53 protein-coding genes and 1 pseudogene (1 of these 54 only partly in view) are annotated in these 55,467 nt (G+C 72.3%); 24 read left to right on the forward strand and 30 right to left on the reverse strand.

Annotated features, from left to right (window positions below; genetic code table 11):
• Positions 1-1,629: 1,629 nt before the first annotated feature.
• Entirely contained in the window at positions 1,630-2,817 is a 1,188-nt protein-coding gene (locus ACH4XV_RS23835; protein ID WP_395792960.1) for a Cmx/CmrA family chloramphenicol efflux MFS transporter, read from the reverse strand.
• A gap of 386 nt (positions 2,818-3,203) precedes the next feature.
• On the opposite strand from ACH4XV_RS23835, the gene argF reads away from it, so the two are divergent.
• Positions 3,204-4,184, forward strand: coding sequence for an ornithine carbamoyltransferase (argF, locus tag ACH4XV_RS23840; protein ID WP_395792962.1), 981 nt, complete (start codon positions 3,204-3,206; stop codon positions 4,182-4,184).
• Between the two features lie 215 nt (positions 4,185-4,399).
• Here the strand turns inward: argF and ACH4XV_RS23845 are convergent, their stop codons facing one another.
• The 4 genes from ACH4XV_RS23845 to ACH4XV_RS23860 form a co-directional block, all read right to left on the reverse strand.
• Entirely contained in the window at positions 4,400-5,251 is an 852-nt protein-coding gene (locus ACH4XV_RS23845; protein ID WP_395792964.1) for a carbohydrate-binding protein, read from the reverse strand.
• Between the two features lie 72 nt (positions 5,252-5,323).
• A complete protein-coding gene (locus ACH4XV_RS23850) occupies positions 5,324-6,286 on the reverse strand; it encodes an AraC family transcriptional regulator (protein WP_395792966.1) in 963 nt (320 codons plus the stop codon).
• A 415-nt stretch (positions 6,287-6,701) separates the two neighbouring features.
• Positions 6,702-8,834, reverse strand: a complete 2,133-nt coding sequence (locus tag ACH4XV_RS23855; RefSeq protein ID WP_395792968.1) for a glycosyl hydrolase family 18 protein — start codon at positions 8,832-8,834, stop codon at positions 6,702-6,704.
• Between the two features lie 407 nt (positions 8,835-9,241).
• Positions 9,242-10,150 carry a lytic polysaccharide monooxygenase gene (locus ACH4XV_RS23860; RefSeq protein WP_395792970.1) on the reverse strand — a complete coding sequence of 303 codons (909 nt, stop codon included), beginning with the start codon at positions 10,148-10,150 and terminating at the stop codon, positions 9,242-9,244.
• Positions 10,151-10,827: 677 nt separating this feature from the next.
• On the opposite strand from ACH4XV_RS23860, the gene ACH4XV_RS23865 reads away from it, so the two are divergent.
• Entirely contained in the window at positions 10,828-12,537 is a 1,710-nt protein-coding gene (locus ACH4XV_RS23865; protein WP_395792972.1) for a cellulose binding domain-containing protein, read from the forward strand.
• A 210-nt stretch (positions 12,538-12,747) separates the two neighbouring features.
• Here the strand turns inward: ACH4XV_RS23865 and ACH4XV_RS23870 are convergent, their stop codons facing one another.
• Complete coding sequence (locus ACH4XV_RS23870) at positions 12,748-13,947, reverse strand: alpha/beta hydrolase family protein (RefSeq protein WP_395792974.1); 1,200 nt, start codon at positions 13,945-13,947, stop codon at positions 12,748-12,750.
• 271 nt (positions 13,948-14,218) lie between these two features.
• On the opposite strand from ACH4XV_RS23870, the gene ACH4XV_RS23875 reads away from it, so the two are divergent.
• A complete protein-coding gene (locus ACH4XV_RS23875) occupies positions 14,219-14,707 on the forward strand; it encodes an SRPBCC family protein (protein WP_395792976.1) in 489 nt (162 codons plus the stop codon).
• A gap of 19 nt (positions 14,708-14,726) precedes the next feature.
• Here the strand turns inward: ACH4XV_RS23875 and ACH4XV_RS23880 are convergent, their stop codons facing one another.
• Positions 14,727-15,446 (reverse strand): alpha/beta fold hydrolase, encoded by a 720-nt coding sequence (locus tag ACH4XV_RS23880; protein WP_395792978.1) that lies wholly within the window; start codon positions 15,444-15,446, stop codon positions 14,727-14,729.
• Between the two features lie 132 nt (positions 15,447-15,578).
• Entirely contained in the window at positions 15,579-15,959 is a 381-nt protein-coding gene (locus ACH4XV_RS23885) for an ArsR/SmtB family transcription factor (protein WP_395792980.1), read from the reverse strand.
• Positions 15,960-16,064: 105 nt separating this feature from the next.
• Here ACH4XV_RS23885 and ACH4XV_RS23890 point away from each other — a divergent pair, with 105 nt between their 5' ends.
• Positions 16,065-16,943, forward strand: a complete 879-nt coding sequence (locus ACH4XV_RS23890) for an NAD(P)-dependent oxidoreductase (protein WP_395792982.1) — start codon at positions 16,065-16,067, stop codon at positions 16,941-16,943.
• A gap of 40 nt (positions 16,944-16,983) precedes the next feature.
• Here ACH4XV_RS23890 and ACH4XV_RS23895 read toward each other — a convergent pair whose 3' ends face one another.
• Positions 16,984-17,463 carry a DUF6069 family protein gene (locus ACH4XV_RS23895; protein ID WP_395792984.1) on the reverse strand — a complete coding sequence of 160 codons (480 nt, stop codon included), beginning with the start codon at positions 17,461-17,463 and terminating at the stop codon, positions 16,984-16,986.
• 146 nt (positions 17,464-17,609) lie between these two features.
• Here ACH4XV_RS23895 and ACH4XV_RS23900 point away from each other — a divergent pair, with 146 nt between their 5' ends.
• The 6 genes and pseudogenes from ACH4XV_RS23900 (at position 17,610) to ACH4XV_RS23925 (ending at position 24,393) form a co-directional block, all read left to right on the forward strand.
• Positions 17,610-18,116, forward strand: a complete 507-nt coding sequence (locus ACH4XV_RS23900) for a hypothetical protein (protein ID WP_395792986.1) — start codon at positions 17,610-17,612, stop codon at positions 18,114-18,116.
• A gap of 496 nt (positions 18,117-18,612) precedes the next feature.
• Positions 18,613-19,743, forward strand: a complete 1,131-nt coding sequence (locus ACH4XV_RS23905) for a sugar ABC transporter substrate-binding protein (protein ID WP_395792988.1) — start codon at positions 18,613-18,615, stop codon at positions 19,741-19,743.
• A 99-nt stretch (positions 19,744-19,842) separates the two neighbouring features.
• The gene (locus ACH4XV_RS23910; RefSeq protein ID WP_246126582.1) at positions 19,843-20,652 is read left to right on the forward strand and encodes an ATP-binding cassette domain-containing protein; all 810 of its coding nucleotides are present in this window, start codon (positions 19,843-19,845) and stop codon (positions 20,650-20,652) included.
• Positions 20,649-21,914 carry a sugar ABC transporter permease gene (locus ACH4XV_RS23915; protein ID WP_395792990.1) on the forward strand — a complete coding sequence of 422 codons (1,266 nt, stop codon included), beginning with the start codon at positions 20,649-20,651 and terminating at the stop codon, positions 21,912-21,914. Before ACH4XV_RS23910 ends, ACH4XV_RS23915 begins: the two co-directional genes overlap by 4 nt.
• Before the next feature lie 56 nt (positions 21,915-21,970).
• Positions 21,971-23,152 carry an ROK family protein gene (locus ACH4XV_RS23920; RefSeq protein ID WP_395792992.1) on the forward strand — a complete coding sequence of 394 codons (1,182 nt, stop codon included), beginning with the start codon at positions 21,971-21,973 and terminating at the stop codon, positions 23,150-23,152.
• Between the two features lie 325 nt (positions 23,153-23,477).
• Positions 23,478-24,393: pseudogene (locus ACH4XV_RS23925) on the forward strand (SDR family oxidoreductase).
• A 41-nt stretch (positions 24,394-24,434) separates the two neighbouring features.
• Here the strand turns inward: ACH4XV_RS23925 and ACH4XV_RS23930 are convergent.
• Positions 24,435-25,343 (reverse strand): zinc-binding dehydrogenase, encoded by a 909-nt coding sequence (locus ACH4XV_RS23930; RefSeq protein ID WP_395792994.1) that lies wholly within the window; start codon positions 25,341-25,343, stop codon positions 24,435-24,437.
• 264 nt (positions 25,344-25,607) lie between these two features.
• On the opposite strand from ACH4XV_RS23930, the gene ACH4XV_RS23935 reads away from it, so the two are divergent.
• Positions 25,608-26,735, forward strand: coding sequence for a PP2C family protein-serine/threonine phosphatase (locus ACH4XV_RS23935; protein WP_395792996.1), 1,128 nt, complete (start codon positions 25,608-25,610; stop codon positions 26,733-26,735).
• 200 nt (positions 26,736-26,935) lie between these two features.
• Complete coding sequence (locus ACH4XV_RS23940) at positions 26,936-27,190, forward strand: hypothetical protein (RefSeq protein WP_395792998.1); 255 nt, start codon at positions 26,936-26,938, stop codon at positions 27,188-27,190.
• Positions 27,191-27,218: 28 nt separating this feature from the next.
• Here the strand turns inward: ACH4XV_RS23940 and ACH4XV_RS23945 are convergent, their stop codons facing one another.
• The 6 genes from ACH4XV_RS23945 to ACH4XV_RS23970 all read right to left on the reverse strand — a co-directional run bounded on the left by ACH4XV_RS23945 (position 27,219) and on the right by ACH4XV_RS23970 (position 33,052).
• Entirely contained in the window at positions 27,219-28,235 is a 1,017-nt protein-coding gene (locus ACH4XV_RS23945; protein WP_395793000.1) for an NADP-dependent oxidoreductase, read from the reverse strand.
• An 81-nt stretch (positions 28,236-28,316) separates the two neighbouring features.
• Positions 28,317-28,769 carry a MaoC family dehydratase gene (locus tag ACH4XV_RS23950; RefSeq protein ID WP_395793002.1) on the reverse strand — a complete coding sequence of 151 codons (453 nt, stop codon included), beginning with the start codon at positions 28,767-28,769 and terminating at the stop codon, positions 28,317-28,319.
• Positions 28,770-28,841: 72 nt separating this feature from the next.
• Complete coding sequence (gene fabG / locus ACH4XV_RS23955; protein WP_395793004.1) at positions 28,842-29,627, reverse strand: 3-oxoacyl-ACP reductase FabG; 786 nt, start codon at positions 29,625-29,627, stop codon at positions 28,842-28,844.
• Positions 29,628-29,892: 265 nt separating this feature from the next.
• Positions 29,893-30,969 carry a WD40 repeat domain-containing protein gene (locus tag ACH4XV_RS23960; protein WP_395793006.1) on the reverse strand — a complete coding sequence of 359 codons (1,077 nt, stop codon included), beginning with the start codon at positions 30,967-30,969 and terminating at the stop codon, positions 29,893-29,895.
• Between the two features lie 109 nt (positions 30,970-31,078).
• Positions 31,079-32,059: a zinc-binding dehydrogenase gene (locus ACH4XV_RS23965; protein WP_395793008.1), complete on the reverse strand. Its 981-nt coding sequence runs from the start codon at positions 32,057-32,059 to the stop codon at positions 31,079-31,081.
• Positions 32,060-32,191: 132 nt separating this feature from the next.
• Entirely contained in the window at positions 32,192-33,052 is an 861-nt protein-coding gene (locus ACH4XV_RS23970) for a tetratricopeptide repeat protein (RefSeq protein WP_395793009.1), read from the reverse strand.
• 117 nt (positions 33,053-33,169) lie between these two features.
• Here ACH4XV_RS23970 and ACH4XV_RS23975 point away from each other — a divergent pair, with 117 nt between their 5' ends.
• The 3 genes from ACH4XV_RS23975 (at position 33,170) to ACH4XV_RS23985 (ending at position 36,024) form a co-directional block, all read left to right on the forward strand.
• Positions 33,170-33,823, forward strand: a complete 654-nt coding sequence (locus tag ACH4XV_RS23975; RefSeq protein ID WP_395793011.1) for a M15 family metallopeptidase — start codon at positions 33,170-33,172, stop codon at positions 33,821-33,823.
• Between the two features lie 241 nt (positions 33,824-34,064).
• On the forward strand, positions 34,065-35,435 hold the full coding sequence (locus ACH4XV_RS23980) for an alkaline phosphatase (RefSeq protein ID WP_395793013.1): 1,371 nt from the start codon (positions 34,065-34,067) through the stop codon (positions 35,433-35,435).
• A 154-nt stretch (positions 35,436-35,589) separates the two neighbouring features.
• Entirely contained in the window at positions 35,590-36,024 is a 435-nt protein-coding gene (locus ACH4XV_RS23985) for a GNAT family N-acetyltransferase (RefSeq protein ID WP_395793015.1), read from the forward strand.
• 24 nt (positions 36,025-36,048) lie between these two features.
• On the opposite strand, the gene ACH4XV_RS23990 is transcribed toward ACH4XV_RS23985, so the two are convergent.
• Complete coding sequence (locus ACH4XV_RS23990; protein WP_395793017.1) at positions 36,049-36,819, reverse strand: helical backbone metal receptor; 771 nt, start codon at positions 36,817-36,819, stop codon at positions 36,049-36,051.
• A gap of 56 nt (positions 36,820-36,875) precedes the next feature.
• Between ACH4XV_RS23990 and ACH4XV_RS23995 the strand changes: the two genes are divergently transcribed.
• Both ACH4XV_RS23995 and ACH4XV_RS24000 read left to right on the forward strand, forming a co-directional pair.
• The gene (locus ACH4XV_RS23995) at positions 36,876-37,556 is read left to right on the forward strand and encodes an MSMEG_1061 family FMN-dependent PPOX-type flavoprotein (RefSeq protein ID WP_395793019.1); all 681 of its coding nucleotides are present in this window, start codon (positions 36,876-36,878) and stop codon (positions 37,554-37,556) included.
• A 120-nt stretch (positions 37,557-37,676) separates the two neighbouring features.
• Entirely contained in the window at positions 37,677-38,276 is a 600-nt protein-coding gene (locus ACH4XV_RS24000; RefSeq protein WP_395793751.1) for a CatB-related O-acetyltransferase, read from the forward strand.
• Positions 38,277-38,292: 16 nt separating this feature from the next.
• Here the strand turns inward: ACH4XV_RS24000 and ACH4XV_RS24005 are convergent, their stop codons facing one another.
• The gene (locus ACH4XV_RS24005) at positions 38,293-38,847 is read right to left on the reverse strand and encodes a TetR/AcrR family transcriptional regulator (protein WP_395793021.1); all 555 of its coding nucleotides are present in this window, start codon (positions 38,845-38,847) and stop codon (positions 38,293-38,295) included.
• Between the two features lie 118 nt (positions 38,848-38,965).
• Between ACH4XV_RS24005 and ACH4XV_RS24010 the strand changes: the two genes are divergently transcribed.
• The 3 genes from ACH4XV_RS24010 (at position 38,966) to ACH4XV_RS24020 (ending at position 40,095) form a co-directional block, all read left to right on the forward strand.
• Positions 38,966-39,517 (forward strand): carboxymuconolactone decarboxylase family protein, encoded by a 552-nt coding sequence (locus tag ACH4XV_RS24010; protein WP_395793023.1) that lies wholly within the window; start codon positions 38,966-38,968, stop codon positions 39,515-39,517.
• Positions 39,514-39,726, forward strand: a complete 213-nt coding sequence (locus ACH4XV_RS24015) for a hypothetical protein (protein WP_395793025.1) — start codon at positions 39,514-39,516, stop codon at positions 39,724-39,726. The genes ACH4XV_RS24010 and ACH4XV_RS24015 overlap by 4 nt, the downstream gene beginning before the upstream one ends.
• Before the next feature lie 78 nt (positions 39,727-39,804).
• Positions 39,805-40,095, forward strand: coding sequence for a hypothetical protein (locus ACH4XV_RS24020; RefSeq protein ID WP_395793027.1), 291 nt, complete (start codon positions 39,805-39,807; stop codon positions 40,093-40,095).
• A gap of 44 nt (positions 40,096-40,139) precedes the next feature.
• Here ACH4XV_RS24020 and ACH4XV_RS24025 read toward each other — a convergent pair whose 3' ends face one another.
• Positions 40,140-41,003 carry a siderophore-interacting protein gene (locus ACH4XV_RS24025; protein WP_395793029.1) on the reverse strand — a complete coding sequence of 288 codons (864 nt, stop codon included), beginning with the start codon at positions 41,001-41,003 and terminating at the stop codon, positions 40,140-40,142.
• A gap of 291 nt (positions 41,004-41,294) precedes the next feature.
• On the opposite strand from ACH4XV_RS24025, the gene ACH4XV_RS24030 reads away from it, so the two are divergent.
• On the forward strand, positions 41,295-42,371 hold the full coding sequence (locus ACH4XV_RS24030) for an enoyl-CoA hydratase/isomerase family protein (protein ID WP_395793031.1): 1,077 nt from the start codon (positions 41,295-41,297) through the stop codon (positions 42,369-42,371).
• A gap of 452 nt (positions 42,372-42,823) precedes the next feature.
• Positions 42,824-43,033 (forward strand): hypothetical protein, encoded by a 210-nt coding sequence (locus tag ACH4XV_RS24035; protein WP_395793033.1) that lies wholly within the window; start codon positions 42,824-42,826, stop codon positions 43,031-43,033.
• Between the two features lie 152 nt (positions 43,034-43,185).
• Here the strand turns inward: ACH4XV_RS24035 and ACH4XV_RS24040 are convergent, their stop codons facing one another.
• From ACH4XV_RS24040 to ACH4XV_RS24065, 6 genes are all read right to left on the reverse strand, one after another.
• Positions 43,186-43,896, reverse strand: coding sequence for an AAA family ATPase (locus ACH4XV_RS24040; protein WP_395793035.1), 711 nt, complete (start codon positions 43,894-43,896; stop codon positions 43,186-43,188).
• A 341-nt stretch (positions 43,897-44,237) separates the two neighbouring features.
• Positions 44,238-45,818, reverse strand: coding sequence for an MFS transporter (locus ACH4XV_RS24045; protein ID WP_395793037.1), 1,581 nt, complete (start codon positions 45,816-45,818; stop codon positions 44,238-44,240).
• A 152-nt stretch (positions 45,819-45,970) separates the two neighbouring features.
• Positions 45,971-46,630 carry a pentapeptide repeat-containing protein gene (locus ACH4XV_RS24050; RefSeq protein ID WP_395793039.1) on the reverse strand — a complete coding sequence of 220 codons (660 nt, stop codon included), beginning with the start codon at positions 46,628-46,630 and terminating at the stop codon, positions 45,971-45,973.
• A 487-nt stretch (positions 46,631-47,117) separates the two neighbouring features.
• Positions 47,118-47,735, reverse strand: a complete 618-nt coding sequence (locus ACH4XV_RS24055) for a hypothetical protein (protein WP_395793041.1) — start codon at positions 47,733-47,735, stop codon at positions 47,118-47,120.
• Positions 47,722-47,907, reverse strand: a complete 186-nt coding sequence (locus tag ACH4XV_RS24060) for a hypothetical protein (RefSeq protein ID WP_395793043.1) — start codon at positions 47,905-47,907, stop codon at positions 47,722-47,724. Before ACH4XV_RS24060 ends, ACH4XV_RS24055 begins: the two co-directional genes overlap by 14 nt.
• A 143-nt stretch (positions 47,908-48,050) precedes the next feature.
• The gene (locus tag ACH4XV_RS24065; protein ID WP_395793045.1) at positions 48,051-49,034 is read right to left on the reverse strand and encodes an STM4015 family protein; all 984 of its coding nucleotides are present in this window, start codon (positions 49,032-49,034) and stop codon (positions 48,051-48,053) included.
• 209 nt (positions 49,035-49,243) lie between these two features.
• On the opposite strand from ACH4XV_RS24065, the gene ACH4XV_RS24070 reads away from it, so the two are divergent.
• Both ACH4XV_RS24070 and ACH4XV_RS24075 read left to right on the forward strand, forming a co-directional pair.
• Entirely contained in the window at positions 49,244-50,047 is an 804-nt protein-coding gene (locus ACH4XV_RS24070) for a methyltransferase domain-containing protein (protein ID WP_395793047.1), read from the forward strand.
• Positions 50,048-50,132: 85 nt separating this feature from the next.
• Positions 50,133-50,681 carry an MOSC domain-containing protein gene (locus ACH4XV_RS24075; RefSeq protein WP_395793049.1) on the forward strand — a complete coding sequence of 183 codons (549 nt, stop codon included), beginning with the start codon at positions 50,133-50,135 and terminating at the stop codon, positions 50,679-50,681.
• A gap of 31 nt (positions 50,682-50,712) precedes the next feature.
• Here ACH4XV_RS24075 and ACH4XV_RS24080 read toward each other — a convergent pair whose 3' ends face one another.
• The 5 genes from ACH4XV_RS24080 to ACH4XV_RS24100 all read right to left on the reverse strand — a co-directional run.
• Positions 50,713-51,087 carry a hypothetical protein gene (locus ACH4XV_RS24080; RefSeq protein ID WP_395793779.1) on the reverse strand — a complete coding sequence of 125 codons (375 nt, stop codon included), beginning with the start codon at positions 51,085-51,087 and terminating at the stop codon, positions 50,713-50,715.
• Positions 51,088-51,360: 273 nt separating this feature from the next.
• Complete coding sequence (locus ACH4XV_RS24085) at positions 51,361-52,107, reverse strand: Clp protease N-terminal domain-containing protein (RefSeq protein ID WP_395793051.1); 747 nt, start codon at positions 52,105-52,107, stop codon at positions 51,361-51,363.
• 67 nt (positions 52,108-52,174) lie between these two features.
• Positions 52,175-54,184 (reverse strand): FUSC family protein, encoded by a 2,010-nt coding sequence (locus tag ACH4XV_RS24090; RefSeq protein ID WP_395793053.1) that lies wholly within the window; start codon positions 54,182-54,184, stop codon positions 52,175-52,177.
• Between the two features lie 157 nt (positions 54,185-54,341).
• Positions 54,342-55,013: a class I SAM-dependent DNA methyltransferase gene (locus tag ACH4XV_RS24095; RefSeq protein WP_395793055.1), complete on the reverse strand. Its 672-nt coding sequence runs from the start codon at positions 55,011-55,013 to the stop codon at positions 54,342-54,344.
• Between the two features lie 58 nt (positions 55,014-55,071).
• Positions 55,072-55,467, reverse strand: the 3' portion of a protein-coding gene (locus ACH4XV_RS24100) for a DinB family protein (RefSeq protein WP_395793057.1). It continues 114 nt past the right edge of the window; only the last 396 of its 510 coding nucleotides appear in the window; its start codon lies off the right edge, out of view; the stop codon is at positions 55,072-55,074.

The raw sequence follows: 55,467 nt of genomic DNA on the forward strand, positions 1-55,467 counted from the left end.
CATCGCCGCACATCACCCACACCAAGGTCCCCACCCATGACCTGAACAACGACCACCAGGCCCAGAAGTCACGGCAAACGCAATTGCAGTACTAGCCGCCGAGAGCCAAGTAGGTCACGGTCGGAACATCCCCGGCGGGCGTTGCGCTTGTGGCTGCGGGTGGCCGGTGCGGGGCGGGCCAGAGTCGGTCGTGAGCCGCCGCCGGCGTGCGGGGCTCCGAGGCGGAGGTTTCCCGACGAGACGGGTGCGTTGGTCGGCGAAAAACCGTCCGGCAGCGGCGGGCAGGGTGAGCAGTGCGGTCGGGTCCGCCAGGGGCCTTCCCGAGTGGGCCGGGCGTCCTCGGCGAGCGCTGCGCCTCGGGTTGCGGGTGACCGGTGCGGAGCTGGTCAGAGTCGGTGATGGGCCGCCGCCGGCGTGCGGGGCTCCAAGGCTCGAAGCTTCCGGCGAGGCGCGTGTGTTGGTCGGCGGAAACCGGCCGGCAGCGGCGGGGAGGGAGAATGCTCGGGTCGAGTCTGGCGGGGCGCCTTCCCGAGTGGGCCGGGTGTTTCCGGTGCGCCTTGTGCTTCTGTTGCCGGGTGCCTTCCCGAGTGGGTCGGGGCCTTTTGGGGACGTTGGGGCTGGGTTGGGGTTCGAAACCGGATCTCGGCGGGTGGTTGTGGGCTTGGAGCTTCGGTGATCTGCGGTTTTGCGTGGTCGGGGTGGGAAATCGGGTGTCGAGTGCCGGTTTCGTGTGCCCCGGCCCCCTCAACGCCGGTGTGAAGGCCAAATGGGCCCGATCGCAGCCGACTTCGGGCGCTGCGACCTCGCAGGGGCCTTCGGGGAGACCGAAAGTGCCCAGTGGGTGTCGGAACCGGATTCCGAGGCGGTCGAAACGGCTCCTCTTCGCACTGACCTGCGGTTTTCCCTCGTGCCGAGGCTCCGGCACCCCACGCCGTCCAGGTTTGTGAACCCTCGTCGCCCAAATGCCCACCGCACACCGAAGCCACCTGACCCACTCGGGAAGGCCCCCGGCAGACCGACCCGACTCCTCCCCCTCCCCGCCGCTGCCGGCCGGTCTTCGCCGAGCAACACGCCGGTCTCGTAGGGAGCTTCCGGTCTCGGAGCCCCGCACGCCGGCGGCGGCCCACCACCGACTCTGACCAGCCCCGCACCGGCCCACCGCAACCAAAGGCACAACCCTCGCCGCCACCAGCCAACCCACTCGGAAAGGCGCCCGGCAAGACTCGACCCGAGCACCGGTCCCGCTCCGCCGCTGCCAGCCGGTTCTTGCCGAGCGATGCGGCTGTCTCGTCGGAAACCCTCAGTCTTGGAGCCCCGCACGCCGGCGGCGGCCCACCGCCGACTCAGACCGACCCCGCACCGGGCACCCGCAACCCAAGGCGCAGCGCCCGTCGAGGACACCCGGCCCACTCCGGAAGGCGCCCCGGCAGAGTCGGTCCAACCGCCCTCCCACTGCCCCGCTGTCGGCCGGTTTTCGCCGAGCGACACGCTGCCGCGCCGGGAGCCCCGGGGTCGGAGCCCCGCACGCCGGCCCCGGGCCGGCCACCCGTGACCGCTCGCGGAGGCGCCTCGCTCGCTTGGGGAGGCTTTCGGTGGACTCGGCGCCGATCGCCGGGTGGCCGGGGTGGGTCAGGTGTGTGCCGTGGGCTTGGGGAAGTGGTGGGGCCTGCGTTCGTGGTGGTGGGTTGTTGCTGCCACCGTTAGGGCCAGGAGCATGAGGGCTGCGCTGGTTGCCAAGGGGGCTCGGTAGCCGAGGTTGGCGTTGAGGGTCAGGCCGCCCAGCCAGGGGCCCAGGGTGCCGCCGATGTTGAAGGCGGAGGTGGCCAGGGCGCCGGATAGGCCGGAGGTGTCCTGGGAGAGGCGGAGTACGCGGGCAATCAGGGCCGTGCCGGTCGCGAAGGCGAGCATGCCCTGGATTGCGACCAGGGTGATCGCCGCCCATGGGGTGGCCGCCGTGTACGCGAACAGGGCCCAGCCGACGGCCGAGGCCGCCATCCCCCACCCGATCACCTGGGTCGGTCGTCGGTCGACGATCCGGCCCGCGATGGTTACGCCGACGAACGAGCCGATTCCGAACAGGGCGAGGGCGATCGGGACCCAGCCGTCGGCCAGGCCGGTGACCTCGGTGATCACCGGTTCGAAGTAGGAGAACGCGCAGAAGGTGGCTCCCTGGACGAGGGCCATCACCGACAGGGTCGACAGCAGCGGCCGGGTGAGCAGGGCGCGCAGGTCCCGACGGGTGTTTGCCGACGGGTCCGGCTGCGCCGGTGGTGCGTGGTTCGGGATGGTTCGGGCGATGGCGAGTACGGCAGGCAGCGACACCAGCGCCACCGCCCAGAACGCCGCGCGCCAACCCCACCGGTCGCCCAGGAGCGCGCCGGCCGGTACCCCGACCACGCAGGCGACGGTGACGCCGCCGACCACCACCGAGGTGGCGCGGGCCCGCTGTTCGGGTCGGACCAGGTCGATCGCGGTCACCAGGGCGACCGCCCAGAAGCCGGCGTTGGCCAGTGCGCCGAATACGCGAGTGGCCAGCAGGACCGGGTAGTTCGGGGTGAGCGCGCCCACCACGTGCGCGGCGATGAACACGCACAGGAAGAACAGCAGTGCGCGGCGGCGTGGTTGCCGGCGGCCGACCAGCGCCATCGCGGGCGCTCCCACCACCATCCCGACGGCGAACGCCGAGGTCAGCAGTCCGGCGGTGGGAATGGACACGTGCAGATCGTCGGCGATGCCCGAGAGCAGGCCGGAGAGCATGAACTCCGAGGTGCCCTGGGCAAAGACCGCGAGCCCGAGCACATATACGGCGAATGGCATGACGAAACCCCATGGACGTCCGATGGATTACCTCACGGCTCGACACCGGCGACTCCGGTGGCGGCCATGTCCGAGGACGCCCGCGGCCATTGCGGCCACGCGGCTTCAGCTCATCGACAGGGGATCGGCCACCGGCTCACCGGCGGCCGTCGTCTGTCCGACTCGGGGTTGCTCACGGGGGCGAAGCTATCAGCCCCGCTCACGGCACCTCCACCGGGTTTTCGATCTCACCGGACTCCGAACTCCCCGCGCCGGGCACCGGGCTCCGGGCACCGGGTCGTGGCTGCCGGAAAATGGGCCGCCGTTTTCGACCTCGGTCATGCATGATGATGCTGCATCAGGAATATTCATGCACCTTCATCGAGCCATCGAATCGAGGTCATCCCATGGGGCTTTCCGCCCTCAAGGGCCGCAACCTGCTCTCGCTCCTGGACGTGAGCGCCGCAGAGATCGGTGAGTTGCTGGATCGGGCCGGGGATCTGAAGGAGCGGGCCGCGTTCGGGGAGCGGGTGCCGGTGTTGGCGGGGCGCAATATCGCGTTGATATTTCTCAAGCCCTCGTGCCGCACTCGCGTCTCGTTCGTCGTCGCGGCGACGCAGTCCGGGGCGCATCCGGAGGTCTTCGGTCGCGAGGACATCCGATTCGGGATCAAGGAGTCCGTGCGCGATATCGCCCGGGTGTTCGGGCGGGTCTTCGACGGGGTGATGTTCCGCGGCTTCGAGCATACGACCGTCGCCGAGTTCGCCGCGCACGCGGGGGTGCCGGTGTGGAACGGGCTGTGCGACACCTACCATCCGACCCAGGTGCTCGCCGACCTGCTCACGCTGCGGGAGAACTTCGGCGAACTCCGCGGCCTGCCCGTCACATTCGTCGGCGACGGCCGCAACAACGTGGCCCGTACCCTGGCGGTCGCCGCCGTCAAGCTCGGCCTCGACCTGCGCGTCCTGGCCCCGGAGCCGCTGCACCCCGACCCCGCGTCGATCGCCGAACTGCTCGCCGGGGCGGAGTCGTCGGGGGCCGCGATCACCGTCACCGCATCGCCGGGAGAGGCGCTGGCCGGCTCGGCCGCGGTGTACGGCGACGTGTGGGTGTCCATGGGCGAGGAGGAGACCGACCGTCGTATCGAGCTGCTGCGCGACCTGAAGGTCACGCCCGAGCTGATGGCCCGCACCGGCCGCGCCGACACCGTCTACCTGCACTGCCTGCCCGCGTTCCACGACCTGGAGACCGAGACCGCGCGGGCCCGTCCCGACCTCCGCGAGGTGGCGGACGAGGTCTTCGAGGGCCCGCGCAGCCGGGTGTTCGACCAGTCGGAAAACCGCATGCACACCGCCAAGGCCCTGATGCAACTCACCATCGCGGGCTGAACGCTCGCGCCCCCAAGGAGTCCGCACCGATCGAACCGGCCCGACCGATCGAAACGACCCGACCGGGCCGACCGGGCCGAGCGGCCCGGCCGTTCCCAACCACGCGGGCCCCACGATTCGCGCGGTCGCGCCCGAGGACGGCGCCCACGAACGCGGGCCCCGGCGGGTGGCACCGCCGGGGCCCGTGATCGACTCGCCTCCCCCGGCGATGTCGATCAGATCCGCTGCCAAAGAGCCGGCACGTTCGGCGGCTCCCATCCCGAAATTGCCGTATGCCCCTGCAGGCAGCGGTAGTTCTGACCGCCGTAGGACACCGTGGCGCCGGCGGCGTAGTTGGTGCCCGCCCGCCAGGTGCCGCCCGGCGGGTTCGTCGGCGGCTCGCTCGTAGGCGGCTCGCTCGTCGGCGGCTGGCTCGTCGGGGGGACCCCGGCGATGTTGAGGACGAAGTCGAAGGTCGCCTCCTTGCCGGGGTTGCCGTTGCGTACGTTCATCAACAGCCGCGCGTCGAAGATCGTGTCGGTGTTGTTGCGCGGCTCGCCCGGGAAGTAGGTCTGCGTGGTCAGGATCCCCCGGTTGGGCGCCTGGACCTTCACGTGCAGGTGCCGGGTGCGGCCCGGGTACAGACCCGGTACCACCGTGGTCAGCTTGTACGCGCCCTGCGCGTTGGTGAACTGGTGGCCGCGGAAGGTGTATCCGACGTTGTCGTACTCGCCGTTGGTGTCCGCCTGCCAAAAGTCGAGCAGCACGTTGGGCAGTGGCTGACACGCGCGGTTGAACACGAAGCCCGACACCACCAGTGGGGTACCGGCGCCGGTGAGCACCGACCGCTCCGGGGAGTTGGGCTTGAAGTACGGTCCTTCGGTCTGGTCGATGGTGGGCGCGTCGCCGTCGTGGCAGAACGGCGTCGGGGCCAACGGCCCGCCGCTGCCTCGCTGCGCCCGGGCCAGCGCGGGCACGCCGCCGATCAGCAGCGGCAGCGGAGCGGCGATCAGCGCCGCCTTGAGCAGATTCTTGCGGGTGATGCCGCGCGCGGCGGGCTCGTCCTGATCGGTGATCTCGGGGTCCATGTCGACTCCTCGGCGAGGGGACGGGCGGGCAAGGTCGACGAATCGATCCGCCCGCTCGCGATTGGTCTGAACCTATGCTCGCCAGTTGCGGGCGTCGATGGACAAAGCACGGCTCTCGTGGTGCTTCGCGTTGATCTCGCGGCGGTACTCCCCCGGGGTGCTCCCGGTCTCCCGACGAAAGAACCGGCAGAAGTACGCGGGGTCCGCGAAACCCACCCTGTCCGCGACTTGACGCACTGTCAGATCACTGCCGGCGAGCAGCCGCTTGGCCTCCACCACCTGCGCCTCGCGGATGATCCGGCCGGGGGTGCGCCCGGTGGCGGTCTTCACCGCGTGGTTGAGATGGCCCACCGAGACACCGAGGCGGTCGGCGTACGCACCGACCGTACGCTCGACCGGATCCGGGTCCGGCGGGCCGTCCAGGAGCCGGGCGAAGCGCTGGGCGAGGGCCGCGGTCGGCCCCGGATCGGGCTGTCCCGGATCCGATCGCCCCGCATCCCGCCGGGAGTCGGGGCCGTCCCATATCGCCAGTCGGGCCGCACGCAGGATCAGCACATGCAGATACGCCTGGAGCACCGGGATGAATCCCACGCCCTGTTCGGCGTATTCGCGGCGCAACTCGGCCACCACGCCGAGCAGTCCGGGCGCCGCCTCCGGCGTGGGCCGCAGCCGCGCGCAGCCGGCCAGGTCGCGGACGGTGTCCCGGTCCTCGGGGTGGGCGAACAGGAAGTCGTCGTTGAACAACACGACCCAGCCGGTCAGGTCCTGCATGCGATGCCAGAAGTGCACCTGGCCGGGGGCGATGAAGAACAACTGCGGCGGAGACACCGACCGGGGCACCAGATCCAATACATGGGTACCACGACCGCCGGTGACGATGGCGATCTCGTAGAAGGTGTGCCGGTGCGGGAAATCGGCCCGGGACAGCGGGCCGATGCTGTCGAACGAGCCGACGGCGAACGGCAGGACGCTCGGCGCGGGCACCTCGAGGCGGTGCAGCGGAACCGCCGGGCGGAGCTGGGTGGACGCGGTCATCGGCGCCTCCCGGCGCCGGTGCGGCGGGTTGGTCGCGGGTGGGTGTTGCGTGCCATGTCGGCCCCCTGGCGGTTCTCGGACGATGCGGCCGGCGCTCGATCAGCGCTTCAGGTTAGGCCGTTCCGAGACGACTGCCGGGCGGGTCCCGCGCAACGGCACGAACTGGCAAACCAAACCGTGCGCGACCTGCCACGACGGCCGGCCGGGAAGGGTTCGCGCCCCCGACCGGACCGGCACCACCGCCGCCGGGTGAACGGCCCCGCCTCGCCCGCGATCCGCGCCCGGCAGACGGCAACCGGGCGCCGGCTCGCGGTGGGGTCGCGAGCCGGCGTCCGGGCTTCGGGGGCGATCGCAGCGGTGTCGGGGGGTCCCGTGCATCCGGCGGGATGCGCGGGGCCGCCCCGGCACCATGGCCTCAGCTGATCGCGAAGTCGTCGCCGTAGACCGAGCCCTGCCCGTACCAGCCGTGCAGGTAGACCGTCACGCTGCCGGACGCGCCCACCGTGAACGGCACGGTCAGCTTGGCCCACGTGGTCCCGGGCGAGGCCCAGGTACTGGCCGTCGCGCCCCCGCTCACGCCCAGGTAGGCGTAGTTGCCGCGAACCCAAGCGGTGAGGGTGTGGGTCGAGTTGGGGGCGAGTTGCAGGGTCTGCTTGCATTCCCCGGTCTGCGCCGCGCCGGCCGCGACCTCCAGGGCGTGTGTGCCGCCGTGGGTGGGCGTGGAGACCACCGCCCCGCCGGGTTGGCAGGTCCACGGAGCGAGCGAGCCGCTTTCCAGGTCGGCGTTGAGCAGGCCGCCGGAGGAGCCGTTGACGGTGAGCGTGTACACCGCGCTGTGCGTGGCCGACGGGCTGGTGCCGGTGACGGTGATCGGATAGGTGCCGGGGAGCAGGGCCGCGGTGGTGGAGATGTTCAGCGTCGCGGATCCGCCCGTGGTGACCGAGGCCGGGGTGATCGTGGCGTTGAGGCCGTTTCCGGTGCCGGACACCGTCAGGGCGATGGTTTCCGCCGCGCCGGCGGCGATCGTGGTGGTGAGTGTCGACGAGGTGCTGCCGCCCTGCGTGACGCTGCCCGACGCGGGACCGGCAGACAGGGTGAAGTCGTTGGTGACCGGCCCGGAGGTGACGGTCAGCGAGTAGGTCGCGCTGTGCGTCGCGGACGCGCCGACGCCGGTGACGGTGAGCGGATAGGTGCCGGGGGTCGCCGTCGCGGAGGCGCTGACGTTCAGCGTCGCGGATCCGCCCGCGGTGACCGTACTCGGGGTGACGGACACGTTCACCCCGCTGGGGGCGCCGGTCACGGTGAGCGCGACGTTTTGCGCGTTGCCCTGGGTGACCGCGGTGGTGATCGTCGACGACGTGGTGCCGCCGAGCGCGACCGAGCCGGTGGTCGGGTTCAGGCTGAGCGCGAAGTCGTTGGTGACCGGTCCTCCGCCGCCGGTGAACGGCGCGAAGGTGTGCGTGAACTGCCATTGCTCCTGCGGGATTCCGGAGCAGTTGTCCTGCGCCGTACCCCCCGGGCAGGAGCCGTTGTCGCGCTGGAGGGCCCACATCGACAGGGTGCTGATTCCCTGCGTCTTGGCCCAGTCGACGACGGTGACCGCATCGGCCGTGGTGAACGTCTCGGCGGCGCCGAAGTCGTCCACGCCGGGCATCACGGTGACGCCGACCATGGCCCACAGTTCGGCCTGGGTCTTGTTCGGGTACAGCTGGGCGAGTTGGTTCTTCAGGCCGGTCGCGGCGCTCTTCGCGTCGTTGGCCATCTGGTGCGGCTGGTTGTCGTAGTAGTCGAACGTCATGATGTTGACGACGTCGACCTTGGTGCCGTTGCTCACCGCGTTCCGCAGCACCGCCAGGCCGCTGTCGGCCAGGCCCGAGGTCGTGGTCGGCAGGGTGTACTGGATCTGCAGCGAGCGGTTGTTGCTCGCCGCCCACGCCTGGACCTGCTTGAGCGCCTTGTTGCGGCGGTCGATGCCGGCCGTGTTGGTCAGCGAGTTGTCCTCGATGTCGAGGCAGATGCGGCTGATGTCGTAGGTGGAGATCACGTTCTCGATCGCCGTCGCGATGGAGTTGACGTTGGTGCAACTGTCCGCGATCTCGGTGCCGGTGTTGTCCGCGGTGTAGCCGCCGAACGACGGGATCACGTCGCCGCCGGCCGCGCGGATCCTGGCGATGTCCGCGCCGAACGTGGACTGGGCGATGGGCATTCCGGTGTCGCCGTTCCAGTACGGCGTACACGAGCCCTTGCTCGGGGTCTGGATGAAGGCCATGGTCAGGTACTTCGCGCCGGACTGGGCGGACAGCGTCGCCGGGTTCTCCCCCGTCCACGCCTCGAAGTACGGCGCGAACACGCGGGTGGGCAGCGGTGTGGCGGCCTGCGCGCCCGCCTGTCCGGCCGTGGCGGGCGCCGCTGCCGCCGCCTGCGTGGTGGTCGGCGTGGTTTCCGCGGCGGCATTCGCGGCGCCGCCCGAGGTCAGCACGAGGCCCAGCGACGCGGCGGCGGTGGCCACCACGGTCGCCAGGGTGCGGAGCGGACTTGGTCGTCGCATGGGTACTCCCGCTTTCTGAGGACGAGAAAGGGACTTGCGGAGCACGTGCGGGGCGGGACGGTGGGTGCGGGGTCGGCGCGGAGGGGTGGAGCCGCGGGAGGACCGTCCGGAGGAGACGGGCTTTTCGATCGGGCGTCGCGCGGTCGGGACGGGCCACGCGGGGTGGTTCGGGCCGGCGCGGTGGGGACGGCCGCGCCGGCGGATCGGGTGGAGGGATCGGGTGGTGCGGAGGGCCCGGCCCCGGGATCGGGCCGGTGCGAGGAGGGTGCCGGCCCCCCGGGGACGTGGGGGGCGGCGCGGCGGGCGTGGTTTGGCCCACCTCCGGCCCGGCGGCGGTCGTCGGGTTGGTCGGGCCCGACGACTTCGTCCGGACCGGAGGTGGCATCTGTGGGGTGCCGGGCGCGGGTTCAGCGCCGGGCGCGGGCCTCCCGACGCCGGTTGGTCAGCACGACGGCGCCCCCGCCGACGATGATCAACGCACCCGCGCCGGCCGCGCCGACCGTGGCCGCGCGCGGCACGCCCGCCGGGCCCTGGTCCGGCACGGCCGCGGCCACCGGGGCCTCGTGGATGCTCTCGTGGGTACGCCCGGCAGGTTCGATGTACGGCGCGCCGGTCTCGTGCGCGAGCGGCGCGGTCGCCGCCGTCACCCGCTCGGCGGCAACCGGTGCGGCGGCGGCGCCGAAGACCACGTCCGAGCAGGAGTAGAACGCCTCGGGGCTGTCGGAGCGTTGGTAGATCACATAGACCAGGTGGCGCCCGGTCTTGCCCTGCGGCATCCGGCCGTTCATCACGAACGAGCCGTTGTCCAGCGGCGGATCGGTCTGGGTCAAAAACGGCGTGGCCTCCAGGTCGGACCAACGCAGCGGCACGGTGGGGTCGTAGCCGTCGCGGGTCACGAAGAACTGGAACGTGCCGCGGTGCGGGGAGGTGGCCCGGAACAGGAAGTTGAAGGTGCTGCCGGGGGAGACCGCGGTCGCGGGCCAGTCGGCGCGCGCCTGGTCGAAGCCCTTGTACTTGTCCCGCCCGGCGCTGCACAACTTGCCGTCGGGGATCAGCTGGTGGTGCCGACCGGCGACGTCCGCGAGGTTGACCTCGTTCCAGTCGTACACCGGCTGCGTGCCGCCGATGGCCACCGCGGCCTTGCACGCGGCGGACGTCGGGTTCTCCGGGTTCTCGGCGCGACACGTGCCGGTACGGCTGAGCGGGTTGCTGAGTGTGCCGTGCGCCTGTGCGGTTCCGGTGGCCAGCGCGGCGATCGTCAAGGGTGCCAGGCAGCAGGCCGCGGCGAATGCCGCGACCCTGCGGGGAGACTTCATGAAGCCCTCCGGGTAAGGGAGTTGCCGATTGCGGGGGACGCACGAAGACCGCATGGACGTCATACGGGAGCCCTCGAACGCGGGTGGGACGGTCGGCGCGGTTGGAACCTGTCGGCACTGGTGGGACGGTCGGCGCGGGTGGGGCGGGGATCCGAGGTGGCCGCGACGGATCCCGGTATTCCGGCGTACGGGTGCCGCCGCCTGCGGTCCGACGGGACAGGTATAGACCAATGACTGCGGCGCTACACAGATTCGTCGTGCTCGTCCGGTCGCGCAAGAGCGCGGAGCGGGTCTTTCCGATTCGATCGTGCCGACGAGGGTTCATTACTCCCCAACCGGAGCGTTGCAAAAGCCCGCGAAAAGTCGGTCCGGCCTGCGCGACCTTGTTTCTGACGGTGTGTCATATGTGTGGTCATTGTGCCGAGGAAAAATTTTCCGCGATCCGCAGCGGCCTTGCCAATACTTGCCGGGCGCGCCGAGAAAGTGCCCGCGACCCTATGGACGAGACCCGGGTTGGTATAGACCATTGCACCAGACACATCTCGAAGCGCAGTACGATCCGGCACACCGCCCGGCCGCGAGCGGTGGAGTGCGCCAACCGGCGGCGCACGCACGGCCGATCGCGCACCACCCTCGTCCCCCGACTCGTGTCCCAGACGTGTCCAGGAGCCGGCTCGATGAAGCCTGAGTCCCCCGCCCCGTCCCCCTCCCCGCGCCGCGATCCCCGGTCCGGCGCCTCCCGGCCCGGCAACTCCCGCTTCCCCAGGTCCCATTCCACATCCACCGGACCGGCTCGGCGCCGGCTGCGCGCACTCGCCCGCGCCGTCGCCGTCACCGTTCTCGCCCCCCTCGCGTTGGTGGTCCTGCCCGCCGGCGCCGCACACGCCGCCTCCCCCGAGGCGACGTTCGCCAAGGCGTCCGACTGGGGCTCCGGCTTCACCGGGCAGTACACCGTCCGCAACCAGGGCACCGGAACGCTCACCGGTTGGAAGGTCGAGTTCGACCTGCCCGCCGGCACCACGATCGGCTCCTACTGGGACGCGCTGCAAAGCGGTTCCGGCAGCGGCGGCCACTACGTGTTCACCAACCGCGAGTACAACGGCACCCTCGCACCGGGTGCCTCGACCACGTTCGGCTTCCTCGGCGCCGGGCCCGGAACCCCCACCGGCTGCAAGCTCAACGGCAATCCGTGTACCGGACCGGCCACGCCGGACACCACCGCGCCGAGCACACCGACGAACCTGCGGGTATCCGCCGCTGGTTCCTCGTCGCTGACCCTGGCCTGGACCGCGTCCACCGACAACGACCGGGTCACCGGCTATGACGTGTACGTCGACGGCGTCGCCCGCGCCGGCACGGCCGACCCCGGCGCGACGCTGACCGGACTCACCCCGGACACCGCGTACCGGATCAAGGTCCGGGCGAAGGACGCCTCGGGCAACGTGTCCCCGTTCACCCCCGAGTTGATCGGCACCACCACGACGGGCGGCGGCAATCCGCCCGCGGGCTCCGTGCGCAGCGTCCCGTACATCGACATCACCGCGCCCACCCCGACCCTGACCGACGTGGCCGCGGCCACCGGCCAGAAGTTGTTCACGCTCGCCTTCGTTCTGGGCAGCAACAGTGGTTGCGACCCCAAGTGGGGTGGCACGATCGCCCTCGACGAGCCGCGAATCCTCAACCAGATCGCGGCGCTTCGCGCCCAGGGCGGCGACATCGTGGTCGCCTTCGGCGGCGCGGCCGGCCCCTACCTGGAGGCGTCCTGCGGCAGCGCCGACGCGCTCGCCGCCGCGTACACCAAGGTGATCGACACGCTGGGCGCCAAGCACCTCGACATCGACATCGAGGCGTCCATCCCGCTCGACACGATGAACAAGGCGCTGGCGAAGGTGCAGCGGGATCGGCCGGCCACCACGGTGAGCTTCACGCTGATGGTCCAGGGCGACGACTACGGTCTGACCCCGGCACTGGGCGTGGACCTGCTGAAGAACGCGCGGGACAACGGGGTTCGGGTCGACATCGTCAACCCGATGGCGATGGAGTTCGGCACGTCGCGCCCGGTGTGGGGCGACGCGGTGATCGCCGCCGCGGAATCGACGCTGCGTCAGATGAAGGAGATCTGGCCCGCCAAGTCCGACGCCGAACTCCGGGGCATGCTCGCGGTCACGCCGATGATCGGCCGCAACTTCAACGGCAAGATCTTCGTCCAGTCGGACGCGACCAAGCTGGTCTCCTGGGCCAACACCAACCACATCGGCCGACTGGCGTTCTGGTCGGTGGGCCGCGACAACGGCTCCTGCCCGGGTGGCGGGGTCTCCGCGACGTGCAGCAGCATCAGCCAGTCGCCCTACGAATTCACCAATCTCTTCAAGGGTTTCACCGGCTGAGCCCCCTTCGGGATCCGTCCGGATCCCACCCGAGGAAAAACCCGTGCCCGGCATCGATCGACCCCCTTTCGGTCGATGCCTCCCGAGCCCGGCGGCGACCACGCGACGCCGCCGGGCCTTCCTCGTTCACGAGTCATGGGTCACGGGTCATGGGTCACGGAGTCATGGGTCACGGGTCGCGGGTCGCGCGTCGTCCGTCGGGGTCGCCGGTCAAGGGTTGTTGAACCGGATCTCCGGGTTCGCCGCAGTCGGGCCGTCGAGCAGCGGTCGGGGCAGGTGCCTCAGGTGGCGGTCGACGAAGGCGGCAAGGTAGGCACGGGTCAGCTCCAGCCCCCGCGCACCCGGCAGGGTCGTCGCCGATCCGCCGCCGGGCAGGCCGAGTCGGTCCAGGAAGACGGGAAAGTCGCTGAAGCTGAAGTGGGTGGCGTTCGCCACCGTCAACCACCGCTTCCAGCCGTCCAGTCGGGTCCACGCCTGGTCCCAGCTCGGGTCGTCGCCGCCCGGCCGATGGGTCTCGTCGTCGGTGCCGAAGAGCAGGAACGGTCGTTTGCCCAGGCCGGTTTCGGGCACGGCGGAGTGGAAGGCGCCGTCCATGTTCACGCCCGCCCGGATCCGGGGGTCGCCGGCCATCGCCGCCGCCGCGCCCGCGCCGCCGATCGAGTGGCCCGCCGCGCCGATGCGGTGCCGGTCGATGAGGTCGGCGTACCGCCAGGCCGGGTCGGCCCCGGTGAGGCGATCCACCACGAACGACATGTCCCGACCCCGGCCGGAGGTGGCCGCGACCAGGTCCTCCTCGGTGCGCACCTTCGTACAGGCCGCGCAGGTGAGCATCCGGCCGCCGGGGAACGCGGTGCCCACCGACTCGTACGCGTGGTCGATCGCGGCCACCACATAGCCCCGACTCGCCAGATCCTCGGCGAGGCCGGTGAGGGTGAACACGGAATAGCCGAATCCCGGGGAGAGCACCACCAGCGGATACCGGCCGGGCGCGGGGCGGGCGTCGGCCCGCACGTCGGTGGCGGTCGTGCTCAACACCTCCGCGGGGAACACGTCCCCCATCCCGATGTCGGCCAACATCAGCCGCGCCTCGTCGACCGTGGCGTACCGCGTGGGTGTGCCGGTTCCGCGACGGGCGGGGTAGTACATCCCGACCATCAGTTCACGCGCCCCCGCCTCGGGCACCCACGGATCGGCCCGACTCGGGTCGACCAGGTGGAGGGATTGCCGGCCGACCCCGTAGGGCCCGGTCGGGTGCGGCAACGAGGTACGCGGTCCGCCCGGCACGGGATCGGCGGCGAGCACCGTCCGCGCGGGCGGGGGCGAGGCGGCGACGGGCAGGGCCGCCGCGATCGGCAGCACCAACGCGAGCGCCGGTGGCAGCAGTCTGCGGAGCAGTGAGAATGCGGGCATACCCCGAACACTGGCCGCCGCCCCGCTCCGGCGCATCACCCTTCGGTCGCAGTCGGTGACCGCGCTCGTCTACATCCTGAGGCGTGTCCGTCCCCCCGCGGTTCGATCGGCCGATCGGACCACTCCCGGGTGGTTCGGCGGAGTGCTTCGGCGTGGCGCGGGAGCAGGGTGCCGGGGTCGCGGGGGGCGCCGGCGGATAGTGGAACGCAGGCGATCCCCGGGCATCCGGTCACGTCCGCGACCGATGCCGCCCCACCTGGGAGAAGGCTCCGTGTCCGACACGCAGTTCGACTACGTCATCTACATCCGCGCCACCCCCGAGGTGTTGTGGCGCGCACTCACCGAACGGGCCGAGATCGAGCGCTGGTTCGACGGCTCCGGGCCGGAGTCGGACTGGGCCGTCGGCTCGACCGTACGCTGGTCGATGTCGCCCCGGATGGCCCCGCGCGACGCCGGTCAGGTGGTCCTGGAGGCCGAGCCGCCACATCGGCTGGCGTACACCTGGCACAACTACGAACCCGAGATCGCCGAGATGTTCGGGTGGAGCGCCGAGCAGTTGGCCGAGCGTCGACGGGAGCCGGTGTCCAAGGTCGCGTTCGACCTGGTCCCGGTCGGCGAGGCGGTGGCACTGCGCGTCCTGCACGACGGGTTCGCGCCCGGCTCGGAGATGTTGGCGAGCATTCGGGAGGGGTGGCCGATGATCCTGTCCAACCTCAAGACGGTGCTGGAGACGGACGAGCCGCTGCGGTTCGGCGCGTAGCGCGGCGGCGTTTCGGGGCTCAGCGCGCCGGGCGGCGGGCGTCCGGGGCGGCGAGGAAGGATCGGACCACCTCGGTGAACGCGTGCGGTTCGGCGGCGTGCACCAGGTGGCCGACCGGGATGGTGACGACGCGCACGTCGGGGAGGCGACGGCTCCATTCGGCGATGCGCTCCTGGGGGATGTGGCTGCCCGATCCGCCGCCGACGACGAGGGTGGGGGCGGTGATCAGGCCGAGGCGATCCCCCCAGGCGGGGTCGGGGCTGTCGATCTGCTTGCGGATGGCGATCACCATGTCCCAGTCGAAGCCGAGTTCGCCCTCCGGCCGCGTTGGCGCGACGGCCTCGCGCGGCACCGGGACGGAGACGTCCTCCAGGACCAAGCGCCTGACCCGGTCCGGGTGTTCCTGGGCGAAGAGGTAGGCCACGATGCCGCCCATCGAATGGCCGATCAGGTCCACGCGAGCCAGGCCCAGCGCGTCCAGGCAGCCGAGGAGGTCGTCTCGCATGAGTTCGAGCGAGTAGCTGCCGGGCCGGTCGCTGCGCCCGTGTCCGCGCAGTTCGACGACGTACACCCGCCAGGTGTCGGCCAGGCTGCGAGCTATCCGATCCCAGTCCGCGGCGTCCTCCCCGAGCGCGTGCAACAACACGATCGGCGGAGCCGCGGGATCCCCCCAAGCCTCATGAACCAGCCGCACCCCGTCGACCTCGACCACGCCGACCACACCACTCGATTCACCCATATTCGGACCATACCGAGGACCCACACACCAACGGAACAGCCCACGGGACGCGAAGCGCGAGGCGGGCGCGAAGCGGGCCGGCGCGGCGGTGTCGAGGGGCTGGGGTTTGTGGAGGCCGGGGCTGGGCCGTGATCAGGGCTGGGGGTTTGGCTCGGTGGGACCGGCAGGTGTGGGGTCTTCAGGTGCGGGGCTGGTGGGGGTTATGCCTTCGAGGTGGAGGAGGTTGGGTAGGAGGCCTGGGAAGCGGGCGTTGAATTCTTCTGCGCGCAGGCGCAGGGTCATGCCCGTGCCGGTGTTGCGCTGGACGATCAGGCCGGCTTCCCGCAGCACCTTCCAGTGGTACGAGCGGGTGGACTTCGAGCCGGGTACGGACAGCGCCGTGCACGGCAGTTCGCGATCCGGGTCGGCGGCCAGCGTGACCACCACGCCGCGCCGGTGGTCGTCGGACAACGCGGCGAAGACCGCACTCAGCGCCACCTCGTCGAGTGACGGGTGGGGCATCTGAACAGCCATCCCGAATCCCACTCCTCGGTCCGATCCCGGTTGCCGGCGTATGCCGTCGGTGTCTACGGTACCGGGGTACGAAGATTTTCGAACCACCCCACGGGGAGTGCACTCATGACGAACACCCGTCCGACCGTCGCCGTGCTGGGCATCGGCATCATCGGTGCCGCCCTCGCCCGCAATCTGGCGCGCGCCGGGTTCGCCGTCCGGGCCTGGAACCGCAGTCCGGAGAAGGCGGCGGCGCTGGTCGCCGACGGGGTGACCGCGGCCGAGACCCCGGCCGACGCGGTCACCGGCGCCGACTTCGTGCTCACCGCGCTCAACGACGGCCCACGCGTGCTCGACGCGATGCGCGCGGCGGTCCCGGGCCTGCGCAAGGGCACGACGTGGGTGCAGGTCAGCACGGTCGGCGTGGACGCGTTCGACGAGCTGGCCGCATTCGCCCGCGCCCAGGGCCTGTTCCTGGTGGACGCCCCCGTCCAGGGCACCCGCGGACCGGCCGAGCAGGGGAAGCTGGTGATCCTTGCGGCCGGCGAGCCGGGGATTCGGGACCGGGTGCAGCCGCTGTTCGACACGATCGGACAGCGCACCATGTGGGTGGGCGAGGACGGTACGTCCGGCACCGCGAGCCGGCTCAAGCTCGTCCTGAACACCTGGGTCCTGGCGCTGACCCACGGCGTGGGCGAGACCCTGGCCCTGGCCAAGGGCCTGGATGTGGACCCGAAGCTGGTCTTCGACGCGATCTCCGGCGGCCCGCTGGACAACCAGTACTTCCACCTCAAGGGCGGCGCCATCCTCGCGAACGAGTACACCCCGTCCTTCACCGTGGACAACGCGGAGAAGGACGCCCGACTGGTCCTGCAGGCCGCCGAGCACGCGGGCATCCGCGTGGACGTCGTCGCGGCCGGCGCCGAACGCCTCCACCGCGCCTCCGAACAGGGCCACGGCGACAAGGACATGGCAGCCGCGTATCTCGCCTCGTTCGAGGACTGACGGCCACGCCACACCCCGGGCGCCGCCGCCCCCACCGGGTTCAGGCTCGGGGGGCGCGGTCGGCGTCCGCCAGGCGGCGGGTGACGGTCGGGACGACCACGGCCGCGGCCACCAGGTGGGCGCCGCACAACATGAGCTTGGTCGAGATCGCGGTGTCGCCGGCCAGGATCGGGCTGATCATGGACAGCGCGGTCAGGGCGACGGTGGTGCGCAGGTACGTCCGCGCCGGACGGGCCGCTCGGCGCGCGATCAGCACGGCGAGCAGCGTGCCGACGCTCATGGCCACCGCAACGCCCATGGCGAACATCCCCACGGTGATCGGCTCCGCCGTCGCCGCGCCGACGTTCCCGGCTCGCATCGGCGTACCGAGCCCACGCGCGATCAGCCCGTACACCTCGGTGGCGACGGCCGCGACAGCCCCGGCGGCCACGCTGACCAGCCACACCGGCCGGGTCGAGACGAAAGTCGGGGTCGGGGTCGAACGGTCGTGGGCGGCGGGGCGGCTGACGGTCTGGGCCATGGCGATCTCCTCGGGTGGTCGTTTCGTTGTCGTCACCGGGGAGTCGGAGCCGCCCTCGGTTTCTCGACGCCCCGCGCACAAACTTCTCCGCGCGGCGTCGAGGCGACCCGAACCCCCGTCTCCCGTACGGGCGTAGGGTCGGTGCCATGGGCGAGCTGGTGGGATTCGCGATGGTCGCCGGCAGCCTTGCCGCCGCGGTGGGTGTGTGCCTGTGGCTCGCCGCCCGCGTACGCCGCAGGGGCACCGGCGGCGCGGCCATTCGCGCCGCCATGTCCGCCTATGACGAGGCGCTGCACGGAACGGCGAACGACGCCTACGCGGAGATCCAGGTCCAGGCGCGGCGCAAGCTGCCGGTGCGGTCGCCCGACGACCCCTGGCGCTCGTCCCGATTCGACCCCACCCGGCGAAACGACGACCCCACCGCGCCGCCGCCCCGGGCCCGCGCCCGCCGCACGGCGGCGCGCGGTCGGCTCCGGCGGTTGTGGTCGAGGCGCACTCCGGCGGAACGGAACCCGGGCGGGACACTCCGACGGGTGACCGCCGAGGCGACGAGCCCGCGAGCCGGTCGCCGGTTCACCGCACGATCGCCGCGCGCAAGCCGGTCCGGCCCGCGTACGCCGATCTTCGGACCCGCGACGATCCCGGTCGGGTAGTTCGTCCCGGCCCTTCTCGGCGTAACGCCGTCGCCCTTCGCACGACACCATCCACGCCCCTTCGCCGGGCACTTCGCCACCCGCCGCCGGCCCGCGCACGGTAGCCCCGGCCCGACCGGGCGATCCCCGCCGCCCCGACACCGCCGACCAACCGGTCCTGCCGGCCACGGAGCCGCCCCACACCACATCACCGCGCCCGCATGCCCTCACCGCCGGCGCCGCGAAAAGTTGCCTCACCCGCCCGAATGCCCAGGCCGGGGCCTACGAACGCGCCCTCTGCCTCCCTAAGTTGTGGCTTGGAACTTAATTTCCTCCCACGTGAGGTCTGGCGGACACCCCGCGCGGCTATTACGTTGTCGCCCACAACATTTACGGCGCGGTCGCCGCCGGACTGTCGACCGCTCACCCCTGCGCACAACTCCGCACGCCGCACCACCCCGTGACGCCATCACGTCCCCCCGCCGGCCCCACCGGCGCGTGCCCGAAGGGATCCACCATGCGCAAGAGGTTCCTCGTGTCCGTCTCCGCCTGTGTGCTGGTCGCCGCCGGCACCCTGTCCGCCTGTTCGGACACCTCCGGCTCCGGGTCCGGGTCCTCCGGTGCCCCCGGCGCGTCCGGTGCCTCCGGCGGCAACGGCAAGAAGGCGAAGATCGGCGTGATCCTCCCGGACAGCAAGACCTCGGGTCGCTGGGAGACCAACGACCGCAAGTACCTGACCGAGGCGTTCAAGGCCGCCGGCGTCGACTACGACATCCAAAACGCCCAGGGCGACAAGTCCCAGTTCCAGACCCTCGCCGACCAGATGATCACCAACGGCGCCACCGTCCTGATCATCGTCAACCTGGACAGCGGCACCGGAAAGGCCGTACTGGACAAGGCGAAATCGCAGGGTGTGGCGACCATCGACTACGACCGACTGACCCTCGGTGGCAGCGCCCAGTACTACGTCAGCTTCGACAACGTGAAGGTCGGCACGCTGATGGGCCAGGGCATCGAAAAGTGCCTGTCCGCCGCCGGCGCGCAAAAGCCCACCATCGCGATGCTCAACGGCTCGGCCACCGACAACAACGCGACGCTGCTCAAGCAGGGCTACGACGGGGTGCTCAAGCCGAAGTTCGACTCCGGCGAGTACGTGAAGGGCCCGGACCAGGCCGTCCCGGACTGGAACAACACCGAGGGCGCCAACATGTTCGAGCAGATGCTCACCCAGTCGCCGAACATCTCCGGCGTGGTGGCCGCCAACGACGGCCTGGGCAACGCGGCGATCTCGATCCTGAAGAAGCAGAAGCTCAACGGCCGGGTCCCGGTCACCGGGCAGGACGCGGAGACCACCGCGCTGCAGAACATCCTGGTCGGCGACCAGTGCATGACCGTCTACAAGGCGATCAAGAAGGAGGCCGACGCGGTCTCCGGCCTGGCCGTGGCGCTGGCCAAGGGCCAAAAGCCCAGCGTGCCCGCCACCGTGCGCGACCCCGAGGGCAAGCGCGACGTGCCGTCCGTACTCCTGGAGCCGCTGGCGATCTACAAGGAGAACGTCAAGGACGTCGTCGCCGACGGCTACGTCACCAAGGACACCCTGTGCACCGGCGCCTACGCCGCCAAGTGCACCGAGTTCGGCATCAACTGACCGTTCGGGCCCCGCGATCGTGCCGGAACCGACACCCACGAGGGTCGGTTCCGGTCGGCGCGTCCCACCCCTGCCGCCCCCAAGCGAGGAGCCCGCATCGTGGCCCTGTCCCCCACCCCCGCCCCGCCGCCCGCGAGCAATCCGGTGCTCGAACTGCGCGGCGTCAACAAGAGCTTCGGCGCCGTCCACGTGCTGCGCGACGTCGACCTGTCCGTGTACGAGGGCCAGGTGACCGCGCTCGTCGGCGACAACGGCGCGGGCAAGTCGACCCTGGTCAAGTGCATCGGCGGGATCCACACCGCCGACTCCGGCGAATACTTCTTCGACGGTGCGCCCGTCACCGTGCACAGCCCGCGCGACGCGTCCGACCTGGGCGTCGAGATCGTCTACCAGGACCTCGCCCTGTGCGACAACCTCGACATCGTGCAGAACATGTTCCTCGGTCGGGAACGCCGTCGCGGCTGGGTGCTCGACGAGGACAGCATGGAGCAGATCGCCGAGGAGACCCTGGCCGGCCTGTCCGTGCGTACCGTCTCCTCGATCCGCCAGCGCGTCTCCAGCCTCTCCGGCGGTCAACGCCAGACCGTGGCCATCGCCAAGGCGGTGTTGTGGAACAGCAAGGTCGTGGTGCTGGACGAACCCACCGCCGCGCTGGGCGTGTCGCAGACCGCGCAGGTGCTCGAACTGGTCCGCCGGCTCGCCGACAACGGCCTCGCCGTCGTACTCATCTCGCACAACATGAACGACGTGTTCGCGGTCGCCGACCGGATCGCGGTGCTCTACCTGGGCCGTACCGCCGCCCAGGTCAACGCGGGTGAGATCACCCATTCCCAGATCGTCGAACTCATCACGTCGGGACAGACCGAGGCATTCGGTCCCGGTGCCGGTCGAAACGGAGTGAACCGATGACGAGCAGCGCCCTGCCTCTCGCCGACGGCAACAGCGGAACCGGTGCCCCCGAATCGCCGGTGGTCGCGCACGTGAAGGACTACCTCGCCCGGCTGCGCGGCGGCGACACCGGCGCGATGCCCGCGGTGCTCGGCCTGGTCGTGCTGTGCACGGTATTCGCCATCATGCGCCCCAAGTTCCTCAGCGCGGGCAACTTCGCCAACCTGTTCACCCAGGGCGCCGCGGTCACCGTGATCGCGATGGGACTGATCTTCGTCCTGGTCCTCGGCGAGATCGACCTGTCCGCGGGCTTCGCCAGCGGGGTGTGCGCGGCGGTGCTCGCCGTGCTGCTCACCGAACACGACTGGCCCTGGTACGCCGCCGTGCTCGCCGCGCTGGTCGTGGGCATGGTGATCGGCCTGGTCCTGGGTGTACTGGTGGCCAAGGTCGGCATCCCGTCCTTCGTGGTCACCCTCGGCGCGTTCCTGGCCTTCCAGGGTGTCTCGCTGCTGCTGGTCAAGGGCGGCACCAACGTGCCGGTGCGCGACTCGACCATCCTGGCCATCTCCAACCGCAACCTCGCCCCGATCGTCGGCTGGCTGCTGGCCGCCGCCGCGATCGCCGGGTACGGGGTGGTGCACGTGCGCCGCAACCGCAGCCGGGCGCGCCGCGGGCTGAGCGCCGAGCCGATCGTGATCACCGGCCTGCGGATCGGCGTGCTCGCCGTGCTGGTCGGCCTCGCCGTGTACGTGCTCAACCAGGAGCGCAGCCGCAACACGGTGATCTCCTCGCTACGCGGTGTGCCGATCGTGGTGCCGGTCCTGGTGATCCTGCTCCTGGTCGGCACGTTCGTGCTGCGCCGCACCCCGTACGGGCTGAGCCTGTACGCGGTCGGCGGCAACCGCGAGGCGGCCCGGCGGGCCGGGATCAATGTGGACCGGGTGCGCATCTCGGCGTTCGTGATCTGTTCCACGATGGCCGCGATCGGCGGCATCGTCGCCGCCTCCCGGGCCAACTCGGTCGACTCCAACACCGGCGGCAGCAACGTGCTGTTGTATGCCGTGGGCGCCGCGGTGATCGGCGGCACCAGCCTGTTCGGCGGCAAGGGACGGGTGCTGGACGCCGTGCTCGGCGGCGCGGTGGTCGCGGTGATCGACAACGGCATGGGGCTCATGGGGTACAGCGCCGGCGTCAAGTACGTTGTGACCGGCGTCGTGCTGCTCCTCGCCGCCGGGGTCGACGCCCTGTCGCGGCGGCGGGCCGAAGCCGCCGGGCTGCGGTGACGCCGCCCTCCCCCTCGATCGACGCCACGGATGAGAAAGGCAGGGTCCGCAGCCCGATGCGCGCAGCGCCCACCCAGGAGGACATCCGCAGGCAGAACCTGGGGGCGCTGCTGCGCCACGTGCACGTGCTCGGCCCCACCTCCCGGGCCCGGTTGACCGCCGGCATGGGCCTGAACCGCAGCACGATCGGCGCGCTGACCACGGAACTCGCGGCGGCCGGGCTGATCGTCGAGGAGGCGCCGCGCGACACCTCCGGCGGCGGGCGGGGCCGGCCCTCGCTCGTGGTCCGGGCCCAGCAGCGGGTGTACGTGTACGCCTTCACCATCGGCGTGGACCGGCTGGTGGCGGCCCGGGTCGGGCTCGGCGGGGTGATCCTGGATCGCCGCGAACTCCAGCGCCCGGGCAGCGGGTTCTCGCCGAAGGAGGTGGCCGAGGCGCTCGGCGGGTTCGTCGCGCAGATGCGGCTGAGCGCGCCGCACGACGGGGTGTGCGTGGGTGCGGGCGTAGCGGTGTGCGCGATGGTGCGCGGCTCGGACGGCACGATTCCCGAGGGGCCGACCCAGGACTGGCGCAACGAACCGCTGGGGGAGCGGCTTTCGACCGCGATCGGGATGGTGGTCATGGTCGGCAACGACGCCGACCTGGGAGTGGTCGCCGAGCACACCCGGGGTGCGGCGGTGGGCTGCGACGACGTGATCTACCTGCACGGCGACGTGTGCATCGGCGGCGGCATCCTGTCCGCCGGGCGACCGGTGGCCGGCGGCGACGGGTACGCGGGCGAGGTCGGACACATGGTGGTCAATCCGGACGGCCGGCCGTGTCGGTGCGGGGCGCGCGGGTGCTGGGAGGCCGAGATCGGCGAGTTCGCGCTCACCCGTGGCACCGCGAAGCACACGATCGGCGGTCTGGCGGACGCGGCGGCGCGCGGCGACCACGACGCGGAGGAGGGGATGCGCCGGGTCGGCGACTGGCTCGGCCTGGGCGTGGCCAACCTGGTCAACATCCTCAACCCGCAGATGGTGGTGTTCGGCGGCACGCTGCGCGAGGTGTACCTGGCCACCGCCGCGCAGGTGCGCAGTCGGCTCAACCGCACCAGCCTGTCGGTCACCCGCGAACACCTCAAACTGCGCACGGCGGCCCTGGGCGACGACGCCCCGCTGTACGGCGCCGCCGAACTGGCTTTCGCCCGCCTGCTGGACAACCCCCTGGAGTCGGGGCTGGCGCCGGCGGCGGGATAGGCGGGACGGGCGGTCGGCAGAGGGACGGGCGGTCGGCGGCGCGCCCACGATCGGGTGGACTCGGCGCGTCGAATCCGCCGTCCGGGTGACCTTTCGGGTCGCCCGGCGTGGCGCGCCCTGTTTCATGGTCCTCGTGCGGGCCGCCGAGTCCGGAGGGTGCATCGCGCCCGAGCATCCCCCGGACCCGGCGGCCGGCACCCGAAGCCCCCGACGCCCCACCGGCGTTCGGCTCCGGCGCCGCGCCCGTCCCGACGCGGGTTCGCCGCATCCGATCCCGGGCAGCGGCCGACGGGGCAGCGATCCACGAGCAACACCGGGAGCCGGCATGGCCACGAGCACCCTCCGCGATCGGGTCGCCCTGGTCGCCGGAGCCACCCGAGGCGCCGGACGCGGCGTCGCGGTCGAACTCGGCGCGGCCGGCGCGACTGTGTACGTCACCGGCCGCAGCACCCGCGGTCAACGCTCCGAGTACGACCGCCCGGAGACCATCGAGGACACCGCCGACCTGGTCACCGCCGCCGGCGGCCACGGCATCGCGGTACCCACCGACCACCTGGAGCCGGCGCGGGTCCGGGCGCTGATCGAGCGCATCGACGCCGAGCAGGGCCGCCTCGACGTGCTGGTCAACGACATCTGGGGCGGCGAGAAGTTGTTCGCCTGGGACACCCCGATGTGGGAACACGACCTGGACGACGGGCTGCGGATCCTGCGCCTCGCCGTGGACACGCACGCGATCACCAGCCATTACGCCCTGCCGCTGCTGCTGCGCGACCCCGGCGGCCTGGTGGTGGAGATGACCGACGGCACCAACGAGTACAACCGCGCCAACTACCGGGTGTCCTTCTTCTACGACCTGGCCAAGTCGGCGGTGTTGCGGATGGCCTTCGCGCTCGGCCACGAACTCGGCCCGCGCGGCGCCACCGCCGTCGCCCTCACTCCGGGGTGGCTGCGCTCGGAGATGATGCTCGACGCGTACAAGGTGACCGAGGCGAACTGGCGCGACGCCCTGAAGGTGCACACACTTCGGCATCTCCGAGTCTGCGGCGTACGTGGGCCGGGCCGTGGCGGCGTTGGCCGCCGACCCCGACGTGGCCCGCTGGAACGGGCAGTCCCTCTCCAGCGGGCAACTCGCCGGCGTCTACGGCTTCACCGACACGGACGGCAGCCGTCCCGACGCCTGGCGCTACCTGGTCGAGGTCCAGGACCGCGACCTCCCCGCCGACCAGACCGGTTACCGCTGAGCCGTCGCCCGGACGCCGGCGCACCCGACCCACGCCCGGACTCAGCTCACGGTGAGTACCGCCTTGCCCCGGATCCGCCGGCCGAGCAGCAGCGCCGTGGCCTCGCCGATCCTGCTCCAATCCGCCTGCCAGTCGACGGGGGCGTGCAGTCGCCCGTCGGCGACCAGGCGCACCACATGGGCCAGATCCGCCGCCGAGTCGCCGCCGCGCTTGAAGCCGACGATCGAGGTCTCGGGTCCGATCAGATCGTAGGACGAGAAGTCCGCCCGCTCACCGGACGCGGCGCCGACGGCGATCACCCGACCGCCCGGCGCCAGGTGTCGCAGCAGCCCGGTCAGCAGCGGTCCGCCGACGTTGTCCACCACCACGTCCAGCGGGGCGTCGAGGTCGGCGGGATCGGTGAGCACCCGCTCCGCGCCGTACTCCGCCAACCCCTTGCCCCGCTCGGGCCCGCCGACGAAGGCGGTCACCCGTGCGCCCGCGAGATGTGCCAGCTGTACCGCGAACGTCCCGACCCCGCCCGACGCCCCGGTCACCCCGACCCGGGTGCCCGGGCCCACCTCGCCCCGGCGCAGCGCCCGCAAGGCGGTGACCGCCGCCACCGGCAGCGTCGCGGCCTGCTCGAACCCGACCCCGTCCGGCAGCACGGCGAGTTCGTCCACGTGTACCGCACGCAACTCCGCCCACCCGGACCGCCAGTCGAAGGTGACCACCCGCTCACCCACCCGCGGCCCACGCCCGGATTCGGCGGCCCGCTCCACCACACCGGCCGCGTCCCACCCGGGAATCGTGCCGTCCGGGGTGTCCCCGTCCACCTTGGGCAACTCGCCGAAGTTCAACGAGATCGCGGCGACACGCACCAGCACCTCGTCGGGCCCGGGCACGGGATCGGCCACGGTCCCGAGTTCGAGCCGCCCGGGCACACCATGATTCACGACGACAGCACGCATGAAACACACTCCCATCATTGGAACCCACCTGCCGTCGAACCCCAACTCGCCCACCTCCACAGGCATTCCGCCACAGTCGGGGACGGTCGCGTGGTCCGCGACGGCGCTGTGGCCCCGGACGGCCGTCCACCGTGTGGCGTAGCTGGCGGTGGGGTGGACCGGGAAAGGGTTCCGAGGGGCATCGGCTCCCGGCGGTCGACCGACGACCGATCCACTCCGGGTGACCCGCGTGGTACCCGCCCGACGCAGGACGGTGCCCAGCCGATGAGCGAAGCCGCGGTGGTCGAGGCGGAGCGAGGGCGGGCGCTGCGGCAGTTGATCCCGCTGCTTCCGGCGCTGCTCTACATCACCATCGTGGCCGTCGACTTCGGCACACCGGACGAGTTCCGGACCGACACGATGTTGTGCCTGGTGCCGATGACCGCGTCCGCGCTGATCCCGGTGGGTCCGACCGTGGTGTACGCGATCCTCGCCACGGTGACGTTCCTGGTCCTGGACCCGTGGCTGGCGCCGGTGGGGTACGAACACGACTGGGCCGGGTTCGTGGTGGTCGTGCTGGGCGGGGCGATCGCGGTGACGACGGTGTGGCTCCGGACCCGATTGCAGGACCGGGTCTCGCGCCTGGGCAACGTGGTCGAACACGTCCAGCGCGCACTGCTGCCGCCGGTGCCGCCGGTGGTGGGCGGGGTCCGGGTCGAGCGCGGCTATCTGGCCGCCGAACGGGACGCGGAGGTCGGCGGCGACGTGTACGACGTGGTGGACACCCCGCATGGGACACGCGCGTTCATCGCCGACGTGCAGGGCAAGGGGCTGACCGCAGTGGGCGCGAGCGCGGCACTGGTCGGCACGTTCGACGAGGCGGCCCACGCCGAGCCGGACCTGTGGCGGGTCGGACGGCGCATGGGCGCGGGGTTGGAGCGCTTCGGCCGCAACCAGGTGCTGCTCGGCGAACCGGATACGGACTGGTTCGCCACCGCGCTGATCGTCTGCTTCGACGGGGACGGCCGGGTCGAGCTGACCAACCACGGGCACGAGGCGCCGGCGGTGATCGGCCCGTCCGGGGTGCGCTGGTTGCAGGTGCCGCCGGAGTTGCCGCTGGGTCTGGCCGGACTGGCGCCGGCCGAGGGCCGGGGGCCGACGTACCGGTTCCGGATGACCCCCGACGAGTCGTTGTTGCTGTACACCGACGGCACCACAGAGGCGCGGGACGCCGCCGGCCGGTTCTTCCCGCTGCGCGACTGGGTCGCCCTGCACGCGGACCCGAACCGGTCCGCGGCCGAGTTGTTGGCCGATCTGCAACAGGCGCTGCTCGCGCACGTGGGCGGGCGGCTCACCGACGACGCGGCGCTGATGGTGCTGCGCCCGGTGGCCCCGGAGCCGGCGGGGCCGTAGGGGTGGCGCCCCCTCGGACGCCGCCTACCTGGCCGGGACCGCCACGAGGAGCGGGATGGCCGGGCACGGCCCGAGCACCGGGTCGGCGAGCGCCGCGAGAAAACGCTGCGGTCGGTTGGGCACCGGGACTACCGTCGGCACAGCGACACGAACGCACAGCGCGGTCGATGCGGGGCCGGGGATGCGACGGGGGCAGGGTCGTGTGGAATCGGATTCGAGGGTGGGCGCGCGTCCTGGTGGTGCTCGCGCTGCTGGGCGCGGGCACCACGCAGTGCGCGCGGGGACCGGGTGGGCGGCCGGTGGTCGCCTTTCCCTATCTCGCCGCGGGCACCCGGAATACCCACCCGGTGACCAAGGAACCGCTCGACCTGGGTGGCAGCCGGGCCGCCAACGCCGCCGCCCAGGAGCGGGGTTGGCCCCAGGTCCTCGCCCTGCTCGCGTCCCTGACCCGCTGAGCGACCGGCCCCGGCCCCGGCCGACCGCTCAGCGGATGCGCAGCACCAGCTTGCCCGTGTTCGCCCCGGTGAACAGGCGCAGCAGGGTCTCCGGGAAGGCCGTGACGTCGCCCTCGACCACGTCCTCGCGCGCGCGGAGTCGGCCGTCCGCGAGCCACCCGGCCAGCTCCGCCGTCGCCTCGGGGTAGCGGTCGGCGTAGTCGAAGACCACCATGCCGGTCATCGACGCCCGGTTGACCAGCAGGGAGAGGTAGTTGCTCGGGCCCGGGCCGGGTTCGGTGTTGTTGTACTGGGAGATCGCGCCGCACACGATCACCCGCGCCCCCCGGGCCAACCGGGTCAGCGCGGCGTCCAGGATCGTGCCGCCGACGTTGTCGAAGAACACGTCCACGCCGTCGGGGCAGTGTTTGCGCAGCGCGGCGGGCACGTCGTCGTTCTTGTAGTCGACGGCCGCGTCGAAGCCGAACTCCTCGGTCAGCGTGCGGCACTTGTCCGGCCCGCCCGCGATGCCCACCGCCCGGCAGCCCTTCAACCTGGCGAGCTGGCCGGCCACGCTGCCCACCGCACCGGCCGCGCCGGACACGAGTACGGTCTGCCCCGGTTGCGGGCGGCCGATGTCGAACAGGCCGAAGTACGCGGTCAGTCCGGTGGCGCCGAGGACGCCCAGGTGGGTCTCGGGCGGGGCGATGCCCAGGTCCACTCGGCGCACCCCCTCGCCGTCGGTCTCCGCGTACTCCTGCACGCCGAACCGGCCGAACACGTGGTCCCCGACCGCGAAGTCCGGATGCCGCGAGGCGAGCACGCGGCCGACGCCGCCGGCGCGCATCACCTCGCCGATCCGCACCGGCGGGATGTACGAGCGCACGTCGTTCATCCAGCCGCGCATCGCCGGGTCGAGCGAGATGTGCGAGACCTCGACCAGGAGGCGCCCCTCGGCCGGTTCGGCCACCGGTTCGGTGGTCAGCTCCCAGTCGGTGGGCACGGGCAGGCCGGACGGGCGCGCGGCCAGCCGGATCTGACGGTTCGTGGCGGCGGGCGTGGTCATACGGGACGCAACTCCTTCGTCGTGGACGTGCCGGACGGGCGGTCGGACGCAAGCTCGTGGGCGGTACGGACGCCGGACGGGTCAGGGGACGAGCAGGGAGAGCGTGTCCGCGACGCACGCGGGCTTTGCGACGCCCTCGATCTCGATGGTGTGCCGCACCGTCAGCCGCACCCCCTGCGCGGTCCGTACCGCGTCGACCAGGACCGCGTGGTCGCGGATCCGCGCGCCGACCGGCACCGGGGCCGGGAAACGCACCTTGTCCGAGCCGTAGTTGACGCCCATCCGCACCCCGCGCACGGTCAACAGGTCGGCGGCCAGGACCGGGATCAGCGACAGGGTGAGATAGCCGTGCGCGATGGTGGTGCCGAACGGGCCGTCCTTGGCCCGTTCGGGGTCGACGTGGATCCACTGGTGGTCGCCGGTCGCGTCGGCGAAGGTATCGATGCGTTCCTGGTCGACGGTCAACCAGTCACCGGTACCCAGTGGTTCGCCCTTGGCCGCGAACACCTCGTCGACGTTCTCGAACACACGCATGGTGGATGCTCCTTCGGGATGGACCCGGGCCGGGGGTGGCCGGCCCGGGCGCCTGGGTGTATTGCCCCGCGGTCAGCAGAGCGGGCCGCCGGCGACGTAGATCACCTGGCCCGAGACGAAGCCCGCGTCCTCGCCGGTCAGGAACGCGATGGTGTTGGCGACGTCCTCGGGGCGGCCGACCCGGCGGACCGGGATCTGCTGGGCCGCGGCCTCCTGGAACGCCTCGAACTCCATGCCGACGCGGGCCGCGGTGGCCGCGGTCATGTCGGTGACGATGAAGCCCGGCGCCACCGCGTTGGCGGTCACCCCGAACTTGCCCAGCTCGAAGGCGAGGGTCTTGGTGAAGCCCTGAAGTCCGGCCTTGGCCGCCGAGTAGTTGGCCTGCCCCCGGTTGCCCAGCGCGGACGAGCTGGAGAGGTTGACGATCCGACCCCAGCCGGCGGCGGTCATGTGCGCCTGGACCGCGCGGCTCATCAGGAACGCGCCGCGCAGGTGTACGTCGATGACCGTGTCCCAGTCACCGTCGGACATCTTGAACAGCAGGTTGTCCCGGATCACGCCGGCGTTGTTGACCAGCACGGTCGGCGCGCCGAGGGTGTCGGCCACGCGCGCGACGGCGGCGTCCACCTGGTCGCCGACGGTGACGTCGGCGCCGACCGCGAGCGCCGTGCCGCCGGCCGCGACGATCGCGGCGACCGTGTCGGCACAGGCGGCCTCGTCCAGGTCGAGCACGGCCACGGCCCTGCCCTCGGCGGCGAGTCGGCGGGCGGTGGCCGCGCCGATGCCGCGCGCGGCGCCGGTGACGATGGCCACGCGCGGGGTGGTCGAGGTCACGGTCGCGGGGGTGTTCTCGGTCATGGGTGCGGGGTCCTCCGGGTCGTCGCCGGCACGGGAGGGCCGGCGAATACGGCGCTTCCGAACGCCCCTTGGGCGACCCGCGCCCGTCCGGCCGAAGGCGCCGACCGGGCGATGCTCGCGGGTCTCGGAGCGTGGAGTAGCGGGATTCTGCTGTGCGGTAACGGTACCGACCGGTCGGTATCAAGGCTAGAGCGCGCCGCGAACTCGTTCGGGTCGAACGGGCGCCGGGAGGCGTGGGCGGGGGGGTGGGCGGGGCGGGCGGGTGTCAATCGTGGCGCAGTACCGCGAGTTCTCGGCCGAAGGCGACGACGACGCGGCCGCCCGGGGCCACGGTCAGCGCGCCGACCGGGAGGGGGAAGAGGAGGCGGGGGCCGATGGGGGTGTGGGTGGTCAGGTCCCAGACCTGTACCGTGCCGCGCTCCCCCGTCGGGATGGTCGGGGCGGTCGGTGCGGTCACGCCGCTCGCGCCCGTGGAGCCGCCGGCGACCACGATCGGGCGGCCGGCGAGCAGGCCGGTCGCGACGGCGGAGACGTCGGCGGCGAGTGGCGCGCCGATCGGCTCGCGGGTGAGCAGATCCCAGACCCGCGCCGCCTGCCGGCTGCCGGTGACGGCGACCGGGCGGCCGTGCACGACGGCGGTGGCCACGCCCGTCACCGCGCGGGAGTGTCCGGTCAGCGGTGCGCCGAACTCGGCGCCGGTGGCCAGGTCGATCACCCGTACCGCGTTGTCCGCGTCGCCGTTCCGGGCCGTCTCGGGGCCCACGATCGCCACCGGACGCCCGTCCAGTTCGGCCGTCGCCACCGCCCGCACCGATCCGATCAGCGGTTCGCCGACCGGCAGGCCCGTGGCCGGGTCCCACACCCGTACGCCCGCCGAGTCCCCGGTGACCGCCACCGGGCGGCCCGCCACGGTGGCCCGCGCGGCGCCCACCCACGCGGTCCGGCCGACCAGGGGCCGGCACACCTGGCGGCCGCGGTCCAGGTCGAACACCCGTACCGTGGCGCCCCACCCGGCCGTCCCGGCGACCACCACCGGCCGGCCGCCGACCAGCGCGGTCGTCACCGCGGTCACCCGTGCGTCGTGCCCGACCAGGCGTTCGCCGACGGACCGTTCGGGGACCAGGCCGCAGATCCACACCCCCTCGGGCCCGCCGTCGGCCCGGCCGGTCGTCCGCGCCGGCGGATCGGTCGCCGTCCAGGGGCCCGTCACCCAGTCCGGCCGCCGGCGCGAAGGCAGTTCGCGGTCGGCCCGATCGGCCCGGTCGGTGGGAGGGGAGGTCTCCGACGTGTCGTCGTCGATCGTCGCGAGCCAAGAAATATCGCCCTGCGCAACGTTGGACATATCACCATTGTGCCCATCGGCACCCGCCACGTGCACGGTCTCCGGCCCGCCGCGCCGGCCGAAAACCGGCGCCGCCGGCGGGGCGTGACCGCGACCGGAACGGCGGCGCTCAGGCCCCGACCGTCAACACCACCTTGCCGTCCGTCGCGCGCGATTCCAGTGCGGCGTGCGCGGCCGCGGCCTCGGCCAACGGGAAGGCGGTGATGGCCGGCACCATCGTGCCGTCGGCGGCGGCGTTCAGGGCGCGGGCGGTCAATTCCGGCCAACCGCCCGCCGGGACCATGTTCGGCCCGATCGCCCAGGTCGCGGTCAGTTGCCGCTCGACCAGGTCGCGCGTGGTGATCTCGGTCGGCTCGCCCGCGGCCCAGCCGTACAGGAGGAACCGGCCGCCGGGGCCCAGGAGTTCGAGGGCCTGCCGGCCGAGGGCGCCGCCGACGCCGTCGAGCACGACGGTGGGTTCGCGGCCGGCCGACGCGGCCCGTACCCGCTCGGGCCAGTCCGCGTCGCGGTAGTCCACCGCGATGTCGGCGCCCAGCGCACGTACCTTGGACACCTTCGCCGGGCCGCCCGCGACCCCCACCACGAGTGCCCCGGCGGCCCGCGCGGCGCGGACGAACAGGCTGCCCAGGCCGCCGGCGGCGGACATCACCAGGACCACGTCCCGGGCGTCGATCCGGGCCACCCCGAGCACGCCCTGTGCGGTGGTGCCGGTGGTGATCGCCGCGACCGCCTCGGCGGCACCCAGGCCGTCGGGGATCGGGTGCACCGCGGCCAGGTCGGCGACCGCCCGCTCGGCGTACCCGCCGCCGTCGCCGAGCTGCGCCACGACCCGACGACCCAGCCACTGCGCGGCCACCCCCGGCCCGACCGCGCCGACCACGCCGGCCACCTCGCCGCCGGGCGTGGTCGGCAACGCCGGCGGCCGGTGCGGGCCGACCGCCTCCCCGCGCCGCAGTCGGGCCTCGATCAGATGCACACCGGCGACCTCGACGTCGATGCGTACCTGCCCCTCGCCGGGCCGAGGGTCCGGAACCTCCTCGAACCGCAGATTCTCGGCCGGGCCGAACGAATGCAGCCGGATCGCGCGCATGGGGTGACTCCCGAGTTCGAAGTGGGCGCCCACGATCCGAAGAACCGACGGGCGCCGCGTACGGGAGCCACTATGAAAGATGAAGCCGACTTGAGGTCAACTCAGCCGGGGAGCGCAACCCGCGAGGCGGGATCAGACCGGGACCAGGTCCGTCCACGAGCGGGTGTCCCCCAGGTCGGCCCAGGCGTTCAGGAGCGAGCGGGCCTCGGCCTCGGGAGCGGCGATCCGTACGCCCACGCCCACCCCGTGCCCGCTCGTGCGCTCCTGCTCGATCCGGCCCTCGGCGCAACACCCGCACAACATCCGGATGCCGGCGCTCGCCTCCAGGGCGAAGTCGCGTTCGGTGAAGGACGTCTCCAGCGCGTCGAAGTCCGCCTCCGCCGGCGCGGTCACCTCGGCCGTCCAGGTGGGCATGTCGGACGCACGCCAGAGCAGCAGTTCGTCGAAGACCGGATAGGTATCGCCGCCCATTACCCGCTCACCCTCGGGCACGCCGTCGTGCAGCACGATGTCGCCGAAGCGGCGGGCCGGGGACAGCGGCACGTTGAGCACCACCGCCCGGGTCGGGCAGATCCGCCGGGCCCAGACCACCTCGCGGCCCTCGGGGGTGTCCAGACGCACACAGGTGATCCCGAAGTCCTGGTCGATCTCCCCCGTGCCCGGCGCGATGTCGATGCCGTACGCCCGCCACGACGCGCGGGCCGTCTCCCAGTCGCCGAGCACGGTGGCGGCGATGCCCAGGTTCCAGTGCGCGGGATCCCCGGTGCCCGGCGGCGGCACCAGCGCGGCCGCCTGCCGACCGACCGCGAAAGCCTTCCGCCAGTCGCGCAGGAACTTGTGCGCCAGTGCCGCGTCGAAGGCCCACTGCCCCGCGAGCGCATGGTCGGGTTCGGCGGCGAGCAGCCGCTCGTACCGGTCGGCGGCACGCGCCCATTCCTGTCGGTCCCAGGCCCGTTCGGCCCGATCGATCAGGGCACGCGTGCTGCGGTTCATCGGTACGACTCCCTCATGGCCATCGTACGTCGACGGTCCGCACGGAGTGTGCCGGCCGACGACGACAGGCGTGGACGGTGTGCGCGGGGGCCGCCGCCGTCGGGAGATGATCTTCGTATGGATCAGATCATCTTGATGTCCGACCCGCTCGTGGCCGCCATCCCCGTCCGTGATCGCGGCGAGCCGCTGGTGGACGTGCGGGCGGACGGGTCGTTGCCGGTGGATCCGCGCCAGGCGGAGTGGGCCGCCGCGTACACCTTCGTGCGCGTAGGCGTGCTCGACCGGCTGATCAGGGCGCAGGCGGCGCTGCCCGACGGGCTGCGCCTGTTGTTCGTCGAGGGATACCGGCCGCCGGCGCTGCAACGCAGATACTTCGAGGAGTACGCCGACGAATTGCGCGCCGCGCACCCCGACTGGGAGGCCGACCGCGTCCACGTCGCGGCCAGCCGCTATGTCTCCCCGCCCGAGATCGCCCCGCACAGCGCCGGCGCCGCGGTCGACCTGACCCTCGTCGACCCGACCGGCCGCGAACTCGACCTGGGCACCCCGATGAACGCGAGCCCCGAGGAAAGCGCCGGCGCCTGCTACACCGCCGCAGAGGACATCACCCCGCAGGCCCGCGCCAACCGCGCCGTCCTGAGCGCCGCCCTGACCGAGGCCGGCCTGGTCAACTACCCGACCGAGTGGTGGCACTGGTCCTACGGCGACCGCTACTGGGCCCTGCTCACGAACACCGAAGCCGCCCTCTACGGCCCCCGCGAACTCCCCTGACCCACCCCCGCCGGGCCCGACACGCGTCGACCGGCGGTTCAGGCGAGCCAACCCAGTACGGGGGACGCCGGCGGGACGCCGGTCGTCCGTCCTCGATCGCAACCGGGTCGGAGTGCGCACTTCGGGCATGGGAACGGACATTCGGGTGTACGCGACACGTCATCTGTTCTTCGCCCCTTGGTTCCCCCCGGACTGATGGACTCGGCATCGTCGGCAACGCGTCGACCTCGAAGGAGGAAAAATGCCGGATCTGCGTTTGTCCCGTCGTCATCTCGCGTGGGGGGCGGCCGCCGTGTTGGCCGCCGGCGTCGCCGTACCCGGCGCGGCGTCGGCGTTCGGTCAGGCGGATCAAGCCCGGCACGCGATCAAGGACGGTCAGGCCAAGAACGTCATCATGCTGCTCGGTGACGGGATGGGCGACTCCGAGATCACCCTGGCCCGGAACTACTCGGTCGGCGCGGCCGGTCGACTGAACATGGACGGGTTCCCGCTCACCGGCGCGTACACCACGTACGCCGTCGACAAGGACAAGCGCCCGGACTACGTCACCGACTCGGCCGCGAGCGGCACCGGTTGGGCGACCGGACAAAAGACGGTCAACGGCCGCATCTCCAAGACTCCGGACACCAACAAGGCGCTGCCGACGATCCTGGAGCTGGCCAAGAAGAACGGCTACGCCACGGGCAGCGTCACCACGGCCGAGCTGACCGACGCCACCCCGGCGGTCCTCCAGGCGCACGCCACGGACCGCAGCTGCCAGGGCCCGGCGGACATGGCCAAGTGCCCGACCGACACGATCGCCGCCGGCGGCCCCGGCTCGATCGCCGAGCAGAGCGTCGCGGGCAAGTACGACGTCCTCCTCGGCGGCGGCAAGGCCCGCTTCGACCAGACCATCACGCAGGGCCCGTTCGCGGGCAAGACCGTGCTCCAGCAGGCGCAGGAGTCGGGCTACCAGATCGCCACCGACGCCGACTCGCTCAAGGCCGCGCGGGCCGGCAAGCCGGTGCTCGGCCTGTTCGCGCCGGTCAACGTCCCGGTCGAGTGGACCGGCAAGGCCGCCGCGGTCGGCGGTACCGAGCCGCAGCGCTGCGTCACCTCGAACCCGAACCGCCCGGCCTCCACGCCGACCCTGGTGCAGCAGACCGCCAAGGCGATCGAGCTGCTGGAGGCCAAGCAGTCCGGCCGCGGCCACGACCGCGGCAAGGGCTTCTTCCTCCAGGTCGAGGGTGCCTCGATCGACAAGCAGGACCACGCCGCCGACCCGTGCGGTCAGATCGGTGAGACCGTCGCGTTCGACCAGGCGGTCAAGCTCGCCCGCGAGTACGCGGCCAAGCACCCCGACACGCTCGTGGTGACCACCGCGGACCACGCGCACACCAGCCAGATCGTGCCGCTGGACGCCACCCCTCCGGGTCTGTCCTCGACGCTGGTCACCAACGAGGGTGTGCAGCTCAAGGTCAACTACTCGACCAACACCCCCGGCAAGTCGCAGGAGCACACCGGCACCGAGGTGCGCATCGCGGCCCAGGGCCCGCAGGCGTTCCGCGTGCTCGGCGTGACCGACCAGACGGAACTGTTCAACACGTTCCGGGCGGCGCTGCGACTGCGCTGACGTACGGCGCCACCGACGGGAACGAACGTAGTACGGCGGCTTCGGCCGTGATCGCGGCCCGCAGGCTCTCCCGCCTGCGGGCCGCGGCGCGTTCGTGTCCGCGCGCCTCCGATAACGTTCGATCTTCCGACGCATCGACGAAAAGAGGTGGCGCATGGTCGACATCGGCAGGCTGACCCCGGCGGATCGAGCCGACTGGCAGGCCCTGTTCGAGGGGTACAACACCTTCTACGAACGCACCCTCGCCCCCGAGATGTTCGACCGCGCCTGGAGCGCTTTTCGCGAGGACACCCGAATGCACGCGCTGGGTGCCAAGGTGGACGGGAAGCTGGTCGGCATCACGCACTTCCTGGTGCACGCGAGCACCACCGCGCCCGACGTCTGCTACCTCCAGGACCTGTTCACCGCGCCCGAGGCTCGCGGTCGGGGTGTGGCCCGGGCGCTGATCGGTGCGGTGACCGAGTGGGCGCGTGAACACGAGTGTTCCCGGGTGTACTGGTCGACCCATCAGGACAACACCACCGCCCGCCGGCTCTACGACCGGGTGGCGCTGAACCGCGGATTCGTGCTGTATCAGATCAACCTCTGAGCCGCGCCGCGAGTGCGCCCCGGGTCACCCGTCGAACCGGCCGGCGGCCGCCAGTTGCCCGGCGAGCACCGTGGGGGCCGCCGCCAACGACGGGCCGTACCAGGTGAGATGGCGCCCGTCGACCAGTGCGACCGCAAGGCCGGGGAACGCCTCCGGGCCGTCCTCGGCGGTGAACCGGTAGGGCTCGTCCGGGAGCACCACCACGTCGGGGTCGGCGGCGCGGAGTTCGTCGAGGGAGACCTTCGGCCAACGTTCCGGGTGCTGCGCGAACACGTTCGTCAGGCCGAAGCGGGCCAGCACGTCGGCGGCGAAGGTGTCCCGGCCGGCGACCATCCACGGCCGCCGCCACACCGGGACGATCGCGCGGCGCGGGGGGGCCGCCGGCAGTGCCGCCCACGCGGCCCGGCAGGCGGCGAGCCAGGGCGGCGCCGGCAGTCGGCAGCCGAGCACGAGCATGCGCTCCAGCGCGGTGAAGGCCTCGTTTAGACCGCGAACCCGGGTGACCCACACGGCGATTCCGGCCGCCCGCAGCGCGGCCAGGTCGGCCGGGCGGTTCTCCTCCTCGTTGGCCAGGACCAGATCCGGGGCGAGGGCGCGGATGGCGTCCAGGTCCGGATTCTTGGTGCCCCGGATCCGGACCACGTCCAGGTCGGCGGGATGCGTACACCAGTCGGTGGCGCCGACCAGCAGGCCGGGCGCGCTCACCGCGACCGCCTCGGTGAGCGAGGGCACCAGCGAGACCACCCGCCGCACCTCGTCGGGCACCGGCACGGGCAGGTCGAGATCGTCACGCATGCCTCGACCCTATGGGGACGGACAGGCGGTTCGGGAGCAGCACCTAGGGTGGCCGCATGATCACCAGCACCGAGAACCCCATCGCGGAGCGCGGTCCCAGTCTGTTCGACGCGTTGAGCGCGGACGCGATATCCGACGTCACGGGCCTGCGCGAGGTGTACGAGCATCCGGGCGCGGCCGCCGCGGCCAAGGAGATGGACCGGCTCACCGAGAAGACCCGCGCGCTGGTCGGCTGCGCGTCGTTGGTCTTCGTCGCCGGCACCGACGCCGCCGGCCGCTGCGATGTCACCCCGCGCGGCGGCCCGGCCGGGTTCGTCACCGTGCTCGACGACCGCACCCTGGTCATCCCCGACGCCACCGGCAACAAGCGCCTCGACACGCTGCACAACGTGGTGGAGACCGGCCGGGTCGGTCTGCTGTTCGTGATTCCCGGGCGCACCACCACACTTCGCGCCAACGGGCGCGCGTGCGTGTCCGCGCGGCCCGAGTTGCCGGCGCGACTCACGCCGGTGGGCAAGCCGCCGGTCAGCGCGCTCGAGGTCGAGCTGGACGAGGTGTACCCGCACTGCCCCAAGGCGCTGCTGCGCAGTTCGGCCTGGAAGCCGGACGGTTGGCTGCCGGCCGGCGCCCAGCCGAGTTCGGCCGAGGTGACCCTGGCCCAGCTGCGTATGCCCGGGTTGACCATCGAGGCCGTCCGGCAGGCGGAGGAGGACTCGTTGAAGTACCGGTACGAGTAGCCGGCGGCCACGCCCGAGGTGCCCAATCCCCGTCCCACCGGCCCCCGTCGGCCGGCCGATCCACCCTTGGAGTCCGCCGTGGAGGCCCAGACGCCCGCCGATCCCACCGTGCTGCACCCGATGCCGGGGCAGTCGCGCGTGGTCCTGCTCAAGCCGCTGGTGACCTCGCCGCTGATCGAGGTCGGGGACTTCTCCTACTACGACGACCCGGACGATCCCACCGCGTTCGAGACCCGCAACGTGCTCTACCACTACGGGCCGGAGCGGCTGGTGATCGGGAAGTTCTGCGCGCTGGGCGAGGGCGTGCGGTTCGTGATGAACGGGGCCAACCACCGGATGGACGGGCCCTCGACCTTCCCGTTCCCGATCATGGGCGGGTCCTGGGCCGACCACTTCGATCTGATCTCCGGCCTGCCGGGACGGGGCGACACGGTGATCGGCAACGACGTGTGGTTCGGGTATCGGGCCATGGTGATGCCGGGGGTCCGGATCGGACACGGCGCGATCGTCGCCTCCGGTGCCGTGGTGGTGGACGACGTCCCCGATTACACGATCGTCGGCGGCAATCCGGCGAAGCCGATCCGTACCCGGTACAGCCCGGAGGACGTCGCGCGCCTGCTCGAACTGGCGTGGTGGGACTGGCCGATCGAGCACATCACCCGGCACATCCGGACCATCGTGTCCGGCACGGTCGCCGAGTTGGCGGCGGTCGCACCGTAACCGAAGACCGGCACCCCTACCCGGCCCCGTCGGCCGCCAGCAGCGCCTGGGCGATCCGACGGGCCCGGACCGCCGGGGCGGGGGTGCGCTCACGCAGCGCGGTGACGATCGCACCGTCCATGAGCAGCGCGAACTCGCGCGCCAGGAGCGCCGGTTCCGAGACCTGCGCGGCGGTCAGGAGCTGCTCCAGGTAGGCCACCACCCGCTCCTTGTGGTCGGCCGCGACGCGGTGCGCCGAACCGTCCGGGTCGGCGGACTCGACCATCGTGTTGATGAACGCGCACCCCCGGAAGTCGTTGCGCGCGAACCGCTCGGCGAGCGCGTCGAACACGGCCGCCGGGCCGCCGCCCAGCGCCTCGACCCGCTCCGCCAGCCAGGCCCGCCAGCGCCGATCGCGCGCCTCCAGGACGGCGACGACGAGGTCGTCCTTGCTCGGGAAGTGCCGATACAACGACGCCCGGCCGACGCCGGATTCGGCCAGGATGCGCTCGATGCCGACGGCGCGGATCCCCTCGGCGTAGAAGAGTTCCTCGGCGGTGGCGAGCAGACGGTCTCGGGCTTTGACGGGCACGTTCGGATCCTAACCCCTCTTGACCGGAAACGGTACCGATCAGTACCGTCTGCAAAACGGCACCGATCGGTACCGTTTTTTGGCGGCACATCGAAGCGAGAGAGCAACGGGGGTTCACATGTCGTCCACACCCGCGCCCACACCCACATCCGCGCCTACGTCGCCCGGGTCGACCGACGCGCATGCCGACCTGCTGGCGCGGGTCGAGAAGCAGCTCGGCCGGGTGCCGAACCTGTACGCGGCGCTCGCGAGCGGTCCGGCCGCGCTGGAGGGTTACCTCGCGATGCGCGACCGGCTCACCCGAGGTGTCCTGCGGGCCCGCCTCCGGGAGCAGTTGGCGCTGTTGATCGCGCAGGAGAACGAGTGCACCTACTGCGTCAGCGCGCACACCTACCGGGGCGGCCTGATGGGCCTGACCGAGGACGAACTGCGGGAGACCCGGGACGCGCACGACGCGGATCCGCACACCGACGCCGTGCTGACCCTGGCCCGGCGGATCGTCCGCACCCGGGGCCGGGTCGGCGAGGAGGACAGGTCCAAGGCCCGCGCGGCCGGGGTCACCGAGGCCGAGGAGGCCGAGATCGTCGCGCACATCGCGCTGAACACGCTGTCCAACTACTACAACCACCTGGCTCGGCCCGAGCTGGACTTCCCGGAGGTGACCGCGTGACCCGCACCTGGCACACCGCGTCCGTCGAACTCGGCGACGGCTACCCGGTACGGAGCGCCGACGGCGTACCCACCACCTCCGTCCCGACCGCGCGCGTCGCGATCGAGGGCGGCTTCGTCCACCTCGGCATCCCCGGCACCGGTGTCGTCCAGGTCGTCTCCGCGCCGGCGGTACGGCTGATCACCTACCGGGAGGAGCCGGCGGGCTGAGCGGTGCGGCCGGCGACGTCGACGTCGTCGCCGGCCGCACGGGCGGAGGCGCGCGAGAAACGCGATGCGGATGCGCGGATGCGGGCACGTGCGCACGTGCGCGCCGAGGTCATGGGCCTCGTCGCGCACAACGAACTCCTGCTGCACGGGCGGGACTTGGCTCGCGCGCGGGGCCGCGAGTACACCGTGGACACGGCAAACCTGGAGGCCTCCCCGGCCTTCCTCGCCCCGGCCCAGGAGGCGGTCGACCCGGATCTGCCCGACCCGGACGCCATCTTCGCGCCGCCGCCGGCCGTCCCCGCCGACGCGCCGCTGCTGGACCGGGTGGTCGCGATGGCCGGCCGCAGCCCGTCGTGGCAGGCGGCGTAGGCGCGACGGCGACAGACGGAGACAAGGGGTCGGGCCCGGTTCGCTCAGGAGCCGGTCGCCGCCGCGTCCGCCATCCGCTCGCGTGCCTCGGCCAGGTCCGCCTCGGTCGGCGCGTCGTCCTGGGTCAGCCGCAGCCGCCAGTAGCCCGCGAACTCGACCGCCCCCTTGGCCAGTCCGCGCTCGTCGACCAGGTGCCGGCGCAGCGCCCGGACCGTGCCCGCCTCACCCGCCAACCAGGCCCGCGTCGACCCCTCCGGCAACCGGGCGGCCCGAAGCGCCGCCGGCAGCAGGTCACCGTGCCCGGCCGGCACCGTGCCGCGATGCAGCCAGTGCGTGGTGAGCCGGGCCCGGGTGCGGAAACGTTGCTCCTCGGCCGCGTCCACCACCTCCGCGTACACGATCGCGTGCGTGTCCTCGGGCAACGCCGCCAGGATCGAGCCGATGGCCGGCAGCGCGGTCTCGTCGCCGACCAGGAGATGCGTGTCGGCGGCGCCGAGCGGCCTGGCGTAGGCCGCCGAGGGGCCGTAGCGGGCGAGGATGTCGCCGGGGCGCGCCGACTCGGCCCACCGGGTGGCCGGGCCGGCGTCCGGGTGCAGCACGAAGTCGACGTCGATCGCGGCGCGTTCGCGGTGGTGGGCGCGGACCGTGTAGCTGCGCATCCAGGGGCGTTCGGCCTCGGGGATGGCCAGGAACGCCCCGTACCACCGCCCGAGGTCGTCCGGATCCTCCTGCGGCAGCAGCGGTACGCGTTGTCCGGCACGCGGGAAGCACAGCTTGAGCTGCTGGTCGGGCCAGGTCGCGAAGTCCTCGCCGAGCCCCTCCCCGGTGAAGCTCACGCGCGTCATGCGCGGGGTGATCCGGGTGACCTCGGCGACGTGGAGAAGAGAAACAAGCGGTGATCCGCCCATGGCGCAAACCCCCATGAATGCGTCGATTGACGACGGTTGGGTGAACCGGCTTGGGTAGGTCTAGCAAGAAATCGCGCGACTTTGTCAAGGCGATTTTGCGAAAGGATTCTCCGCGCCGGGCGGTCAGCGCAGGGGCCCGCAAGGGTGCGTGCCTGCGGAGCGTCGAGGGCCGGGCGATACGGTGCCGAGACAGATCGTCGGGGTGTACGGACGCCGGGGAGCCGCGAACGGGGCGGGTCGCCGGGGCCGCCGCCGATCGGCTTTTTCCGGACCCGAAGGGAACGACGCACCATGACGCCGCACGCGCAGCCGCCGCAGCCCGCCCCCGAGGACACCGTGCTGGTCGATCGCATCGGACCGGCGGGCCGGCTCGGTCGGATCACCCTGAACCGGCCGCGCGCGATCAACGCGCTGGACCACCCGATGGTGCGCCGGATCACCGCCGCGCTCGCCGAGTGGGCGGGGGACGACTCCGTCGCGGCCGTACTGATCACCGGCGCGGGCGAGCGCGGACTGTGTGCGGGCGGGGACATCCGGGCGATCCGCGCGGACGCGCTCGAAGGCGGGCACGCGGCGCGCGAGTTCTGGCGCGACGAATACCTGCTCAACGCGCGGATCGCGGCGTATCCGAAGCCCTACGTCGCGATCATGGACGGCGTGGTGATGGGCGGCGGCGTCGGCGTCTCGGCGCACGGCGACGTACGCGTCGTCACCGAGCGCTCGACGGTGGCCATGCCGGAGACCGGGATCGGCTTCGTACCGGACGTCGGCGGCACGTACCTGCTCTCCCGCGCCCCCGGCGAACTCGGCACCCATCTGGCGCTCACCGCCGGTGCGATCGGCGCCGCCGACACGATCCTGTGCGGGCTCGCCAACCACTTCGTTCCCTCGGACCGGCTGCCCGCCCTGCTCGACGCCCTGGCCGCCGACGACCCGGCCGAGGCGACGGCCCGCCACGCGGAGCCCGCGCCCGCCGGCGTACTGGCCGATCGGCGCGCCTGGATCGACGCGTGCTACGCGGCGGAGACCGTCGAGGAGATCCTGGATCGGCTGCTCGACAGCGGCGAACCGGCGGCCAAGGAGGCGGCCGAGCTGATCGCGGCCAAGTCGCCCACGGCGCTGAAGGTGACGCTGGCGGCGCTGCGCCGGGCCCGGCGGGCCGGGTCGCTCGGGGCGGTGCTGGACCAGGAGTACCGGGTCTCGTGCGCGGCGGTGAGCACGCCCGATCTGGTCGAGGGTGTACGGGCGCAGGTGGTGGACAAGGATCGCCGACCGCGCTGGTCGCCGGCGACGCTCGCGGAGGTCGGGGCGGCCGACGTGGAGGCGTTCTTCGCGCCGCTCGGGGAGCGGGAGTTGGGACTGGGCTGAGCGGGAGGCGAGCGGGGCGGCGGGGTGTTCTCGTCCACGTAGGCGGCCAGGTCGTGGCCGTCGAGGGCGCGGTGCTCCTCGCTGATCGGGACGAAGCGCGGGGTCACGTCCCAGTGGTTGCAGAACGTCTCCCAGACCACCTGGACCGCCGAGCTCATCACCGGTTCGGCCGGTCGCCGGTCCTCGATCATCGCGGTGTGCGGGTACTCGTCCTTGTCGACCATGTTCTTGTCGAAGGACTCGGTGTACAGCCGGGCGGCGTCTTAGGGCGCGGGGCCGGTTGCCCGGTTGGTTCCGGGGCGGCGGGTGGGGATCCCTAGGACGCCTTAGGGGTCTCGGGGTTTGTCCGGCGTGTGGGGATGGGGCATCCGCCCGATGTCCGGGGCCCACCTGGGCCGCGAAGCTGTTACCACGAACCGGGGAGGCCGGGTCGGGGGTAACGGGAGACGGTCATGATCGAGTACGAGATGTTCAAGGCGCGCGAGCGGGAGATCCTGGCGGACGCGGACCGCGCGGCGCTGCGGCGCACGGCGTGGCGGGAGCGGCGGGCCGAGGCCAGGATGCGCCGGGCCGAGCGGGCGGGAGCGGTGGCGCTCACCACGCTCGCCGTGCTCGAACCGGCCCACGACATGCACCGTGGGCTGCACCTGTTGGCGCGGTGAATCATGCTTCCGATGAGTGGCGCTCGTCCGCCGGGCACAGGGGACTCGGCGGCCGGCGCGGCATCGGGGACACGCGAGCCGACGGGGCGGCTCGGATCGGGGCGCGGCGCACGGGGTCGCCGCTGGTGCGGCGACGCGCCCCGCCCCGGCCGCTATGACGCGGGTTCGGGGGCCCTCGGGTCGCGTCGGGGTCGGGTGGCGACGACGTGGGCGGGGGGCGCGGTGGGCGGGACCGGAGGCCGCTCGGGGGTCTTTGGACGGGGATCGGCCACGCGGTCCGGGCCGAATTCCAGGGCGACCACGTGTTCGCGCAGGGTGCGGTCGAGCAGTACGACGGAGGCGGCCTCGGGGACGACCGCTGCGCCCTGTGCGGACAGCGCCAGCAACAACCGGGTCAGGCCGCGCCGATGCCGGTCGAAGACCCGGCCGGGCACCCAGCGTCCGCGCTTCTCCTGCCCGGCCAGCGCGTCGGCGGCGTCCACCGCGAGCAGGACCAGGTGCAGTTCGCGTCGTTGCCGTTCGGCGGACCTGGCCAACCACCGACGCATCCACGATCGGCTGCCGCAGTCGTGCACGAGGACCGGCCTCCCGCTCCGCACGTGTGCGCGCAGCCGCCTGACGTGTTGCAGCCGCACCCACGGGCGATACACCGCGTACGGCAACCACGAGGGCATCCGGTCCTGATACTCGACGTGCGCCGTACGCGGGTCGACCACGACGGCCGATCCGGACCAGCGGTTCAGCAGCGTGCTCTTACCGCTCCCCGGCAGCCCGGAGACCACCACGACGGCGCCGGCGGGATACCCGAGCACGGCGGGCCCGTGCTCCTGCCCGCGCAGATCGACGAGTCCCCGCGGTCGCATCAGTCCTCCGGATCCCCCGGCCGACTCCTCCCTCGCACCCATCCGGTCCGCCCCCTGCATCTCGCCCACCGCCACTTCCCCCGCCCGTGCCGCACCCGGCGACATCCGCCTCCGCCGCGTCCCTCGACGCATCGGCACAACTGCCCCGGCGCGACAGGACCCGCGGTCGGGCGCGACACCAGCGGACATCCTCACAGGTCGCGCCGCTCGCCGCCCGCCCGGGCCCGCCCGGGCCCGCCAACGATAATCATCGTCACCCGAAATCCCGCGCCCCACGCGAGCGCGTCCGGGCGATCGGCGTACGCGAGCCCGTCCGGGATCGTCGGGGGTCGCGAACGTGTTCAGCCCGCCGCCGGCGGCGGGGCCTCGTGGCGGTCGGATTCGCGGATGAGCACCGTGCACAGGATCGCCGCCACGAAGCCGATGACGGCCATCAGCAGGCATATCTGGGCCAGGCCGGAGGTGAAGGCGCCCCGGGCGTCGGCGAGCGCCGCCGGGTGGTCCTTCAGCGGGGCGAACCGGCCGGAGGCGACCCCGTCGCGAACCCGGTCGGCCGCGCCCGGGGGCACACCGCCGCCGGTGAGTACGTCGTCGCCCAGGTCGTCGGCGATCCGCGCGGTCAGCAGCGCGCCGCCGGCGGCCACGCCGATCGAAGTGCCCAGCGGGAAGAACATGTTGGTGGCGCCGGAGGCCATCCCGGCCCGCTCGGCCGGTACCACGCCCACCGCCACGCCCATCAGCGGCGGGAAGCTCAATCCACCCGCGATGCCGAGCAGAATGAAGCCCGGCAACATGACCGTCCACGAACTGTCCGCGTCCACCCGGGCCATGGTCAAAGACCCGACCCCGGCCACCGCGAAGCCCACCCCGATCGCCTGACCCGGCGTCAGCACCCGCTGTACCAGCCCGCTCAGCGGTGCGATCAGCAGGAGCGGCACGGTCAGCACCAGCATCTTGACGCCGGTCCGGAACGGCGAGTTGCCGAGCATGCCCTGCAACCACAGGATCAGGAACGGCAACAGCCCGAACGAGGTGATCCGGCCGAACAGACTGGCCAGGATCGCCCCGGTGAACGACGGGATCCGGAACAGCCGGACATCGAGCAGCGCGATCGACGGCCGGACCACCTCGACCACCACGAAGGCGACGATCAGTAACGTCCCGACGATCAGCGTGGTCAGCACGATCGTCGCGGTCCACCCCTCCTCCGGGCCCTTGATCACCGCGTAGTTGAGCGCGAACAGGCCGCCGATCGCGAGCAGTACGCCGGCCAGGTCGAGTCGCCCGCGCCCGGCCGTGTCGGTGGTGTCGTCGGGCAGCTTCAGCCAGGTGCCGACCACGACCAGGACACCCACGGGGAGGTTGATCAGGAAGATCCACCGCCAACCGAGCCCGTCCACCAGTGCCCCGCCCACCAGCGGCCCGAGCGCGGCGGCGGCACCGCTGAGGCCGGAGTAGACGCCGATCGCGGTCTGGCGGGTGCGCCCGGAGTAGGCGGACGCGAGCAGCGCCAACGAGGTGGCCATCACCATCGCCGCGCCCACGCCCTGGATGCCGCGGAAGATGATCAGCGTGCCCACGTTCGGCGCGAACGCGCAGGCCGCCGAGGCGACGGTGAACAGGGCCACGCCCGCGCCGAACACCCGCCGCCGGCCGATCCGGTCGGAGACCGAACCGGCCGCGAGCAGCAGCGCGGCGAAGGCGAGCGTGTAGGCGCTGACCACCCACTGCAGGCCACCGAGCCGGGCGCCGAGATCGTCGGCGATGTCGGGCAGCGCGACATTGACGATCGTCACGTCGAGGGTCATCAGGATGCCGGCGCCGCTGACCAGTATGGCCGGCCAGCGGGCCGCCGACGCCGCCGCGGCCGAAGGTGGTGATGCGTTCGAGGTTGACGGGGTGGGGGATGCGGGCTGAGCCATGGTTGCGCACGACCTCACGCTTCGGGAATGGAACGGCCTACTCACCCAGTGTGCCCGGGTGGTTGCGCTGCGATCCGCGAACCTCGCGCCTGTTCCTCTCGGCGCGGAAATCGGGGCGGCGACGGGCCGGCCGGCCAACTCCCCGTGTGCGCCTACCGGTCCTTGACGATCAGGCCCAGGACCTGGGCGAGCGCCGGGGCCAGGTCGAGGAGTTGGGCGCTGTCGACGGTCGCGCCGCGCAATGCGTCGACGCCGGAGGCGAAGCCGAGCGCGCCGGCCTCGCGCAGGTCGACCCTGGTCAACACGGCATTGTCCAGGCGGACCCGCTCCAGGGTCGAGCCGGGGAAGCGCAGATCGGTCAGCGTCGCGCCGGCGAAGTCCACGTCGCGCAGCAGGCAGTCCACGAAGGAGACCTCGCGCAGCTTGGCCCCGCGCAGGTTGACCGAGTCGAACTTGCAGTTGTGGAAGACCACGCGGCGCAGCCCGGCGCCGAACACCTCGAGGCCGGCCAGGACGCACGCGGTGAACTCGGCGTCCATCCACGTCGTTTCCGCGAGGTCGGTGCCGACGATGCGGGCGGCGTGCAGCCACACGTCGTCGAACCGGGCGCGGCGGAAACGGCCGCCGTCGAAGCTCACCGAGGAGAAGGCCGACGAGGTGAACGCGGTACCGCCGCCCTCCACGTCCGTGAACACGCCTCCGTCGAAGTGTGCGAACTCGTGGTCGCCTTCCCGGTCGAGTTCGCCGTCGAACGCCACGAGCCGGTGGGCGTAAGGCAGTTGGTCGAAGTCACGAGGGGCACGGGCGCGCATCAGGAATCCTCCACGAACGCATCATCGGGACCGGGTCCCGCGGCTTGCCCGCCCACGACCGTCGCCGAACGGGGCGCGGCGGGCGGGGTCCATGCCTATCGCGCGACGCCGCGATCCACCGAATCGACGCGGCCTCGCGCTCGGCGCCCGGCGGCATCCGCGACTCCGAGCGAGGCCGCCACCAAATGCGGCGACATCAACATGAACTTCCTGGGTGACACAGATCACATCGCATCGGATGAGACCGCGTCGCCTGCTCTCCCGATCGACACCCGGCACCAACTCCGTTGCGCGGTAAGCCCGTTGCCGGCGGGTGACGACGCTCGGCGACGCGGGCGGCCGACCGGAGCCGAGTTCCGTGAGAACGATCGTGCGACGGAGGACGACTTACGCATCACCTCCCGGCCGACCTCGCCGAACCCCGCCAGGGACACTCCGACCCGCGTCGCGCTTGGCGAGACGCACCGCCGCATCGGCGGGCGGGAGGTCAGGAGACGAGGCGGCTCGGGTCGACCACCTCGACGTCGGCCCGCACCGGCCCGCCGATCCGCCACCCGTCCTCGACCAGGAGGGCCCGGCACTCGGTGAACCAGTCGTGGACCTCGGCCGCGGTGCCCACCAGGACCCGCGCCGGCAGGTGCTCGACCCGAGACCCGATCGGCAACATCCGCAGCCACACCGGGGCGACCGCGCCATCCGCCGGGTATTGGCGGACCAGCGCATGGATCCGACCCGACACCGCGATCGTCTCTACGGCGTCCTGGTCGGCTTGTTCCAGTACCCGACGCCCCGACACGTGCAGCCGCGAGCCCCGCTCGTAGCGGCCCGACCGCAGGTAGGCCAGCGCCCGCAGGTACTGACGGATCGCGACCAGCACCGGATCCGACGCACGCTTCGCGGCCCACTCCATGCGGTCCAGGGCGACACCGCAGAGGTCGTGATACCCGAGTTTGGTCGTCACGTCGTAGGCCGTCCTGAAGGCGCCGGCCAGTACGGCGTATCCGCGCTCTCGGCCATCGGTCGACACCTCGTGAACCGTCGCGGTCAGCTCCGCGATCAGACCCGGCAACTCCAGCCCCACGGCGCGGAGATCACCCGCGCACAAGCCGACACAGCTCCTCGGCATGCGCCTCCAAGGCGGCGAGATCACGCGGGACGGTGCCTTCATCCGCCCCGATGTCGTACAGATCCAGCGCCTCTCGAATCGGATGGATCAAGGCGTCGAGGCGATCCTGACGCAGCTCGTGAAGGTGGGGCTGCGAGGTCAGGGTGGCCACGTCCACGCTGAGCGCACGAGCACAGCCCACCGCCGAGGCCGACGCCGGGTACGCGCCCCTCGCACCGCAGTGCGCCCGCGGGGCACAGTCGTCTCCGCGCACTCCTCGCACGGGGACGTCATGGGGAGTGGGCACCACCCCCGTTACTCGGACACCTCGACGTATCGCCATACCTCGGCTCCGTCCGGGTTGTCCTCCTCCTCGACGTCGTCGAGGCCGAGGACGATGCCGGGCAGGGCCTCCGCCAGTCGGTCGCGCATCCGCTTGGTCATGAAGTGGTGGCTCACGATGAGTCGTTCGAGGTGGGTCAGCGGCTGTCCGGTGAGCAGTGCCTCGGCGCCCTCGTCACCCAGTGTGCCCATGGACAGGTCGAGCGTCCGCAGGGGGGAGACGATCGGGGCCGAGGCGACGGCCGCGCAGATCTCGTCCTGGATCTCGCTGTTCATCAGGCCGAGTGTCGTGAGCGCGGGCAGGCCGCGGCCGTCGAGGATGCCGGCCAGGTCGTCTACGGTGGCGTCGCCGCCGTACTCCTCGACGCCGAGCCACAGTTCGAGGGACTCCAGGGCGGGGAACACCGATGCGCCGACGGCGCGCACCACGTCGTCCGGGAGGCCGCCGCTCTGGAACTCCAGGGTCCGCAGCGCCGCGTGCTCGACGGGGTCGAGGATGAGCATCGAACCGCCCTTGATGATCAGGGTCTCCAGGTCGGGGAACACCCGCAGCAGCGGCGTGACGTTGCTCTGCTGGATCCAGGAGATCTCGTTCTCCTCGCTGCGGATGTCGCCGAGGAACAGGTGGCGCAGTGCGGGCAACCGGTCGGCGTGGGCGACCAGTTCGTCGACGGCGATGCCGGAGGTGTCGTCGCTCTCCCCCCAGCAGCCGATGATCAGCGCGCTCACTTGTGTCGTGTCGACCGTGGCGACGAAGCGCGCGAAGTGCTCGGGGAAGGTCTCGGCCGCCCGGTATGGCGGGATCCGCAGCGACCACGCAGCCTTGTCCGCGGCCGGCAGCGGCTGGGGGCCGCCTGCGCGAGCGTTCTCGAGCCACGTGGCTTTCGGGTTCGGGATGTCGTTCAGGCGAGCGACGGGCAGGCCGCCGAAGGTGTTCGCTTTTGCGTACGTGTCCATGGCGGAGCGGCTCCTTTGAGGCGGCGTGGCCCGGGGTGTGGGGACTTGCCTACCAGAGCGGGGCGACGCCCGTGCGCGGGAGTGCGCCGGAGCCCGGTGTCGCGCAGCGCGGGAAGCGGGCGCAGCGCTGCGGGCGGGCACGGGGCGGGGCGGGTCGATGGGGTCGGGTGAGGTGGGTGGGTGGAGCTGTTGGGGGGCAGGATTGGGGGATGGGTGAAGTCGGTGGGGGGCAGGGCTATCTGTTGGACAACCGGCAGGCCGAGGCCGGGGTCCGGTTCGGGGCGCTTGCGGAGTTGTTCGACCCGGTGACGTTCGGGCACGTGGATCGGCTCGGGGTCGGGGTCGGGATGCGGTGTTGGGAGGTGGGCGCCGGCGGGACCTCGGTGCCGTTGGGGCTGGCCGAGCGGGTCGGGCCGACGGGGGCCGTGGTCGCCACCGACATCGACGTGTCCTGGGCGCGGGACGTCGCCGGCGGTGTGATCGAGGTGTTCACGCACGATGTCGCGGTCGATCCGCCGCCGGCCGGTGGCTTCGACCTGGTGCACGCCCGGCTGGTCCTGATCCACGTCGCCGACCGCGCCGAGGCGCTGCGTCGGATGGTCGGGGGGCTGCGGCCCGGCGGCGTCCTGCTTGTCGAGGACGCCGACCCGATGTTGCAGCCGTTGGCGTGCCCGGACGAGTCGGGGCCGGAGCAGCGGCTCGCCAACCGACTCCGGTCCGACGTCCGAGCCCTGATGGCGGCGCGCGGCGCCGACCTGGCCTACGGCCGGACCCTGCCGCGTCTGCTGCGCGCGGCGGGGCTGGAGGACGTGCGGGCCGACGCGTACTTCCCGATCACCTCGCCGGCGTGTGCCGTACTGGAGGCGGCCACGGTGCGGCAGGTCCGGCACCACCTGGTCGAACAGGGCCTGGCGAGCGACGAGGAGATCGACCGCCACCTGGCCACCATCGCCGCCGGCCGGCTCGACCTGGCCCTGGCGCCGCTGATCTCGGCGTGGGGACGTCGCCGATAGGCCGGCTCCCGTGCGGTGCGGGCGGGCGTTGTCGTACTGTGTCGTCGGATCGTAGTGAGTATCCTATGGAAACCGAGGAGGCGCCATGGACGTGCTCGGCGGTGTGGTGGCGGTGTCGCGGAGCGGCGAACACACGTTTCGCAAAGGGAATGTCGAGACCATCCGCCTCCTCGCCGGCCTCGGCGTGGAGGGCGACGCCCACCTCGGCTTCACCGTGCAACACCGATCGCGGGTCGCGGTCGACCCCACGCAGCCCAATCTGCGCCAGGTACACCTCATCCACGCCGAGTTGTACCAGGAGCTGGCCGCCGCCGGATTCACCGTCGCTCCGGGGGAGTTGGGCGAGAACGTGACCACGCGCGGGATCGACCTGCTCGGTCTGCCCACCGGCACGCTGCTGCACCTGGGAACCGAGGCGGTGGTCGAGGTGACCGGACTGCGCAACCCGTGTCAGCAGATCAACACGTTCCGCGCCGGCCTGCTCAAGGAGGTCGTCGGTCGGGACGAAGCGGGCAACCTGGTGCGCAAGGCGGGCATCATGGGCGTGGTCCGCGTCGGCGGCGAGATCCGACCCGGCGATCCCATTCGGGTCGAGGTGCCCGCGCCGCCGCATCGCGCCCTGGAACGGGTCTGAGCCCGCGTCGCCGGCGCGCACTGCTCACTGCTCAGTACACGTCCCGCACATAGCGCCGCTCCCCCACCATCTGCCGTACGTACGCGTCCGCTTCGTCCTCGGTCCGCCCACCGTGGGCGACCACGATCTCGCGCAGCGCGCGGTCGACGTCCTTGGCCATGCGACCCGCGTCGAGGCCGGCGCGTCCGGGCCGTGCGCGTCCAGGATCTCGCGCCCGCCGGGCGGTCGTGGTGAGCGCCGCGTCCACCCCGGTCGGCGTCGGCGCGGCGTCGCGCTCGGCGTGGACCAGTGCGGTGGTCAACCGGTCCGGGGCGGTGCGCAGTTCGGCGCTGATGGCGCCCTTCGTACACAGCCGGCCGCGGTTCGTCGGGTGCGCCCGGTCACCGCGCGGCGTGGGTGCGGTCACCGCCGCCCGAGCCCCATGTCCGGGACGCTGGAGAGCGGCGGTTTCGCGAACATCACACGCCCCCGCGTCGGGGGTTACGTCGACCGCGCAAACGCCCGGTCACCACGGTGAGGCGGGCCGTGTCCAGGGATCGACGCGAGGATGACGCCGGAAACGACGGTGCCGGGCGAGTCGGACGGGAACACCGAAGCGGCGTCGTCCCCGGCGGTGGGCCAGCGACGACGCCGCTCGGGCGGCCGTGGTGTGGACGACACCACCGATCGCGGTGCGGGCTCAGTCCTGCGATCCGTCGGCTGCGCCCGCGATGGCCGCCAGTGCCTCGGCCAGATACGCGTCGACGGCCGTCTTGTCGATGCCCAGGCCGCCGAGAAGGCCATCCGAGTCGCCCTCGAACTCCAGGAGGGCGAGCAGGACATGCTCGGTGCCGACGTAGTTGTGGCCCAAGCGCAGCGCCTCGCGCAGGGTGAGTTCCAGGACCTTGCGCGCCGCCGCGTCGTAGGGGACGAGGTCGGGCACCGTCTCGGCGGTCGGCGGCAGTTCGGCGCGGGCCGCCTCCCGGAGCGCGTCCAGCGTGACCCCCTGGGCGACCACGGCCGCGGCGGCAAGCGAGGCGGGGTCGGCGATCAGGCCGAGGATCAGGTGTACCGGACCGATCTCGACGTTGCCCGCCGCGTGCGCCTCGTTCTGCGCCACCACCACCAGGTTGCGGGCTCGGGCGGTGAACCGGCCGAAGCCCTGCCGCGGATCGAGCTCGGACTCGCCGGCGGCCTTGGGGACGAAGCGCTTCTGCGCCGCCTGCTTGGTCACACCCATGCTGGCGCCGATGTCCTTCCAGGACGCGCCGGAGCGGCGGGCCTGGTCCACGAAGTGGCCGATGAGGTGGTCGGCCACCTCGCCGAGGTGATCGGACACGATCACCGCGCCGGACAGTTGTTCCAGGATGTCGGAGTGGGTCTGCTTGATGGTTTCGATGAGATCGTCGAGCCGGACCGGGTTGGTCATGCGCGTGGGATTCTCCATGCGTCAACCGTAGGTTGACCAGCATGATTGGTCAACCCTTGGTTGACGCTCGTATCGGCGCCGACTGTCAAGGTTTCTTCGGCTGCTCCGATGCCTCCGACGGGCCGTCCAGTGTCGAGCGCACCGAACGCACCTCCCTGCGCACGTCGGAGAACACGTCCCGCGGCTCCTCCACCGCCGCCGCCGGAATCGCCCCCACCGCGCCCAGGCCCTCGGAGCGCATCGACGCCGCCAACGCCCGTAGTTCGGCGGCGATGTGCGCCGCCGCCTCCGGCGAGGGCGGCGGCGCGCCGTGCGCGGTGTGCACCGCCGCAGCCGTACCCGTGTCGATCACCCGCTCCACCGCCACGATCAGCGGCCACCAGGCCGCCGCCCGGGCACCCGCCGGCGGCGGTTCGCCGAGCGCGCGCTGGAACTCGGTCCGCACGTCGGACAGATCGCGATAGATCCGCCGCCGGGTCCGGGCCCGGGCGGCCTGGTCGGCGTTCTCATCGAACGCGCACTCGATGTAGCGCGCGGTGTCCTCGATCGCGGTGGCCAACCGCGCGCCGACCCGGGTGTGCCAGCTCTCCGGCCACAGCGCATAGCCCACGACCAGCACGATCGCGCAGCCGATCAGGCTGTCCACCAGGCGCGGCGCGAGCAGCCCGACGCCCTGGTGCCCCAGCAGATCGGACAGGATCAGGATCAGCGGCGTGATCACCGCGGTCTGATAGCCGTAGCCGCGCCGGGAGAGTATCGGCAGCGCCGCCGCGAGCACGAGAACGACCGGCACCTCCCATCCCCCGCGCGGCACGAACTCCAGGATCACGCCCGCCACCACCAGCCCGGCCGCCGTACCCAGCCCGCGCAGCAGGGCCCGGGAGAACACCGAGCCGAAATCCGGTTTGAGGACGAAGGTGACGGTCAGCGGCACCCAGTACGAGCGCGGTACGTCCACCACGGACACCAGCGCTTGGGCCACCCCGATGCACAACATCAGCCGCAACCCGTACCGCCACGACTCCGCCGACACCAGCAGAGCACGCGCGCCGGCCGCCACCCGCTCGGGCAGCGCACCCGGACGGCCGACCCGATCGGGCACCCGGTAGGCGCCGGACAACGTCTCCCGGACATGGGTGATCGCGGCGGCCACCGCACGATCGGCCGGAGCGCACACGCCCGAGCGGTCGGCCGAGCCGACGGGAACCGTACCGCCGCGCACCGCCGCCGCGATCTCGCGCACAGTGGCCACGTCGACCTCGGCCACGGGGCGCTCCTCGGCGTGTGTCGCGGTGCCCGACTCGACCAGCGGGCCGACCGCGTTCAGCAGCGCGACCAGCCGCGACATGCCACGACTGCGGCCCGGTGCAACCGCCCGCCGGCCGAGCAGCAGGTCGTACGCGTGGTTGAGGGTCAGCGTCACCTCGGCCCGGGCCGGCTCCCACTCCTCGGTGCCGGCCGCCGCCAGCAGGTTCGCGGTCGCGTCGTACGCGTCGGCGACCGCGTCCCGTTCGGGGATGCGCGAGCGCGCGGGCCAGGCGAGCAGCGCCATCAGCAGCACCAGCCCGGCTCCGGCCAGCGTCAACATCGGCGCGCGCCACCACGGCGAGGGCATCGGCAGACCGGCCCCGATCACCGCCATCAGCAGCAGGTTCAGGCCGGACGCCGAGGCCACCGCGCCGATCGTGCTGACCATCCCGGCGACCAGCGCGAGCACGGTGAGCATCGCGACGGCGGACCAGCCGTGGCCGAACTGCGCGCTGCCGAGCGCGAGTCCGATCGCGCCGACGATCTGCGGGACGGCGATGTTGAGGACGCGCAGCCGGTAGGCGTCGGCGGTGTCCCCGAAGACCGCGCCCAGCGCGCCGATGGCCACGAGCGCGCCGGAGGCGGTGTCGTCGACGAGCACACCCACCGCGAGCGGCGCGCCGATGCCGATCGCGGCGCGCACCGCGGCGGCCTTCGGCATCGGGCCCGGGGTGGCGCGCAGGGTCAGGGCCAGCCACTCCGGCGGCGCGAGGCGGCCGGACCGCGCGGCGGCGGCTCCGTCGGGCCGCCCGTCGTCGCTCGGCTCCGCACGTTCGGTCATCGTCATCACAGGATCCCGAACGAGGCGAGGCGGACGGACAAGGCGCGCGGAGCCGGATGAGTGCGGCATTCCGCTGCGGGTCAACGGTACCGACCGACCGCCGGCGGCCGGCCGGCGCCCCGGCCGCGACGGCTCGGCCCGCGACCGCTCAGCCCGCGGCGGCTCAGCCCGCGGCGGACTTGCGCGCGTGTACGAAGAGCTGTTCCTCCGGCCCGGCGGCGGGGTGGTGGGGATGGAACACGCTGACCCGCTGGTGCAGGATCTCCAGACCGGCGGCACGCAGACGCACGAGCAGTTCCTCCCGCGCGTGGCTGGTCACCCGGGCCCGGTGGCCCAGCCAGTCGATCTCCACGCCGTCCGCCTCGGCCGGCACCGTCGCGAACGCGAGCAGCCCGCCGGGCACGAGCCGGGCACCCAGGCGTTCGAGTTGATGGTCCAGGTCGGCGCGCGGCAGTTGCAGGAACGGGAAGAACGCGCAGACCGCGCCCCAGGCCGCGTCGTCGTCGACCAGGTCGCGGGCGTCGACCTGTTCGAAGACGGCGCCCGGGACCCGGGCCCGGGCCAGTTCGACCATGGTCGCCGAGACGTCGATCCCGGTCACCCGGTGGCCGGCCGCGGTCAGCCGCTCGGCGGTCGGCCGGCCCGTACCGGATCCGATGTCCAGCACCTTCGAGCCGGGCGGGAGTTCGGCGATCAGCCAGTCCAGTGCGGCCAGTTGTTCGGGCAGATCGGCGAACGCGCTCTCGTAGCCCGCCCCGATGGCGTCGAACAACGCGGCGGCGGGAGAACGTGCGCCGTGTGCCGACGGGGAGGGCGAAACGGGATCGGGGGCCATGGGGACGGCGTCCTTTCCTCCGTGGGAGGGGCGGAGTGCGAGGGCGGGGAGGGCAGTCCTAACGACGCAGCAGGATGCCCCGGATGAACGCCGCCTGCCCCGCGTGCTGGAGGTCGTCGCCGATCACGCTGACCAGCCGTACGCCCAGGGTGACCGCCGGCGTCCACGCCTCGTCCACGACCCGATCCAGGTCGGCGGGCGTCAGGTCGCGGACGTACCCGATGGTCTGCTCGTGTACCGCGTCGTAGTAGCCGGTGAGCAGGTCCGCCGAGTCCACCCGCACCGCGGCCACCGCCTTCGTGTCCTGTCCGTAGCCGATCGCCCGGACCGGGAAAGGCAGTTCGAAGCGTTTGTGCCAGTCCTGCGCGGTCCACACCTGCTCCAGGCCCGCGACGTCGGCGACGTGGTCGTCCTGGACCCGGGCCAGATGCCAGATCAGCCACGCGATCGAGTT

This window comes from Embleya sp. NPDC020630 (assembly GCF_044334985.1).
In the GTDB taxonomy this organism is placed as follows: domain Bacteria; phylum Actinomycetota; class Actinomycetes; order Streptomycetales; family Streptomycetaceae; genus Embleya.

What these genes read in the sequence shown, in the direction of transcription:
- ACH4XV_RS23835 (WP_395792960.1), bottom strand. Translation starts at nt 2,817, where the DNA reads ATGCCATTCGCCGTATATGTGCTCGGGCTCGCGGTCTTTGCCCAGGGC.
- argF (WP_395792962.1), top strand. Translation starts at nt 3,204, where the DNA reads ATGGGGCTTTCCGCCCTCAAGGGCCGCAACCTGCTCTCGCTCCTGGAC.
- ACH4XV_RS23845 (WP_395792964.1), bottom strand. Translation starts at nt 5,251, where the DNA reads ATGGACCCCGAGATCACCGATCAGGACGAGCCCGCCGCGCGCGGCATC.
- ACH4XV_RS23850 (WP_395792966.1), bottom strand. Translation starts at nt 6,286, where the DNA reads ATGACCGCGTCCACCCAGCTCCGCCCGGCGGTTCCGCTGCACCGCCTC.
- ACH4XV_RS23855 (WP_395792968.1), bottom strand. Translation starts at nt 8,834, where the DNA reads ATGCGACGACCAAGTCCGCTCCGCACCCTGGCGACCGTGGTGGCCACC.
- ACH4XV_RS23860 (WP_395792970.1), bottom strand. Translation starts at nt 10,150, where the DNA reads ATGAAGTCTCCCCGCAGGGTCGCGGCATTCGCCGCGGCCTGCTGCCTG.
- ACH4XV_RS23865 (WP_395792972.1), top strand. Translation starts at nt 10,828, where the DNA reads ATGAAGCCTGAGTCCCCCGCCCCGTCCCCCTCCCCGCGCCGCGATCCC.
- ACH4XV_RS23870 (WP_395792974.1), bottom strand. Translation starts at nt 13,947, where the DNA reads ATGCCCGCATTCTCACTGCTCCGCAGACTGCTGCCACCGGCGCTCGCG.
- ACH4XV_RS23880 (WP_395792978.1), bottom strand. Translation starts at nt 15,446, where the DNA reads ATGGGTGAATCGAGTGGTGTGGTCGGCGTGGTCGAGGTCGACGGGGTG.
- ACH4XV_RS23885 (WP_395792980.1), bottom strand. Translation starts at nt 15,959, where the DNA reads ATGGCTGTTCAGATGCCCCACCCGTCACTCGACGAGGTGGCGCTGAGT.
- ACH4XV_RS23890 (WP_395792982.1), top strand. Translation starts at nt 16,065, where the DNA reads ATGACGAACACCCGTCCGACCGTCGCCGTGCTGGGCATCGGCATCATC.
- ACH4XV_RS23895 (WP_395792984.1), bottom strand. Translation starts at nt 17,463, where the DNA reads ATGGCCCAGACCGTCAGCCGCCCCGCCGCCCACGACCGTTCGACCCCG.
- ACH4XV_RS23900 (WP_395792986.1), top strand. Translation starts at nt 17,610, where the DNA reads ATGGGCGAGCTGGTGGGATTCGCGATGGTCGCCGGCAGCCTTGCCGCC.
- ACH4XV_RS23905 (WP_395792988.1), top strand. Translation starts at nt 18,613, where the DNA reads ATGCGCAAGAGGTTCCTCGTGTCCGTCTCCGCCTGTGTGCTGGTCGCC.
- ACH4XV_RS23915 (WP_395792990.1), top strand. Translation starts at nt 20,649, where the DNA reads ATGACGAGCAGCGCCCTGCCTCTCGCCGACGGCAACAGCGGAACCGGT.
- ACH4XV_RS23920 (WP_395792992.1), top strand. Translation starts at nt 21,971, where the DNA reads ATGCGCGCAGCGCCCACCCAGGAGGACATCCGCAGGCAGAACCTGGGG.
- ACH4XV_RS23930 (WP_395792994.1), bottom strand. Translation starts at nt 25,343, where the DNA reads ATGCGTGCTGTCGTCGTGAATCATGGTGTGCCCGGGCGGCTCGAACTC.
- ACH4XV_RS23935 (WP_395792996.1), top strand. Translation starts at nt 25,608, where the DNA reads ATGAGCGAAGCCGCGGTGGTCGAGGCGGAGCGAGGGCGGGCGCTGCGG.
- ACH4XV_RS23945 (WP_395793000.1), bottom strand. Translation starts at nt 28,235, where the DNA reads ATGACCACGCCCGCCGCCACGAACCGTCAGATCCGGCTGGCCGCGCGC.
- ACH4XV_RS23950 (WP_395793002.1), bottom strand. Translation starts at nt 28,769, where the DNA reads ATGCGTGTGTTCGAGAACGTCGACGAGGTGTTCGCGGCCAAGGGCGAA.
- fabG (WP_395793004.1), bottom strand. Translation starts at nt 29,627, where the DNA reads ATGACCGAGAACACCCCCGCGACCGTGACCTCGACCACCCCGCGCGTG.
- ACH4XV_RS23960 (WP_395793006.1), bottom strand. Translation starts at nt 30,969, where the DNA reads ATGTCCAACGTTGCGCAGGGCGATATTTCTTGGCTCGCGACGATCGAC.
- ACH4XV_RS23965 (WP_395793008.1), bottom strand. Translation starts at nt 32,059, where the DNA reads ATGCGCGCGATCCGGCTGCATTCGTTCGGCCCGGCCGAGAATCTGCGG.
- ACH4XV_RS23970 (WP_395793009.1), bottom strand. Translation starts at nt 33,052, where the DNA reads ATGAACCGCAGCACGCGTGCCCTGATCGATCGGGCCGAACGGGCCTGG.
- ACH4XV_RS23975 (WP_395793011.1), top strand. Translation starts at nt 33,170, where the DNA reads ATGGATCAGATCATCTTGATGTCCGACCCGCTCGTGGCCGCCATCCCC.
- ACH4XV_RS23980 (WP_395793013.1), top strand. Translation starts at nt 34,065, where the DNA reads ATGCCGGATCTGCGTTTGTCCCGTCGTCATCTCGCGTGGGGGGCGGCC.
- ACH4XV_RS23985 (WP_395793015.1), top strand. Translation starts at nt 35,590, where the DNA reads ATGGTCGACATCGGCAGGCTGACCCCGGCGGATCGAGCCGACTGGCAG.
- ACH4XV_RS23990 (WP_395793017.1), bottom strand. Translation starts at nt 36,819, where the DNA reads ATGCGTGACGATCTCGACCTGCCCGTGCCGGTGCCCGACGAGGTGCGG.
- ACH4XV_RS23995 (WP_395793019.1), top strand. Translation starts at nt 36,876, where the DNA reads ATGATCACCAGCACCGAGAACCCCATCGCGGAGCGCGGTCCCAGTCTG.
- ACH4XV_RS24000 (WP_395793751.1), top strand. Translation starts at nt 37,677, where the DNA reads ATGCCGGGGCAGTCGCGCGTGGTCCTGCTCAAGCCGCTGGTGACCTCG.
- ACH4XV_RS24010 (WP_395793023.1), top strand. Translation starts at nt 38,966, where the DNA reads ATGTCGTCCACACCCGCGCCCACACCCACATCCGCGCCTACGTCGCCC.
- ACH4XV_RS24020 (WP_395793027.1), top strand. Translation starts at nt 39,805, where the DNA reads ATGCGGGCACGTGCGCACGTGCGCGCCGAGGTCATGGGCCTCGTCGCG.
- ACH4XV_RS24025 (WP_395793029.1), bottom strand. Translation starts at nt 41,003, where the DNA reads ATGGGCGGATCACCGCTTGTTTCTCTTCTCCACGTCGCCGAGGTCACC.
- ACH4XV_RS24030 (WP_395793031.1), top strand. Translation starts at nt 41,295, where the DNA reads ATGACGCCGCACGCGCAGCCGCCGCAGCCCGCCCCCGAGGACACCGTG.
- ACH4XV_RS24035 (WP_395793033.1), top strand. Translation starts at nt 42,824, where the DNA reads ATGATCGAGTACGAGATGTTCAAGGCGCGCGAGCGGGAGATCCTGGCG.
- ACH4XV_RS24040 (WP_395793035.1), bottom strand. Translation starts at nt 43,896, where the DNA reads ATGCGACCGCGGGGACTCGTCGATCTGCGCGGGCAGGAGCACGGGCCC.
- ACH4XV_RS24045 (WP_395793037.1), bottom strand. Translation starts at nt 45,818, where the DNA reads ATGGCTCAGCCCGCATCCCCCACCCCGTCAACCTCGAACGCATCACCA.
- ACH4XV_RS24050 (WP_395793039.1), bottom strand. Translation starts at nt 46,630, where the DNA reads ATGCGCGCCCGTGCCCCTCGTGACTTCGACCAACTGCCTTACGCCCAC.
- ACH4XV_RS24065 (WP_395793045.1), bottom strand. Translation starts at nt 49,034, where the DNA reads ATGGACACGTACGCAAAAGCGAACACCTTCGGCGGCCTGCCCGTCGCT.
- ACH4XV_RS24070 (WP_395793047.1), top strand. Translation starts at nt 49,244, where the DNA reads ATGGGTGAAGTCGGTGGGGGGCAGGGCTATCTGTTGGACAACCGGCAG.
- ACH4XV_RS24075 (WP_395793049.1), top strand. Translation starts at nt 50,133, where the DNA reads ATGGACGTGCTCGGCGGTGTGGTGGCGGTGTCGCGGAGCGGCGAACAC.
- ACH4XV_RS24085 (WP_395793051.1), bottom strand. Translation starts at nt 52,107, where the DNA reads ATGGAGAATCCCACGCGCATGACCAACCCGGTCCGGCTCGACGATCTC.
- ACH4XV_RS24090 (WP_395793053.1), bottom strand. Translation starts at nt 54,184, where the DNA reads ATGACGATGACCGAACGTGCGGAGCCGAGCGACGACGGGCGGCCCGAC.
- ACH4XV_RS24095 (WP_395793055.1), bottom strand. Translation starts at nt 55,013, where the DNA reads ATGGCCCCCGATCCCGTTTCGCCCTCCCCGTCGGCACACGGCGCACGT.